This is a genomic window from Paenibacillus sp. 2TAB19 (assembly GCF_052115185.1).
Taxonomy (GTDB): Bacteria; Bacillota; Bacilli; order Paenibacillales; family Paenibacillaceae; genus Pristimantibacillus.
This window is the reverse complement of sequence record NZ_JBFRGE010000035.1, coordinates 1-57,671: the sequence shown is the minus strand read 5'-3', so window position 1 is coordinate 57,671 and position 57,671 is coordinate 1. Positions and strand designations below refer to the sequence as shown.

Genomic DNA, 57,671 nt, shown 5'->3' with positions numbered 1-57,671 from the left:
CTAGCTCTCTGATGGCTTCCATGTACTGGGCGAACTCTTGGAACTCTTTGGTGTCGGCCATTTTTACTTCGCCTTTGTTCAACTGCTCAACAAATTTAACGGGATCTTGTTGCAGCGCGAACGGCGTGTTGATGATATGTCCGATCAAGAAGTAAGCTTCTTGCGAGAGGCTGAAGCCGTTAATGTCTTTTGCTTTCATGTCCTGTAAGAAGGTTTTGAAGGATGCAAGATCGGTAATTTTGGCGGGATCCACCAAATCCTTGTTGTATACGAGACCGAAGCCTTCAACGCCAGTTGGAACGCCGACGATTTTGCCGTCAATCTTTACTTGCATCTTAGGAGCGATGTTTTTCACGTATGACTCATTGCTCATATCGTAGTAGTACGATTGGAACTTCGTTGTCTCAGCGCCTGTTTGAACGCCGAAGATCGTTGGTCCTTCACCGGCATTCAGCTTCGCTTGAAGCTGAGTCAGATAGTTGTCCCCTGCGGAACCCCATACTTCGATTTCATTTCCTGTTTCTTCTTTATACTTCTCGGCCATTGCTTCCAATTGATCCGCAATTTCAACCTTGGATTGGAATAATGAAATTTTCGGAAGCTTATCTGTTCCGCCCTCTTCAGTAGCTGTGTTGTTGCCACCGCATGCGGAAAGGATGGTCATCAGCACAACTGCACTGGTCATAATGGAAATAAAGCGCTTTACATTTGTCACTTGCAATGTCCCCCTTTAGTTGGATGTACCCTTGATTATAAACAGACAGATGGAGAAGTCAATAAAAAACTTTAATAAAATTGATATTTTACTAATTAAATTGTCGAAGTTTTAAGTAAAACAATACTGAAAATTCAAGGTAAAATAGAATGTGTTTTACTAACGTATAAATATGACTCTAGACATGGATCCTGTCGTACCATGGTTTTGGCAATTTTATTCTTGTTGAAATGTGTAGGTAAAATGATTGTAAAGTGTTATAATGTATTTTACTTAGGTGAATTGATGAGGAGGTTTATGGATGAGCAGTTTGAAAGAGATTGCCCAGTTGACGGGCGTATCTATTTCGACCGTATCCAACGTACTGAACGGACGGAAAAATGTATCGCAAGAAACAAGAGAACGAATCCTGCGGTGCTGCGAAGAGCAAGGTTATGTGCATGACGCTTCGCCCAAAAAATCCAAATCAGATAAAGATAAACGGATCGTATTTATTTTTAGCGATTTTGATCGCGAGTTTTATTTGAAGATTATCGAAGGCGTCAGCACCTGTCTGAACGAAAATGGGTATGATCTTATCATTTGTACCAACAAATCCAGCGATAACTTCCTGAAAAGCAGCTTCGCCCGAGGCACCATCAGCTTGGACGGAAGCTTGTCGGACGAATTTTTCCAAACGGTGGCCAAGCCTGAGTTTCCGGTTGTTCTTATGGATAGGGTTCTCGAAAACGTAAATAAGAATACAAAAAGCGTGGTCGTCGATAATTATCCGGTTATGTGTCAGCTTGTACAGTCTTTAGTGGATAGAGGCTTCCAGCGCTTCGGCTTCTTGGGCGGACATGCAACTTCGTTAGATAATAAGGAGAGATTCTCTGCTTTCGCCGATACGCTTCAAACCAACGGAATTGCTTTTGACCAGACGTACTATTATCACGGCAATTACCGGGAGAAGAGCGGTTATCAAGCGGCCAAGCTAATGATCCTTAGCAACGATTATCCGGAAGTGCTAGTATGCGCCAACGATAATATGGCGGTCGGAGCTATGAAAGCTTTCGAAGAGCATCAAATTTCCGTCCCGCATAACATTTCCATTACAGGCTTTGATGATTCGGACGCGGCTGCGCTGGCGGGACTTACCACGATCAAAATTCCGCGATACGAAAGCGGGTTTCTGGCCGCCAAGGAGCTGCTGGAACTGATCAAAGGAAATGTCAATCGTGACACCGTCAAAATAGGGGCATCCATTATATGGCGCCAGTCCGTGCGCTCGTAATAGCTATATAAGACAAGGCAAAGGCCGACAGCCCTCCGTTTACGAGAGGTTGTCCGGCCTTGTTTTATTCTACATGGTCAAGATGAAAGATTAGGCTGGAATTCAACTGTAAAAGCCAAGATCATCCCCTATACCTGTCGCAATAATTGTATGAATATGGTAATAACAGGCTGGAGCGACAGGTGAAGAAATGCGTCCGGCGAGAGCGGACGGCTCAGGTCTGCGAAGGAAGGAGGGTTCGGACGACCGTTTGGAACGGTGGACAGGCTAGGTATGCATGCACTCATTATGAATCGAGGAGGAGCAAGAATGAATCATGCAGTCGACAAGCAAGTCTACAAGAAGTGGTTATCCGCAGTGCTCATAGCGGCAATGCTGTTGGCGATGCTGACGTTAACGCCGTCGCACGTACAAGCAGCGTCTGCGTTCACGCAGACAGCGGCGTCGAGCTACAATGCACAGTCGGGTATACAGTTGGAGACGTCGAGCGAGGGCGGGCAAAATGTCGCCTTTATCGATAACGGGGACTACATCAGGTTCGATGGTGTTGATTTCGGAACTGGTGCAAGCGCTTTCTCGGCGAGAGTGGCCAGCAATGCAAGCGGCGGAGCGATCGAGGTGCGACTGGGCAGCTTGACCGGCACATTGGCCGGAACCTGTACGGTTGCAGGTACGGGCGGCTGGCAGAACTGGTCGACGATATCCTGTGCCATTAGCGGCAATCCGACGGGAACGCAGACATTGTTCTTGAAATTTACAGGCGGTACGGGTAATTTGTTCAACCTGCTCTGGTTCCAATTCTCCGCAGGAAAGTCGGCATTCGTGCAGACGGAAGCGGAGTTGTATGACGTACAATCGGGCATACAACTGGAAACGGCGAGCGAAGGCGGACAGAATGTCGCCTACATCGATAATGGCGATTACATCCGCTTCAACAACTTGAACTTCGGCAGCGGCGCTAATACGTTCTTGGCTCGCGTCGCAAGCCAATCGATCGGCGGATCTATCGAGGTTCGTCTAGGCAGCTTAACCGGCACATTGGCAGGCACATGCACGGTTCCCGTAACCGGCGGCTGGCAGAACTGGACGACGGTATCCTGTGGCGTCTCGAACATAACGGGCGTACAAAACGTGTTTCTTAAATTTACGGGTGGAGTAGGCAGCCTGTTCAACTTGAACTGGTTCCGCTTCGATCCGTCCGCGCCTCAACCGTCAGGCGGCGACGTTGTCGGCAAAGTCATTGCGGGTTATCAGGGCTGGTTCAACGCTGCCGGAGACGGTTCTCCGAACGGCGGCTGGATTCATTGGTCCAAGAATAGCTCCGCTCCTGGAACAGGCAGCAATGTGAATTTCGACCTGTATCCGGATCTCAGAGAATATTCGAAGACCTACGCAACCAGTTTGCAAAATCTGAATAACGGACAACAGGCCAAGCTGTTCTCGTCTTATGATCAAGAGACGGTTAACAAGCATTTTGAATGGATGCAGACCTACAACATAGACGGCGCGGCTTTGCAACGGTTTGGCGCAAGCACGAGCAGCACGCCGGACAACTGGCGGACGAATCGGGACAGCGTTGCGGTTAAGGTTAAGAATGCGGCAGAAAGCTATGGCCGCAAATTTTATATCATGTACGATATTACAGGCATGGATGCGAATACGTGGGACGATGCGGTCAAATACGACTGGACGAACAACATTCTCGGCGGCATGAATTTGACCTCCTCTTCCGCTTACGCGAAGCAGGACGGGAAGATCGTCGTCAATATATGGGGGATTGGTTTTAACGATCGTCCGGGAACGGCGTCGGAATCGGCGGCGCTTATCCAATGGTTCAAGGATCAGAACGTCTACGTCATCGGCGGCGTGCCAACTTACTGGCGTACTGGCGTCGAAGACTCCAAGGCGGGTTTCATGAGCGTCTACCAATCGTTCGACATGCTCTCGCCATGGTACGTTGGTCGCTTCGGCGGATTGGACGGCGCGGATCACTTCAAGAACAATCTGATGCAGCCGGATCTAGCGGTGACGAACCAATACGGCATCGATTATCAGCCGGTGCTGTGGCCGGGCTTCTCCTGGCATAACCTGCATGCAGGGCCGCAAAATCAAATTCCGCGATTGCATGGCGATTTCATGTGGCGGCAGGCGTACAATGCCAAGAGTCTTGGCATTAATAGCGGCTACGTAGCCATGTTCGATGAATACGATGAAGGAACAGCCATCGCGAAGGCCGCGGAAAATTCCTCCATGATTCCGGCCAATCATTATTTCCTGACGCTTGATGCGGACGGCGTTGCTGTCTCCTCGGACTTCTATTTGAGGCTGACGGGCGACATCAATCGAATGTTGAAGGGTCAAATACCGGCAACCGCGCAGCATCCGACAAGCCATCAATAATACAGAACGGCCCGCAGGCATTCCAGATGCCTGCGGGCTGTTTTTTTGCATGTGTATGGTAGCRTATCAAGAGTCGGTTAATTAGCCAAATACCAATTCGTATCGAGGCCGGTTACGGGACAATACGGGAATTTGTCCCCTTCTTTCAATGCAGCGCGCCGGCCTGCCTCGCAAATGTACTCGCCTTCTTGATCGACTTGCTCGCCCGTGTAATAAGAAGTTTTTGTCTGACTCATAACGACACCTCTTTAATTAGGATTTGCGAACGACTGGCTTGTGGCCGCTTGCTATAAGCTAACCCGTGCAACGTTCGCTTGCTTATTAGTAAACCGTTCAGGCAAAGCTGAAACACCCTATCGACAATCAATAGCCATTCCATATAGCGTTATCGCCTATCCTATAGCATAATAATGGAAGGATGGAAGGGGATGATAGAATGCCGAACATTAAGGTGCTTATAGCCGACGACAATTCCTTCATTCGCGAAGGAATGAAAATCATATTAACGACGTTCGAAGGGTTCGAGGTTGTAGCGACGGTCGAGAATGGGCTGGAGGCCGTGGCCTATTGCGAGCAGCATGAGGTTGACGTGGCGCTGCTGGACGTGCGGATGCCGGAGATGAACGGGGTGGAAGCTACTCGGTTAATCGCCGAGCGGACAAAGACGAGACCGCTTATCTTAACGACCTTCGACGATGATGAATATATACGTGATGCCATTCGTTACGGAGCCAAAGGCTATTTGCTTAAAAATAACGATCCCGAGCGGATCAGCGACGCGATTAAAACGGTCTATCACGGCCATAATGTTCTGCAGGATTCGGTACTGGATAAGCTGAAATTGGCGAAAGAGCCAGAGTCGCCCGTGCTTAACGAAGCTGCGAAAGTCGACAAAAGCCTCTTTACGGAGCGGGAACTCGATATTATGGCGCTGATCGCCAAGGGGAGGACGAATAAGGAGATCTCCAAAGAAATCTTTATCTCCGAAGGCACGATCGCTAACCACATTACTTCGATATTGAGCAAAACAGGTCTCACCCATCGTACGCAAATCGCGATTTATTACTTGACCGGAGAATTGACCTAATGACCGAACCAAGAGCAAGAGATGTATCGGAGCTTGCCGGAATCGGCTTTAAAGCGGCTTTGCTCGTCTTTACGGCGGGCCAATCGCTAATCTCGGAAACAAGCGCAACGCCCTGGTTCATATTATCTGTGTTAGTCTATCTTTCTACGAACTTATTGTTCTATATTTTGCGAAAAGAGGGACTTCGTCCCGCAATCGCGGTTTTGTCCATAGGGGTAACCATCTTCGCCAGCCAGGATTATCCGCTCATGATTCTGCTGCTGCCGGTACATCTATGGGAGGTGTCGTCCATCGCTCACGGCATCCAGGGGGTTGTTTCATTCCTGCTCACGCTTATTCCGGTAGCGATGCTGCCCCGGCAACTGATGTTCCTCTATCTATTCATTGCAGCTGCGACGTGGATATATTTTTATGTCCTGCAGCGCTACGGAAGATCTCTGCGAGAACAACGTTCCGAGCTGGAACGAATGCGGGGCGAGCTGGAACGGCTGCACGTCAAGCTTCAGGAAAACGATGAGTTTCTGCGGCAAACCGAATACACGCTTAAGCTGGAGGAAAGAAACCGGATGTCCCAGCATATCCATGATCACATCGGACATGCCATGACGAGCGCGCTCATTCAGATGGAGGCGGCGAAGCGCTTGATCACGAACGATCCGGGCAAGACGTCGCTGCTGCTGGATAATGCCATTCATATTTCGAAGGAAGGGATCGAAAGCATTCGAATCGAGCTGAAGCGGATGAAGCCGCCGACGGAACAGATGGGCGTCAACCGAATGAAATTGTTCATCGACGAATTTGCGGCCAAGCACCCGATCCGGACGGCCTTTTCCTACGAAGGAAATATCGATTTCATTACGCCGATTCATTGGAGAATCATTCATGAAAATACGAAAGAGTCGCTTACCAATACGATGAAGTATGCCAAGGCTACCACGATCTCGATCCACGTGCAGGTGCTGCCTACATTAATCAAGGCTACAATCACGGACAACGGACAGGGGCAGACGAAGATTGTGAAGGGAATCGGCATCGTGGGCATGGAAGAGAGAACGGCGGCCGTGGGCGGTAAAATCATCGTAGACGGCTCGAGGGGATTTTCGGTGACGACTTTAATACCGTATACCCCGTGAAGAAATGAGGGGTACGTCATGAACTATTTCATGGGAGAAGGATGAACTTGTGCACTTCTGCAAGGACGTCCTTTTTTTGTACGATAAGAACAGAAGAACGGAACTAACGGGAGGGTGAAATAACGGTGAACGTACTGGAGATTAATCAGCTGACGAAAAAATTCGGTGATTATACCGCCGTGGATAACTTATCGCTGTCGGTGCAAGAAGGAGAAATATTCGGTTTCTTGGGACCGAACGGCGCAGGCAAAAGCACGACGATTCATATCGTGGCTTCCTTGCTCTCCGCGACCAAAGGCGAGATTGCTATAATGGGCCGCAAGGTAGCCAAGAACGGCAAGTTTGCGAAGCAGTCGATTGGCTTCGTACCGCAGGATTTAGCGATCTACGAGAATATGACGGCTTATGAAAATGTTCACTTTTTCGCAGGGTTATACGGCTTAAGAGGAGCGGAGCTGAAGCGAAGCGTGGTCGAAGCGCTGGAATTCGTTGGACTATCCGATCGGCAAGGAAGCTTTCCGAAGAACTTCTCCGGCGGAATGAAGCGAAGGCTCAATATCGCCTGCGCAATTGCGCACAAGCCGAAGCTGATCATCATGGATGAGCCGACGGTAGGAATCGATCCGCAATCGCGCAGCTATATTCTGAACTCGGTGCGGAAGCTGAATCGAATGGGCAGTACGATCATTTACACGAGTCATTACATGGAAGAGGTTGAGGAAATCTGCTCGCGAATCGCGATTATCGACCATGGGAAGATCATTGCGGAAGGAACGAAGGCTGAGCTGAAGGCGATTATTACGAATCAGAAGAGCATCAGCATCGCCGTGCGATCGGCCGACGATGTTCCGCTGGCAGGGCTGAAGGGCATTGTTGGCGTCAGTACGGTCGAAGTCGCGGATCAGACGATCCATATTAGCTCGGCTGTAGAAATCAACAATCTAAATGCGATCATCCAGCTGCTCGTGGCAAGCGGCGTGGAAATTCGGGGCGTGGAAGCGCAGGAGCCGAGTCTGGAGACCGTGTTCTTGACGTTGACCGGCCGAACGCTGCGCGATGAATAACCAAGCGGCCAGTGATGACACGACAGAGGGAGGGAGTACAGCCAATGAACGTATTGCGAATCGCAGGGAAAGAATTGAAGATTCTCCGGGATATTAAAATGCTGCTGTTCATGCTGGCGACGCCCGTCTTGCTCATGCTTATTTTGGGGACGGCGCTGTCCGGCAGTTTTCAAGCAACCGTGAAGGTGGAACCGATACGTGTTGTTTATAGCTTCGATGGAGCAAGTGGAGCGGTACAACAGGAGTGGGAGGCTTTGCTGCAGGATGGAGCAGCTTCCGGCATCGTCTTCGAGAAGGCAGCGGATGGTAGGGAAGCAGACGTTAGAGACGATGTGCAAAACGGACTCTATACCGGTTATGCGACGATCTCTGAGGACGGCATCAGCTATTACGGCAACAGTAGCAGGGCCATGGAGAACGGCATCGTCCAAGGATTATTGACTCCGCTAACAGACCGTTACAAACTGTCGGTCGCCGAGAGCGGTATTTCTAGCTCAGACGGCAATTATGTAGCGGAGACGCCGATCGATACGGGGCTGCAGCCGAGTGGCTTGGACTATTTTGCGGTAGCCGTTACCACGATGATCATTCTGTACAGCGCCTTAACTGCGGGGCAGCTTATCGAGACGGAGCGAAGCGGGCATACCGATATCCGCCTGCTGGCATCTCCTGTGTCGAAGGGTGAAATTTTCGCTGGTAAAATCGCCGGATCGTTTGTGCTGAATGCGATTTTCGTCGTCATTGTCGTATTGCTTAGCAAATATATGTTTGGCGCCAACTGGGGCGGCCATCTGTGGGTTGTTTTCTTGGTCTTATTCAGCGAGATTGTGTTAGCGCTTAGCCTTGGGCTCGCCTTTGGTTACTTACTGAAGGGCAATGTGGCCGGCAGCGTCTTGATGATGATTATTCAAGTAGCGGCTTTCGTAGGCGGAGCGTATACCCCGGTCGAAAATACATCTGGACTCATGTATGCTCTCGCCGCGTATTCGCCGCTGCACTGGTCCAATGAGGCTATCCTGCAAATCATTTATGCGGGTGAGCTTGAGGCTTCGCTTCCAGCTATGCTGCTGAATACAGGCTGCTCGGTCTTGTTGCTTGCACTGGCTATCGTGTTGATGAGAAGGAGGGAGGGTCTGTAATGAAAGAGACGACATGGCTCGTTCGCCGCATGGCGCTAAGCACGGTCAAAAACTATAAAGTCATGCTCTTGTATTTATGTCTGCCGATCTTCGGCATCCTGTTATCCTCATCGATCTATGGCAGTTCCGATCAGGAACCATTAACGCTCGGGGTAGTCAATCTCGATAACGGTCAGGCGGCGTCCACGGATCTGGTTGCCTATATGAGCGAGCTCGATCAGGTAGAAGTGGTGGACATTCAGGCAGATGAGGCAGAAGACCTTTTGCGGGGTGGAGATATCGATACGGCACTGACGCTTCCGGAAGGCTTCGCGGTCAGTTTGCCGACAGGCGAACCGGCGAACGTCTCGCTGGCTTCCGTCAAGGGTTCGCAGGTTGCCCCTTATATCCAGTCGTATGTGAATGCCTATATTGGAAATCTGGCATCGATTGGGCTGGCATCTGGAGGCGATCAAACGAAATTTGATGAGTTGTATAAAAGCTTTGTTCAAGCGAATTTTGAACTCTCCGTCGAGAAAGTAGAGGATCGCTCCTTGGAGCATCGCAAGTCTTCGCAAACGGTAGGTTATTTAATCATGCTAATGCTGTTCTCGGCAGTCAATCTGTCGGCGATGATTCTGAAGGAGAAGGAGAACCGGACGTTGTTCCGACTGTTCGCTGCACCGATCACGGGCCGAGCTTATGTAGGGGCCAATGTCATTGTGAACGTCATCGTCATGCTGATCCAGATCCTTGTGACGCTGACGGTGATGACCCGGCTATTCCATATGGAGTCCGGCATCCCGATTGTGCAGCTCTACCTGCTGCTGGGACTGTTCGCCATAGTAGCGGTAGGGCTGTCTTTAACCATTGTGGCCTTCTCTGCAAGCTCGATGGCGGCGAGCGGCATCCAAACGATGGTGATCATTCCGACAAGTCTGCTTGCCGGCTGCTTATTCCCGCTCGCGACCATGCCTTCATTCATGCAGCAGATCGCCCAGTTCTTGCCCCAATACTGGCTGCTAGATACGGTCAGCAAGCTTCAGCAGGGGGAAACAGTATCCGGTCTGGTGCTGAATCTAGCCATTCTAGCCGCATTCGCGCTCGTCCTGTGTTTAACCGCCGCATACAAGTTCGGAAGGAACAAGGAGCTGCATTCGTTTATATAACAGATAAGTTGATATAATTGGGAGCAAAAGAAAGATCGGCGCAGGGATTATCCCTGCGCCGATCTTTTTTATCAGCTATTTAAATTGGAGGAGTAGGAATAGGAGGAAAAGAAGGAATAGGAGGAAAAGAAGGAATAGGAGGAAAAGAAGGGATAGGGATAGGAGTAGGAGTTGGTATGTAAGCTGCCACAACCGTTTGGCAATATTGCTGTGTGATGCTTACGTCATCTCCGTCGAACAATGCCCCTGATTTAAAGTTAACCCGCACTGTGTCGCCTACTAAAAAAACAGATTGAGGAATTTTAATATCAGCTCTTGGGAAGCCGTCTCCTTCATCAAGCCAGTTAAACGACATTAATTCCAAGTTAAACGGCTGTTCGCCATTTGGTGTAATAACGATGGAATCAATTAAATGACCAATATCTGTAATGGATGTAGTGGCGCTTCCAAGCTCCGTCTGGAACGTAATGGTGAGATCCTCTATATCATTGCCTGCATACAAAGTCGATAGGAAGGCTACATCTACTGCCGATTCCGGCGTTGAAGTAGGCGTCGGTTCAGGTGCTTGTGTCGGCGAAGGCGTCGGGGTAGCCGGCCTGCGCGTAGGCTGTGTCGTTGGTTCCGGCGTAGCCGTTGGCGTTGGAGTCGGCGACTCCGAAGGAGATGGTGTTGGTGTAGGGTTAAGCTTAACGAATTGGTCCTTCGCTTCATAAGCGCCCAGAACAAGCAGATCTCTTGTCGCATTGGTTTTGCCGCCGAAGTTTCCGTCTGCACCGTTTTCCAGAAGTTTCAATTGCAAGGCCAACGCTACATATCCTTTTGCCCAGTCGGACACGGTAGTGTCGTTTACACCTGTAGACTCTTGGGAATCCTTCTTAACTCCAAGGCCTTTGATAAGGAAAGTGGCTAATTGTTCTTTAGTGACTTTACCCGCAGGGTCGAATACACCATTGCCGTATCCTTCCGTAATACCTGCATTCTTGATGGCTTCGATATAAGGCAGAGCATAGCCGCCTGGGCCATCCTCGCTCACGTCCTTGAAGCTGGACTCTGTCAGGTTCGAATCTACCTTAAGATTGAAGATCAGGGCGGCTACCTTGGCGAACTGGGCGCGGTTCATCTCGTCCTTTAATCCAAATGTCCCTTCAGAGACGCCATCAAATACGCCCGCGCTGATCAGCGCGTCGAATTTGGCTTTCGTTGCTGCGTCCAGATCCTTTAGATCGCTGAAATCGGCCGAGGTTTTGGCATCGGCGTTCACATTGCCTATCGGGCTGGCGATCGCCGAGGAGAGCAGAATGGCGATAAGGCCGGCGGACGTCCATAACTTTTTCATAATAGAAAAATTCCTCCCTTTATAATGGATGACTAGATTATCGCTATCATAGCAAATTGAACCTTAACAAATATTGGTCATTAAGCGCGCGAAAAAACCGTAAAACCCTTGATAAATCAGGGTTTTACGGTTCGGGCCGTGTTAAATGCCATTATTTTCAAGTCTGTCGAATTTACGAGGATTTCCGTCGAACGAGCCGAATATTGTCAATCCTTCAGAGGTAGAGAAGCGCCTTTACTTCTTCGCTGGGTTCCAGTCTGAAGTCGCGTTTCAGCGTACGCTTGAGCGCATCATACTGTTTCATGGCGGTTATGCGATCGTTGGTCGCCAAATGGGCGCTGATCAGCTTCGCATGAATGGCCTCGTTCCAAGGCGCATGCTTCAATGCCTTCTTTAAAATTTTAATGGCAGGGGGGTAGAGGCGTTCCCTCCAATAGTAATCGTTTATTTTGAGCAAAAAGGTTATGTATTCGTTCTCTAAATTTACCCGTTCGTGTGCGGCCCAGCTGTAATCGTTGTCTGCCAAGTAGCCGCCTGCGTACAGCTTTGCCATGTTTTCGTACACGCCTATATTTCCGCTATCAATAGGATCGGGAGCAGACAGAAATTGAACGAAGCTTAAGTAATCGCTCTCGATTCTATGAACCTCGATTCGGTAAAGCCCGCGGCTATGATGGAGCAGATCTTCGATTCCGGCACTCAGCAGATTTCTGCGCAGATAGTGGACAGTCGTATTGAAATAGGCTGCCGTTTTCCCGGAATTGCTGCCCCACAAGGCGTTCATAATCCGGTCTCTGTCTACGCTCGCGCCGCGGTGGTGAATGAGATAAGCCATCAGCTCTTCGGCTTTGGAGATGCGCCATTTGACTCCCGTACCTTCTCCGGCAACGACCTTGAAGCGTCCGAAGTTTTGGATTTTCACCCTGGGCTGCATCGCCGTATCCCCCTTCATCAATCTCCAACCAGCATGATTGCTTTTGCTTTACTCTGCTTTTCGTTTAGTTTAGCATCACTGCAAATCCTAGCCAAGAGTCAGTTAATATAATCAGCGGTGGTGATTAGCCCAAAGGCATGGTACGCTAACAAATGACAGGATATAATTGGATTGTTTTACAAATTCATTCGAAGTAAAGGGGCTGCTATTAGTCATGCTAGGCAAATGTATAGGCGTGGGCTCGAGCTGCGAGGTGTATGAATGGGGCGGCGAAGAGAAGGTCGTTAAACTGTTCCATACCGGCACGTCAAGGAATGAGGTAGAACTCGAATACCGGAACAGCGCTTCGGCATGGGGCAACGGGCTTCCTGCTGCCCGCCCGTTCGAGCAAGTCGAGTGGGATAACCGACACGGTATCGTATTCGAGAAAGTGGACGGACCGACGTTCGTCAATCGGTTTTTTGAACAGCTGTATGATTTCCAGGTCATCGATTACGATAATGAGGAAAGCGATTTGCGGAAGTTCGCGAGGGTGCTCCACGACATTCATAAGGAAGGCATCGACGGCGTTGTCACTGAGCAGAAGGAGCATTTGAAGGTCATTATTGGCCGGCCTACATTATTGTCGGATGACGATATAACTTCGCTTCATGCTTATATAGATGGATTGCCGGCGAAACGGCAGTTATGCCATGGCGACACGAACCCCAACAATCTCATTATGAGCGAAGGTGCGCCGGTCATGATCGATTGGATGCATGCCGCGATCGGGAACCCGGCTGCGGATGTTGCCGAAGTGTGCGTGACGATTTTGTATGCGGTGCTGCCGCCGGAAACGCCGCCGGACGTGCTTGCTTTTTTCGAGGATATGAGAGAGACTGCCTGCCGAATATTCGTTGATGAGTACGTCAAGCTTTCTGGTTTGACTGCAGCGGAAATTACGCCTTGGTACGTTCCGTCCGCCGCCCGCCAGCTTGCTTCAGGCGCGTTGTTGGACGATCAAGCGCTTAATCTCGCTAAGATGATTCGTGCTGAGCTTCATATCTTCAGCGGGCAATAACGACAACGAAGAGGGGTCACTAAACGGTGCCCCCTCTTCGTGCTGCGTATTAATGCTGCCGATACCAGCATCGTACCGAGAAGGCCGTGCACGAGTTTATGGATATCGGCGAGGCTGCCCGGCAGCTGGATCGCCGGGCGAAGGCTTTGGGTACGTTGCTGTAGAAGCGCGGCGTTCGTTATTCGTTTTTTTATAAATGGCCATTATGAAGGAGGTTACGGCAATCGATATCGCGGAAAGAACAACTCCCTTTAAGCTGTAGCCGGCCAAGCTGATAAGCAATACGATGCAATCGAAGAGGAAGTTGGTTAAGCCCGGATTGATCCCGTATTTGCGGTGAAGATAGAGTCCGAGGATATTGGAGCCGCCCAGCGAGGCGCCGTGACGGAACAAGAGGCATACGCCTGATCCAATGAGTACACTTCCGGCTATCGTACCGAACAGGGGAGGTACCGACGGGTAGGGAATGAAAGGGTACGCGGAGGAAAAAACGAAGAGAAGCGCGATAGCGGCTATCGTATGCACCGTGAACTTGCGTCCCATCGCCACATATGAGAACAGCAGGAACGGAGCATTGATCAGCAACAGCAAATAGTGAAACTTCATATGCCACATATGGGCAAGACTCAGGGATAGCCCGGCAGTTCCCCCCGTAAAAAGCCCCGCATGCTTAAGCATAATCAAACCCGCGGCCGTCCATAAACAACCGGTTGCAATTGGAAGCCATTTGCGGCCCCGCGCCTTCATTCTGGACACCATAATCCGTCTCATCTAAGATGCACCGCCTGTTGCTTGTTGTTCCTTTAAGCATACTGAACGGCCTTAGCTCGTTATATAAGTAAATGAATCGAATTCGTGTGAGAATTGGTAACAATTAACGGATTACCCTCATAAAATATGCAAAATGAAGGGTGGTGCGCGGCAATGGACAGATTGGACCGGGAGATGCTTCGAATGCTGCAGGAGGATGGGCGGATGACGGTAAGCGAACTGTCCAAACGGCTGGCGCTTAGTCGCCCGAGCATCTCGGAGCGGTTGTTGCGGCTGCAAGAGAAGGGAGTCATTACCGGCTTCCGAGCACAAGTATCGCCGGCCGCAGTCGGAAGGTCGATGCTGCTCATGATTCAGATGAGCGAGCTGAAGGTATCGCCGACCGACTTCGAGAAGCGGATCGCAAGCGACGAGGCGATATTGGAGTGCCACCGCGTAACGGGCACGGTCAGTTATATGATGAAAGCGGCCGTTACGGGCATGGAGTCGTTAACCTTGCTGGTGGAGCGGYTCATGCCGTACGGCAACGTCAACACGTCGGTTATCCTGTCCTCGCCGGTGACGAGCCGTCTGGTTTTGCCGCATGAGGGGTGAATGAAAGCGAAGCTATGAAGCTGTCGCTCTAGTCTTATTTCTTGCGACAATATTACGTTCGATCTTGAACCTTTTCAATGCAAGCCTTGATTGCATCAATAACGAGCTTCGGCTCCGAAAACTGAGGAAAGTGGCCGCTTTTGTCTGCCGAAATATGCGTGCTGGATGGAGAAAATGCCAGAAGCTCAAGCTGATTGTGGAGCCGCTGCTTGCGGACGGCTTCCGGCATCATCGGATTTTGTTTGCCGCCGGTTATGACATATACCGGAACGGCAGGAAAGCGGTCAAGCGCATGAATCTGATCGACCGTTTGTTTCACATAATGAACCTCGTCGTATTTCTTATGCGGTGACAAGAAATCGAACATCGCTAGCAGCTTATTCATCGCCTTGACCGTCTTGCCTTGGTGTTGATCGAGGCTGATATCTCCAGGCGTGCTTGACTCCAGGAAGACAACGCCGGCAACCTCGTCCGGGTATTTCCGTGCATATAAGTTCGCATAGAGTCCGCCTAATGAATGACCTACGAGCACGAACGGAGGCTTCAATCCCGCAAGCTGCAATGCCTCGCGCAAATGCTCGACAATCGTAACTCCGTCTTGGGGATGCTGAAGCTTGTCGCTGCCTGCAACGCCCAAACGGTTATACGAAAATACGGTGGACGCCGCAGAGATGTCTGGCAATATTTTCATCCAGCCTTCAATCGGGCCCGAGCCTCCGTTGATCAGAACGAGAGTCGGTTTGCCATTGCCGCTGATCTGGTATAGCAGCTTACCTTTTGATGTATGTAATTCGGATTTCTTCATGACCAATCTCTCGCACCTCGCCTCGTAAGTAACGTCTTTCTTTCTTTAGTGTTACGTTCTGATCGCGAGTTGGAAACATTTTTATCCAAATTACGTTTATAGGTTTGAAGTCACTAGGACGAATAAGGAGAGCCTATGAATAAACGATTGGTGTATACGGCGGTAATTTCGGGTCTGATCGTTGCGCTGTTGGCGCTGCCTGGAATAAATAGAAGCGGACAAGGCCCCGGTGCCGAAGGTGAGCCGGCTACGATGCCGACAAGTATGACGGAGGTTGAGACACCAAAGCCCGATGTTGAGGAAGTGCCGGAAAAGGAGCCCGTGCTTCAACCGGCAGTCGAAATAGATTGGTCAGAAGACGGATTCCGACTTGTCTTAGATGAGCATACATACGTTGACGGGATCGAAGGGCTCATGGTTGCCGATAAAATAGTGCATTTGCTTGCCCGCACGATCTATGCTGAAGGGGATACGGTCAGCAATAAGTATCGATACGATGCAGCAGTTGTTCAGCCTGATGGCCGCGAGCTGCAAACTTTCCCGCTTTATGAAGCCRAATTAACTACGCCGCCTTCACTTATGGCTTTTCGCAAGCTCGACGAACAGCATGTCATGTTCATTCGCCGATCGGAGGCCGGTGGAAGGCTTATTCATGATCTTGCCAGGCTGAACATTACGACGGGAGTAGTCGATGACATTGCTTCTCGGTTCTGGGAGGTCGAAGTGCCGCTTCATGAGCCGGCTGACGACTTCTTGCTAAGCGTCGTTCAACCGGCGAACGGAGCCGGCGGAAAAGTATTGCTGACAAGCTTTAAAGGAAAGACATGGCTTATCGATACGGAATCCGGAAACGTTCAATGGGAGGGAACGCAGCTGTACCCTGCTTACGGGGACATGGGGAGTAAGCCGCTGCGCGGACTTGTTTATCCTTCGCCTGATTTGAAGCGATTCGTGAATCAGGGAGTGGATGAAAACCAAATCCTGGTGACGAATCAATTCCGGATCATTGATGCTGATAATGGAAGCCTATTGCGTTCGTTTGATATTGATAATGCTATGGCTGTCATGGACGACGGGATAGGGTGGAACGGGGAGAGCAGCTATTTCTACTTGGAATATGCGGATCGGGACAAGCCGATGGGCGCAGGCTATGACAATGCCAGCTATGTTTTTGCGCAGCATATTTCGTTTTATAGCCGGGATGGGGAGCTTGTCCGCACGTTGTCTCAGCCGAACGGCTCAGTTGAACGGATGAGTGTATTTAATTGGGTTAACGAGAATCAGCTATTGATTGAAATGTATAAGCCTTACGAGGACCAAGAAGGATCCTGGTTGAAAGGGAGGATCTCCTATAAGCTGTATGATCTTCAGTCCGGGCGTCTGACGCCATACCGAACAACGGATTCGGCTAATCAGTTGGAAAATCCGGAGGCTGTCAGCCTGCATAACGCAATCGTGTACGATTCCAAGGCCTTTGTTATGGCAGATTATAAGCATAAGCGAATATGGGAACCTCAGTTGGAGGGACGGACGTTTCGTTCTAATGGTCAACTATATGCAAAAACCTGGGGAGGCGATCCTCCTGCTTTGTTCCGATGGGATGAGAAAAGACGCGGGCTGGAATGGGTCGCAGACGAGGGGGAATCAACCATCATCGCGCTCCAGGGGGATTGGTCTATTAGTCGGGAGAACAAGGGACATAGCGTCCTATATCAAAAGCTGATTTCCGAAGCCAAGCGCAATGACGATGGCCTGCCGATTGTTCAAACGCCATTCCCGGAGGAAACCGCCGGAGGCGAATGGTGGAAGACGCAAAGCGGCGTCGTTCCCGCCCAGGACGGCGAAACTGCACGCGTTGAGGGCAAGAGCCGATACGGCGACATTACGCTGCAACCGGAAGCAGGGGAAGTGACCTTGAAGATCGGGGAAAGCTACCGGTATTACGGAAACTATGTGGCTTGGTATACCGATTCGAACGGACGGAAGCGGTCGCTGCCAAGCTTGGACGGGCTCTCTCTGCATCAGGAGAAGGCCGTTGGCGAAATGCGCAGTTATTCGCTGGACGGTTATGATGTCGTTATATTCCAGCCGACCCAATACCGGTTCACGAAAGGCTTCGATGGCGGCATTAAGAAAGTGTTTGCTTACGTCATTACGGAGAAAGGGGAAGCTTTCCCGCTGCAATTCCAGTATGCCTCGACTAGCGGTATGACGCGTTCGGACATGATTACGATTCATGATCATGCGGCAATCGAGCTTCGGGATGGCGAGATCATTGTCCAGTCGGCCTTGGCCGAAGGTCGATACGAGCTGGCTTGGACGCCTAGTCTGCGCGATCATACGCTCACTTTAACCGGCATGGTCGACAAAACGGCGCAATATACGTATTTGAACACCCTATTGGAACGTTATACGAATTACCTGGAGCAGGCGTTCGGACTAGAAGAAGGGTATACAGCCGAAGAAAAGTTGAACGAAGAACGGTTGCGGGCATTGTTCACGGAAGAGGCATGGAGCAGTCGGGGCTTTGAACAACTGAAGTCGAGGTTCGACTCTGAAGCTGCGGCCGCAGGCAGTTGGTCCCGAGCGTTTGCTTGGAGCCCGATCGATGCGCGGTTCGATGAATCCGGACGTATTCACGCCACCTTCACGATCAACCTATGGTATGCCATCGGTTTGGCTGCTCATCTTGATGCCGTGCTGAGCCTGGATGATGGGGAATGGCGTTTTCAAGACTTTGGAAAGCTGGAAGTGGAGAAGCTGGAGTTTTGGTGAATGCGCCGATTTGAAGTTTTATAGTTGCGGAGCGCGGCCGGGAAGGCCGCGCTCTTTGTTTGTTTTTGCATGTTTAGAACTTTGCGAGGTACGCGTCCAGTTGGTCGAACGTGCTGCCGAAGCCCTGCTGCATCGATTCGAACATGCCTTTATAGAAGGCATGCTCTGCTGGAGCAGCGTTCTGAGGTCCTCCTTGAAGAGTAAGGGTTGTTCTCCCGTCCTGTTCTTCGAAATGTACGATATTCAATATTTCAAGCGGAAACTCCGAGCTGAATGGAGGACGTATGGTATTGCCCTCTGCATCTGCGAAGGTGCTAATGTAAACGAGTTTGTGCGGCGCATCGATTTCTTGATAGATGAACTTGGCCCACATTTGACCGCCGTCAGGAGAGGTCATGCTAAAGTGGAAGATTCCGCCGGGACGAAGATCGAGCGTCTTTGCTTCCAGTGCCATGCCTGTCGGTCCCCACCAGTGCTTCAAATGCTCGGACTCCGTCCATACTTTGAATACTAACTCGCGAGGGGCCTTTACCGTACGGGTAATGACGAGTTTTCCTTCTTCGGTGTTCACTTGATTGGCGTTAGCCGAGCGGCTGTCGGTCATGTTCATTCATTCCTCCAAATGTAATCGTAAATGGATGTGTTCCCGGTTGTCGCGGACATTGTCATAGCTTACCCTTAGGGTCTGTGCAACTGAACATCAAGAGTGGATTGCGTTGCTGTATTGCTTGGATTAAATATACTTAAACGAGAATATTCCTGTCAAGGAATATAAAAGCTGAAAATAAAGGATGCGCAGAAGACCTAAGATCTTCTGAGCATCCCATTCAGTGACAATTAGTAAACAACGACTTGTTTAAAAAATAATTTATTCGTTTTTTGGTCTAAATTGTAAATAAAATATACACCGAATCTGTCCTCGAATTCTCCGCCTACAGCATCCACGTAATACATCAAATCTCTGGAGTATGTATATTCTTCATATTCTGAATCTGCGGATAGTTGCTGTTTGTCTGCTTTTGCAACAACATCTTTAGCGATTGGTGTAATGGCGTCGACACCATAGCGGTCATGAAGCCCTTTTACAGTTTCTTGGATATCTCGAATACTGAATTCTGAAGAAGAGTAACCGGATRAATCTTGTTGAATATTATTTTTTATCCAAGTTTCAACGGCAGTTGTATCGCCAGTTTGCAGTGCTTTGCCGTAAAGGCTAATGAAATAAGCCGCTGCTGCTTTGTTATCTTCAAACATTTTAGATGCAGCTGTGCCTGCTTCGTAGAATTTCACTGCGTCTTTTGCGTTGGAAGTGCTTGGCGTCGTCGGAGTCGTCGGAGTCGGAACCGTCGTTCCTTTGCTATAGATTTCAATCGTTTGAGCGGCAGAATTCCATACGACGGATGCACCTAATTGTTTGGCTATAAGGGCGGCAGGCACGTAGTTGCTGCCTTCATAATTGAGTGGGACTTGTCCGTTCAAATTCACGTTTTTGCCGTCTACCGTAATTTAAAGATTAGCATTCTGATAGGCGGTAACTTTCTTCAATGCTGATGCGGCGAATGCAGTCGTACCTATGGTCATGACGAGGGATGCCGCTGTAATGATAGCTAACGTTTTTTTGCTAAAAGCCAATTTCATTTGTAAAACATCTCCTTTTTCTGTGTTGGAAATCAATCTTTATAGTTAAAACCAAAATTTAATGATGTTAATGCTTTCTACCATAATAATAAACTTCCTAGTAATTGGGAAGATCTAATAGAAACGGATATTTCATAAAGAATAATTTACCTATGGTATTGTGAGCGATATTAAAACAGCATTGCCGGCCTTTGATTGCGGGAGCAAGCGCTGTTCCTGAGCGACCGATCGGCGGCAAGGGCTTGTAGGGACAGCTCCTTCGAAAAGTGAAACTTCCTAATAATTGGGTGCGTATTAAAGACTTGGCACCTAAAACTTGGGAGGGATCAAGTAATAATGAACAAAGTCAAGTACATGCCTAGAACCGCACTATGGATCAAATCATTTGCTGCAGCCTTATTGATCTTATGTCTGATGACCTCAACCGTCTATGGCGCGGCATCAGAGACGGAAGGCAATAGCCAAACAAAGGAACTGAACGCAGAGAGCGCAGTAGCCTTCCTCGATTCGTTCTTCGCCTCGGAAACAACCAAGCCTCATTACACAGGCGCTTCGGTCGTTGTGGTGAAGGACGGCAAGGTTATTGCCCAGAAGGGATATGGTGTATCGGACAAGGGAACGGGAAAGGCTGTTGATCCGGCTTCCACTGTTTTCCGCATCGCCTCGGTATCGAAGACGTTCACGGCTGTGGCGGCCATGCAGCTTATTGAACAAGGGAAGCTTAGCTTAACGGATGATATTCTGAAGGTTTTGCCGAACTTAAAGCTTGTTAATCCGTTCAACACCCCTGTCACGATCGAGCAGTTGTTGACGCATACGACGGGATTCGAGATTCGCGATCCTAAACCGGAAGATCTTCATTTCGATTTCAACAAGATCGTCTCTATTGAAGAATATGTACAAGCCAACTTGCCGCCGGTTGTTCGCAAGCCTGGCAGCTCTTATATGTATGATAATTTCGCTTCTCTTCTGCTAGGACTAGTCGTGGAGAAAGCAAGCGGCGTACCTTTCGAAACGTATATGGAGCAAAATATTTTCAAACCGCTGGGCATGAACAATAGCGGCTTCAAGCTTGAAGGCAAACTGAAGGAACAGCTGGCTGCCGGATACAGCGCGGCAGGCCAGAAGGTTGAGCCGTACGCCGTTACGCCAACGATTATGCCGCATGGCGGCATGCTTTCGACTGCCGAAGACGTAGGCAAATTCATGATTGCCTTCCTGAATGGCGGAGCAACGGAATCCAGCCGTATTCTCGCGGAGAACACGGTAGATCAGATGGAAGTGTACCGCTCATCCATTCATCCGCTTCTGCCGGATACGACTTACGGCTTCGAAGCGCCGTTCCAAATTCCGGGGGCGGGAAGCAGCTCCAAGATTATTACGAAAGCCGGCGATCTGACTGATTTCAGCTCTTATTTATTCCTTATTCCGGAGCAGAATACCGGCGTGTTCTTGACGTACAACCAACAAGGCGTTCTGCGCAACCTGTTCTACCCGCAATTCATTCAGACATTTTTCCCGCAATATGCTGCGCCTGCACAGCTGCCGCAGTACTTGCCTGCTTCGGCAGACGAGTTGAACAAGTTCACCGGCTACTATGCGGATCTGCGGATCAGAAGCATAATTTCAGGTCTTAAGTCTGGAGAAGCTGGGCTGACCATTGCCGACGCATTCATCGGACCTCGCCAGCTGAAGCAAGTGGATGCCAACTTGTTTGTCGACGGACTGACAAATCAATTCACCGCCTTCAAGCTGGATGAGAACGGAAACGTTCTCTATATGAAAGAGCCTTATTTGAACCCGCTTGGTTATGCGAGCAAAGGTGTAAAGGCTGCTGGCTTTACGGATGTGACTGCCGAGCATGCGTATGCGGAGCAAATATTTGCTCTTCAGTCGCTTGGTTATTATGCGAACGATGCAAGCATTGCCTTCCAGCCTGAGCGGCAGGTGACTAGAGGGGAATACGTGCAATTTATTTTGGAATCAAGCAATCTGAAAGGAAGCGAAACGACCGAGCTAGCGTTCAACGACTTGACCGGCCATCCTTCGGCAGCTTTCATTCAGACGGCATATGAGCTTGGAATGGTGAAGGGAACCGGCAATGGCAAGTTCGATCCGAACCGTGTCATTACGCGCCAAGAAGCAGCAGCTGTGTTATGGGGCTTGTACAGTCTCCAATACCCGCCGCAGCTGTTCGAGAGCGTGAAGCTTGCCGGGAAGACCGACGCTTGGGCAATACCAGCCGTTAAGATGATGGTCGCGCTCGGTATTCATGGACCGGAGGTTAAGCTTAATGCGGACGGAACAGCCGATTTCGGATCCAAGAACGTGCTGAAGAACCAAGAGTTGGCGGCTATTCTATACGCCTTGCTGACACAGCCGACGGATCAGATCGTAACCGCTCTCGCTAATCCAGGCGCGACTGCGAATCTCTTGCCGCAAGCTTCTTAAAGTCTAGCGTCGATATATCTAAATATCATTAAATATTAATGCAGAGCCTGCGATTACGTGAACCGGCAACGGAAGCGATAATGGCAGGCTTTTGTGTTTTTAAAATAAATGTTGTGCAGAATGGTGAGGTATACGAGTAGGTTAGTTAGGTTCATGCTATAATAGAATCCGCTAGTATGATATTCATCATTTGCCAATGGCGATGATTAAGGAGATTAAACGTTGAACAACAATCATATTGATGCTGTAAGCGAACTGCCGGAAAACTTCGAGGAGCTTAAGAAAGCGGTCAATCGGACAGCGAGCTGGAGAGACCGTCTGAATGCCGTGAATGAACTCGGCCAATGGGACACGGCGCCTACCATTAAAMTATTGCAGCATGTTATGGATGGCGATTCCGTATTCCAAGTGCGTGAGGCGGCATACCGCAAGCTCAAGCAATTGGGTGAAAATGTGCAAATGCCGGCAAAGAGCAAGGGCGAGCTGTTTAAGGGACTTAACAAAATTTTGCTGCGCATCAAGAAGAGCCTGCCAGAGGGACATRCGTTCGAGGAATTCAAGGAAAAGCTGCAAAAGACGCGTTCGGATATTTACGATACGTACGAGGGCGACAAAGGCCCGGAGTTTGATTCCTGGCTTCAAGCGATTTGGGAAACGCCGGCTAGAAAGTAGCGGCTGCTCATTTCAATAACAGGGGAAATATGCAAAAAGGGAGCGTGGACGTCTGTCCGCGCTCCCTTTTTGCATATTTTTGGTTCGGTTGTTCATAAGTTGCCGCGGATTCTTTCACAATTCTTTTATTGGGGGTTGCTACCATGATAGAGAGGGGTACATGGTTACCTGTTTCTACGTTAAAAGTTGGTAGAGGAGAGATTAATAATGAGAAAATTTGCTTTATGTTTAATCATCGCATTAGCAGTCGGTTGGACAACGATATTTCAGGCACAATATGCTTATGCGGACGAGGACGGAGATTATACGTACATCATTGACGGGGGTACTGCCACGATTACGGATTACCCTAGAGGTGCTCCGGTGGACGTTATCATTCCAGACACGCTGGGAGGGGTGCCCGTCAGTGGAATAGGTGAAACAGCGTTTTATATTACCGATCTCACAAGCGTCACTTTCCCGGATAGCTTGACGAGCATCGGAGATGCTGCGTTCGGCTATAACTATCTCACAAGCGTGGAGATCCCGAACGGAGTAACCTATATCGGAATGAGAGCATTCGCGAATAACCAGTTGACCAGCGTTGTCATTCCAGACAGCGTAACGACAATGGAGCAGGAGGCTTTTAGGGATAATCAGCTTGCCAGCGTTGTTCTATCGAAAAGTTTGACAAGCATTAGCGACTTTGCTTTCAGAGGCAATCTGCTTACTAAAATCGTTATACCGGCGAGCGTAACGTCGATTGGCGGCTATTCCTTCCGTTATAACAGCCTGTCGAGCGTAGTCGTGCTGAATCGCTCCACCGCAATTGATCCACTATCGTTTAATAACAATCAAGCCGTACCGGCAAACTTGAAAATATTCGGTTTCGCGGGTTCGCCCGTACAAACCTATGCGATTGGCAAAGGTTTTACCTTTGTAGACGGATCATCTTTGTTCGGCGCTCTGGCAACGGCCAAGCAGTTATTGGAGGACTATGCTCCGGGCACGGCGATAGGAGAAGTGCCTGCGGGCATCTATGATGATCTAGCGGTCGCTCTCAGCTATGCCGAGCAGTTTATCGATGCGATTACCAATGCATCAGCAGCCTCTGATTTGGCTGCTGCCGCTGCCGAAMTGAACGCGGTCATTCAGTCATTTAATGGAGCAATCGTTGAGGCGGGGGATGCCGAAGACTTGGTATCGTTGCTGGCGGATGCGGCGCAAATGCTAACCGATCATCCCGTAGGCGCGAACGTAAGCGAGACGACAGTGGCGGCAAGGGACGCTTTCCAAGCAGCTATTGAAGCGGCGCAACTAATCGCTGACGATGCCGAGAACTATACCCAGATTCAATTGGATACGGCGGTTGCCGATTTGAATGAGGCTATCGCGATTTTTGAAGACGCTTGGGTGGAATTGGTGCTGGAGGCTCCGACTGCCGGAGTATATGGCATTCATGACAGCCTTCGCTTTACGGTGAGCTACGGATACGGAGTAACCGTGACAGGGACGCCGACCATTCCGATAACCATCGGCAATCACGGTACGACAGTCGTCGTTCAGGCTGCGTATACGGGAACGCGCGATACTGCATTGACGGAGCTAACCTTTGAATACGAATTGCCTGAGGGTTTCTTGGATGAAGAYGGTATTGCTATTGCCGCGCAAATAAATGTTCCAAGCGGAGCGGGTATTACGCGGGCGGGCGGCGTTGCGGCCTCTCTTGCGTATGCAAGCGTGGACGTGAGCGGAATCCGCGTTGTATCGATCGCGCCGACGATTACGCTCGTCAGTGGCGGGGTTGTCGGCAATAAGGTTGACGTTACGGTAACAGCCGATGTACAAGGGACTGCGACAGGAAACGCGTTGTCCAAGCTGGCTTGGATGAAAGGAAGTCATGGCACAACCGGTTTTGCCGGCGGCGCGGGGACGGATATTTTGACGGCCGGACAATTCCAAGTTTCGGCGAATGGCATCTATACGGTCTACGCTAAGGATGCCGCAGGCAATGAAGCGGTGAAAGAGATTTCCGTTACAGGGATCCAGACACCGTCCCCGGGGTCCGGTGGGAGCGGCTCCGGCAATCCTGATATTGAAATTCCGGCAACGGCAATCATTCTCGTGGACGGCATCCAGACGGAAGTAAGCGTGACGACCGAAATAACATCCGACAAGCAGTCTGTTATCAAGCTTTCGCTGACACCGGAGCAGTTAGCCCAATCTTTCGAATCTGGCCGAACGAATATGGTCATTACGGTCAATGGCATCGGCTCGTCCGTACAGGTGAACCTGCCTGTGCCGACGCTGCTGCGACTGCTGAAAGAACGGCCCGATGCCCGCGTTCAAGTGACCGTGAACGGAAATAGTTTGGATATTCCGCTTGTCGCGATCGAACAGCTATCGGCGATAACTACCTTTTCCCTGAGCGTAACGGAGGCTTCCAATACAGCAAACGATGCTTTACAATCAGCGGTTGACACGCGGGGAGCCACTGCCCTCTTAGATCGCCCGCTTGTATTCGCCTTGGAGGCGGACGGCCGAATCGTGGACGATTGGCAAAGCATTAACGCTCATAAGACGATAAAGCTGACGGCGGCAGTCGACCCTGACAAAGCGACAGTCGTTTGGATGGGTGACGATAAGAAGCTTCATTTTGCGCCAGCGATATTCGCAAGCGACGGGACCGTAACCATTCATTCTCCGTATGAGGGCATGTATACGATTATTCGGTTGGACCGAAAGTTTACTGATCTGCTAGGACACTGGGCTCAAGTCGATATCGAGCGGCTCGCAAACAAGCTGATTGTGGACGGGAGACCGAACGGTTTGTTTGATCCGAACGCTACGATTACCCGGGCGGAGTTCGCTGCACTGCTTGTTCGAGCGCTTGGCTTGCCCGAGACGAGACCAGGGGAGCCCTTCACGGATGTGGATTCCGCGGATTGGTTCGCCGGGGCGGTAGGAGCCGCGAAGCAAGCCGGCTTAATAGGCGGTTATGAGGATGGCTCATTCCGGCCGGAAGCGAACATTACCCGGGAGCAAATGGCGGTCATGATCGCCAACGCGCTGTTCTTCACCGGTCGATCGCCGCAGATGGAGAGCGCGATACCGACCTTCAGCGATGCCGCCGATATTTCAAGCTGGGCGGCTGAGGCGACGAGACAGTTGGCAGGCTTAGGCATTATCCGCGGCGTTACCGATACGACATTCGTTCCGCAAGCGAATGCCACCCGGGCTCAAAGCGCCGTTATGATTACTCGGATGCTCGCTTACTTGCAATTCATTAATAAATAAAGGAATAGAAGCCCGCGCTGTCCTTTGGATGGCGCGGGCTTCTGTTTATATTCTATTTACCGTATGATCAACTAATTCGTTGTAACGCTTGGATGGGTCTTGCGGATACCGGCCACATATTCATCCAGCTGCTCCGCCGGCTTGAACACCGAGCTGCCATGGCAAACTTCCAATCTGGCAGGGCGCAGCTTGCTTACGATCGTACTGCTATTCAGCACTTCGCTCATATCCGGAGTAAAGAGGGGCTTGCGCAGCTTTCCGTTCTTGGACGAGAACAGGTCGCCTGCAAGCAGCACTTGATCCGCCTCATGAAAGTAGACCGTATGACCGGGGGAGTGTCCGGGCGTGAAGTAAGGCGTTAAGCCGCCGATCGGCTGCAGTTGACCATGCCCGTTTTCCTGCAGCGCCTGCGTCGCTCCTTTCGGCAAGGTCGTCATTAGCTTCTTGCCCGAGTAGGGGAGCTCGCCCTCGATGAATGGAATTTCTTTGCGATGCGCGAAGACCGGTACATTATGCTTGCTTAGAATTGCCTTGAGCGACCCTACATGGTCCGAATGCCCATGTGTCAGAAGAATCCGTTTGAGAGGACCGGCTTGGAGCTGCTCGATGAATTTCATAATGCCTTTCGCCATTGTCGGGATGCCGGTGTCGATTAAAGTGACTCCATCCTCCTCGACGACAACCCACACCGTTATCGGGATGATTACCCACGTTCTTAGACTCCACACTTGCTTCGAAATTTGCGTTGCTTTCATTGTTATCATCCTCCAATAGCTAATTTGGATTTAAATCCGATTAACAGAGAGTCGAAGGCTTCCTCGAAAGTGGAGTGAAGGCGCGCCATGATGTCGTCGAGAGGTTCATCGGTCTGCGAGTAAGTGGTGACGATGCCTTGCAGCATATAGAAAAAGATGCGGTTATAGGCTAGCAAACGTTCATCGTTGATTTGCAACTGCAAGCATTGTTGCAGCGTATGCCCGAATTGATTGAATAATTCGAGGCGAATTTTGTTGATGGCGAGCTCCGGCTCTTGATCCACTCGAGTTCCTTTCGTGATGAAAATAACCGAGTACATCGATTTATGCAGCAAGCAGACGCGGATGAAGGCGATGCTAATTTCTTGAAGTCTCGTTTCAGGCGGTAGCTCGCTTTGCGCGRCAATCGATATGAAACGTTCCTTAAGTTCGGTTAAAGGGTTCATGGAGAGCTCGTGCAGAAGCACCTCCTTGTCTTTAAAATAAATATAGATCGTTGTATGAGAGCAGCCAGCCTCCTTGGCGATCTCTCTCATCGTTACAACGTCGTAGCCTCGCTCGGAGAACATCTTGCCTGCAGCGGATAAGATCGCTTGCTTCGTCTCCTCGGAGCGAAGCCGTTGTCTTGTCGTCATGATGGAAAACCTCGTTTCAATGCGAATAAGTAACCGTTGGTTATAATATAACCGACGGTTACTTTAGTGTCAACAAATTCCTTAAAAGTGGTATAATCATCATTAGACGGAACATGAAGACAGAAGGAGAGAGGCTGTTATGGAGCAGAAGCCGGATGGATCATATTACGCGGTCATTTTTACGAGCAAGCGTACGGACGGGGATCAGGGCTATGGACATATGGCTGACCGGATGGAAGAGCTTGCGGGGAAGCAGCCGGGCTTCATTGGAGTCGAGAGCGTAAGAGATGCCGCAGGAGTCGGAATTACCGTTTCTTATTGGGATAGTCTTGATTCAATCGGCAATTGGAAGAGAAATGAAGCCCATCAAGTTGCCCAGGAGAAGGGCAAGCAGGTTTGGTACGAGCATTACACGGTTCGAATCTGCAAGGTCGAGAGGGAGTACTCGTTCGGATTAGTTTAAATGAATGCACTGACATAGGAGGTAATGATAAATGAGATCAATCCTTTGTATTCCAGAATTAACGTTGGAGCAGCAGGAGGTGGTGCGGAGCGCTGCGCCTGGTTTATCGATACAGTTCGGGGAAGCGTCGAAGAGCTTTGATGAGCACGACTACAAGGAAGCGGAAGTTATATTCGGCTGGGATGCGAAGGTGAAGACGGCAGCTTTGCAGGAGGGGACGAAGCTGAGATGGGTGCAGAGCTGGTCTTCGGGCATCGACAGTCTGCCACTGACGGAGCTGGAGCAGCGCTGTATCTTACTCACCGATGCCAGCGGCGTACATGCAAGATCGGTATCGGAGACGGCTGTCGCCATGATGCTGGGGCTTGCCCGAGGCATTGCAACGGCCGTCCGCAATCAGCATACGGGCTTATGGGAAAGCCCGGCAACGCTGGCGGAGGTGAACGGAGGCACGGTGGCGATTGTCGGCGCAGGGGAAATCGGCCGAGAGGTTGCCCGTATAGCGCGGGCGTTCGATATGCGCGTGATTGCCGTACGCCGATCGGGAGGCACGATGGCGGAGGCCGACGTCGTCTACGAGACGGCAAGACTCGATGATGCGCTGAGGGAAGCCGATTATGTCGTTAATATTTTACCTCTTACGAACGAGACGGAGCATATATTCAATGCGGAGCGTTTCGCCGTTATGAAGCGCGGCGCATACTTTATTAATGTTGGACGAGGTGGGACGGTACGTACGGAAGATTTGATTGAAGCGCTGAACAAGGGCGTAATTGCGGGTGCCGGCCTCGATGTGTTCGAACAAGAGCCGCTGCCTGCGGACCATCCGCTGTGGTCGATGCCGAACGTCATTATAACACCGCATAATGCCGGCGGAATGACCGTGCGCAACACGGAGCGGCTAGTGAAGCTGTTCGTGGACAATCTGAAGATCTATTTATGCGGTGAGTCCGGAAGCTTGCGCAATCTGGTCGATTATAGCAAGAAGTACTAATAGATGAAGGAGGTGTCTCAAAAGCCATTGGCTTGAGGACACCTCCTTCTTTTCAATCGTTACACCGTCGCCGTCGTCTTATATACTTCACGGATCGCGTCTTCGACGTTGGGCTCCTTCACGCTTATATCTTGAATCGGAAGCTTCTGCGACAGCGCGGCGATCAGTTCGGAAGCGGATACGGTTTCCTTCTCGAATTGATACCAAATTTTGAGTCCCTCTTGTTTGATTACGGTGGCGTTAGGGGTGGACAGATCGTCACACGGTTCTTGAAGCTCTACGACGAGCATGCGGTGAGGCGTCAGCTTATGGATGATCGAGTCGATGGGCCCGTCCTCGACGATCTTCCCATTATTCACGACAATGATTCGGCTGCATAGCTGCTCGACGTCGTCGAGGTCATGCGTCGTCAGAATAACCGTTACATTCCGTGTACGATTAATCTCCTTAATGAAATTGCGGATCGCGTGCTTGGCATCGGCATCAAGCCCGATTGTCGGTTCATCCAAAAACAGCACGGATGGAGAATGCAGCATCGCCGCCGCGATATCGCCGCGCATGCGCTGGCCAAGCGAAAGCTGGCGAACGGGCGTATTGATGAAGTCCTGCAGCTTAAGAACATCGGTCAGCACGGCGAGATTTTCCTCATAGGCGGCTTGATCGATTTGATAGATTCTCCGTAACAGCTCGAAAGATTCGCCAAGCCGCAAGTCCCAGTAAAGCTGCGTGTGCTGTCCGAACACGACGCCAAGCTTGCGAACGACGGATTTGCGGTCCGCTTGCGGAGAAATGCCGCATACTTTAATCGTGCCGGCAGTCGGGTGGAGAATACCGGTAAGCATTTTGATGGTCGTACTTTTGCCGGCGCCGTTCGGGCCGATATAGCCGACAATTTCGCCGGGAGCGATAGAGAAGCTAATACCGTTTACGCCGTTAAATTTCGTTTTTTTAGGAAACAGCAAGCTTTTGAGCGAGCCGCGAAGTCCGCTTTCTTTTTTCACGATAATATATTCTTTTACGAGGTTCTTCACTTCAATAACGGCTTCCATTCTCGTAATGTCCCCCTATGAGCCTGCGCTCTCGTAGTTTTTCATGCCGTATCTAAAAATAACGCTCGCGAGCAAGAAGCATGCCAATCCGACCGCAGGCGTCCAAAGCGCAAAGCTAAGCGGTAGTTCAAGACCGCCGTTATCCGTGCCGAGAAACTCGGCAGCGGGGTAGAAGCTGATGAACCCGATCGGAATGACGAAAGTAAATAGCGCTTGCAGAAAATAAGGGTACATGCTGAGCGGGTACATTGTTGCGCGCTCCAGCATGGTAAGGGCAAAGCCTACCATGGAGCCGTTCCGCTTCGTCCAGAAAGCAATCGCGCCCAAGCTGGTGAACAGGGCGGCCCGAATCAGAATACCGCCGATCAGCACAAGAATGAGCTTGCCGACGTTGACCAGCGACCATTCGAAACCGGCTATTTCACAGCCATAGATGAATATAATAACGCCAGGAATGCAATCAATGAGTCCGATAAAGTTCACATAGCTTGCTATGAGCTGGAAGAACACGTTCATTGGCCGCAGCAGCAGACGATCGAAGCCGCCGTTAATGACCATTTGGTCGATACTCCATGTATTGATGAAGAAGACGACGAAGATGCCGTGGCTAATCAGTCCGAGTCCATACAGGAACGTAAGCTGGGGAAAATCCCATCCGTTCAGCGGTTGAAACCGGTCGACGATAATCTTCAGCATCCAAATGCCGGAGAAATATTGAATAGGGATCATAAGCAGCCAGCTGAACAAGAAAAGCGGGTACTCCAGCTGCCGCTGAACGGCCAGGCGAGCGAAGCAGGAAGCGACGGATACATAGTGCTTAATCGAGGAGACCATATCGGGTCATCATCCTCCTTGGATTAATGTTTTTTTCTTCGTGCGCGCCCATCCGGCAGCAAGGAAGAGATAGAGGATAACGACCCACACGCCTTGGACGGTCATAGCGACTAAAGCATCGCCTGCGTTCGTATTGCCGATATAAATGCCGAGCGGTGTCTGGTACGTGTATTGAAAGGGCAAAAACTTCGAGATGGTCTGGACGCTGTCGGGAAAAAACCATAGCGGTATGATGCTGCCGGATAATACGCGAACGATGCTGTCTTTGACCATCCCCATATTGCCGAGCTCCATGACCCAGAACGCGATCAGTCCGACGAGCGCGCTGAGCAGCCACAGAATGGCATAGCTTAGCAGACAGCTCGGGAGAAAGAGGAGGAAGCTTTGGAAGGAAGCGGGCCAAGGGATCCCGAAGAAGATGGAAGCAAATACGATGAGCGGAAGCGCTTTGTTCATGAATGAACTGAGCATATCGCCGATGTCGTCGGCGAGGTAGCAAGCTAGAAGCGGAATGGGGCGATAAAAGTCGGTGACGATCTGTCCTTCTCTTATTTTGTAATAAATCGTGTTCTGTACGTCGCAAACGAAGATGGTCGAGAGTGTAATCGCTAGAATGGTGTAAGTCGTTACATCCTGCAAGCTGAGCGTTTCGACGGCTCCGGTGCCGCCTTTGTAGGCGGTCTGCCATAGGAAAACGGATGCCAGCGTGAGAATGAGGTTGGTGGCTACAGCGGTGAATACTTCAAAACGATAAGTCAGATTGGTAAGAAGCCTCATCTTCGTTATGTACCAATAAGCTTGAAGCATATGAACCCCCTCGAATGCCGCGTAATAAGAAATTATAATGTTAATATATTAATATATGTAAAAGAATTAGGCTACGGATATTTTTATTATAATTATTTGTTATTGATTATTTACCATATAGGCGCCGCAAGTCCCCGATCGTGGGATTTGCGGTTTTTCTTTTTTCTAAGCGGTTCTCTTATTAGCCCATACTTTGTCCTTTCGTGTCGCATAGCATGTCATATCATAAGGACTCCGTTTCGTCAGGAGATGAGCGAAAGAGCAGAGGGGAATAATAATGACGCATTCATTGTTTATTGTTACGGGATTAAGCGGATCTGGAAAAACAACGACCGTACCGGTACTTAGAAGTATGATGGGAGCCGGATTCAATGTGTATGATATGGATTCCATCGTGGTGAAGGGCGACTATCAAGCCGCTTGCAACAACTGGATTAGAATAGCTTATTTTAATAGTTTAAGTGGACACTGTACTGTCTTATTCGGCGTCATCCCCCAAGCGTATAACCTTGAGCTGTGCGATTATTTCCATAGATTCGATTCCGTGCATTATTTGCTTCTGCATTGCAGCAATGCAGAACGGACGAAACGATTAACAGCTCGCAACGTGTGGACGGAAGAAGGCATTACAGCCGCAAACGATTTCGCCAGCAGGATGTTTGAAGAAGCGATGTTATCTTTGCAGCCTATAGTCGATACCACAGATACACCTACGCCGATCGTCGCGTTTCAAATCAAGGAGTGGGTGCTTAAACATTGGGTTGAGCGGAATTAACGCGGTTCATTGGCATCAAAGCAGGTTCATCGTGTAAAATGGTCATTCTACAGCTATAATTGAAATAGCTGGCGCTGACGCGCCGATTATTATGTGCATAGATAGGATGAATGGCCATGATGAGGCTACTAGGCAAAAGTATTCGTGATTTTCGCGCCTCGTACCCGAAATTGCTTCTTTTCGAGTATTTATATATGCTGCTGACGAGTTCGGTCATCATTCCCGTTATTACGTTTATTTTCAACCGGATATTGACGGTCGTCGGCTCAGGCTCGCTGCTCAATGGCGAGGTGTATCGGCTGGGAGTCAGCTATGAAGGTGTTCTTGGACTGATTCTGATTGGACTCGTCGCGTCCTTCGCCTTATTCATTGAACTATGCGTGCTTATCATTATGGTGCAGCAGAGGTACTTCGGCAGAGAAGTGGCGATTATGGATGCCTTTCTGACGACGCTTCGCCAGACGCCGCGCCTGTTCGGTTTCGGTATCGTGCAGCTGTTCGTCTTCCTGCTTGTTCTGATTCCGTTCATCGACTCGCCGCTGTCGGCGTCGTTCTATGCGCTGTTCAACGTGCCGATTTTTCTACGCAGCAAAGTATTATCGGCCTCATTCATAATGACCTTTGTTTATATTCTAGTGCTCCTGGCTGCCTTGTACACGGTGCTGCGATGGATATTCGTACTGCATTTCATGATGCTGGAGGGCAAGACCATTACGGAGGCGATTCGAAGCAGTCTCGTGCTGACGCGGGGGAGAAGGCTGCAGCTTTTCTTCTCGTTATTTTTGCTGAATGCGGCTATTTTCGGCTTGGGTTTTGTGTCGATCCGCTCGCTATCGCTGTTGCCTTCCTGGCTTGATATTAATGTGCTAAAAGTGTTCACCGCCCATTATTCGCTTACGGTTTCGACCATTCTTACATATATGCTGACGCTGCTGCTCTTGCCGATTAATATGATCTTTCTGACTCGGCTGTTCTATTCCTTCGGGCGTTCTAAGGGCGTAATGCCGTTGGATAAAGTTCGCGTATATCGGAGTCGGCTGGGAAGGTTGGAAGAACAAATATCTTCGTATATGCGGGAGAAGGGGCGAAGCAAGACAAGGCTGATTTACTTGGTCGCCGCTGCTGTTTACTTGTGTGTGGCTTTATTTCTGGGCTTCAAGGCAAATGACAATCTCGTCTATGCCAAGTGGAGCGTACTGATCTCCGCCCATAGAGGGGATACGGAGGATGCGCCGGAAAACTCAATTCCATCGATTACATCGGCGATTGATAAAGGCATCCAATCGGTAGAGATCGACGTGCAGCTGACGAAGGATGGCGTACCGGTTCTGAATCATGATTATAATTTGAAGCGAGTATCTGGCGTGGAGAGACGCGTATCCGATCTTACCTATGTGGAGCTGAGCGAAATTGCGATCGGCAGAGATGAGAACGGGGACGTTATTCACATTCCGACGCTTAGCGAAGCGCTCGCCGAGGGGCAGGGACGGATTAAGCTGCTGCTGGATCTGAAGCCTTACGGTCCGAGCGAGGAGCTGGTGAGAAGCGTTGTAGGTCTCGTGAAATATTTTGGCATGGAAGAGGACGTCTATATTCAATCGTTCGACAGCCATACCTTGCAGCAAATTCGAGCGATTGCACCCGGTATTAAGATCGGGCAAATCTTATATTTTGCGTTAGGCGACTTGTCGGCGCTGGACGTTGATTTCTATACGATCGAGAAAGTCATGCTGACGGAGCAGCTCGTCGAGCGGGTGCATGGCGCGGGGCGCGAGCTATGGATTTGGACGGTGAACAGCAGGAGCAATATGAAGGAAGTGCTCAAATTCCAAATCGACGGAATCATAACCGATTACCCGGTTCGAGCCCAGTCAATCGTCGAGCTTAACCTATAATGGATTCAAGTGTTATATCAAAAGAACCGCAGCTCTCCGTGAAGAGGCTTGCGGTTCTTTTGTTCATTAAAGGTCGGCGTTGAGACGGAGCAGGCTCCAGTCCGACCTATTCAGGCCATAAAAGACGAGATCCTCATATTGCTCCCATTTCTTAATATGCTGCGGGAAAGTGCCTTCATACTTCATGCCGGCCTTTATCATTACATTATAGGATGCGGGATTTCTCGTCATGGCAGCGGCGTGGATACGGTTCAACGCCAGCTCTTCGAAGCCGAATTGCACAACTCTGCGTGCCGCCTCCGTCGCATAACCTAGTCCCCAGTACGGCTTACCCATCCAGTAGGCAAGCTCCGCTCGATTATGATGCTTAGTGATGCCAAGGGTCATATTGCCGAGCAGGACATAATCTTCTTGACGAACAATGGCGAAGACATGACGGTCTCCCTGAACGGACGCTTGCCGAGAAGCTTCAATCCATTGCTCCGCGGCTCCATCCGGGTAGGGGTGAGGGATGGCCAGCGTTGTGCTGGCTACATCTTTGTCGCCTGCCAGCAGCTGTACTTGCTTGGCGTCGGCTCCTTCGAAGGGCCGCAGCAGCAAACGATCCGTCTGTAGTGTAAGTATCAAAGCTATCCCTCCCGTTCAGTTAAACATTTCATAAATTATACTAATATTTGGATAGGCCGTCTACTATGCTTTTGCTAGATAACACTGTTTGCCCCGTGTACGCCGAGCAGCTCTAGTGCTGATTTTACACTGGCATCGTTCGCTTTATCAGTCAGATAACTTGCATAACGCCGGCTTGCGTCAGGCTTACATTGCGGTTGTCTCGAAGAAACAACGGTTTCCCGACAGCGCTCTCCAGCGCTTTGATCCGGGCCGTAACGGCGGATTGAGAAATATGCAAGTGCTCCGAGGCTTTGGTGAAATTAAGCGTTTGGCTAACCGCCAGAAAAGCTTCCAACTGTGACATGTCCATCTTGCACACCTCTATTATTCAAAATATCGATTATTGTAATAAGAAAGATTCGTTATACAAATTATAATCACGGATTTATGATCTTTCTATACGTTTCGAAGAGAGGGGATTGCATATGGAAGTTACATTTGAACAGGTCATGCAAATCGAGGACATTCTGGAGGAGCTGTCTATCCTGCTTAAAGCAGTCGTAGAGGATGGAGCGTCGCTGGGCTTCTTACCGCCGCTTGCCGATAAGGAGGCGGTAGACTATTGGAGAAACGTACTCCGGCCGGACGTAAGGCTCTTCATTGCCAAGCACGACCAACGAATCGTCGGTACGGTACAGCTCCATCTATGTACGAAGCCGAACGGACTCCATCGCGCCGAAATCGCGAAGCTGATGACAGATCCCGATTATAGGCGCAAGGGGATTGGCCGTAAGCTGATGCAGACAGCAGAGCAGCGCGCCATACAGGAAGAGAGATCGCTGCTCGTTCTCGATACGAGGGAGGGTGATCTGACGAACTTGCTCTATCGTTCGCTTAATTACGTACAGGCCGGAATCATCCCGCATTACGCGAGATCGGCGAGCGGTGGTCTGGATGCAACCGTTATGTATTACAAGCTGTTCAGTTAGGCATCATCATAGCTGGGTAATAAAGCAAGGAACGCTTTCGAAGCAGACGATAGCGGCACGCCATGGAGTGAAGCGACGCCAATGCTTCGCTCAGGCAGCGGCGGAAGGAGCGGCAGCTCGAAGAGCTCGCCGCGCTTTAACCGTTCTTGAATGAATTCGCGAATAACGAATGCAAGTCCGAAGCCGCGAAGGGCGAACTGAACAAGCAGATCGATGCTGCCGAGCTCAATCTCGGGGCTGAGCCTTATGCCATTCGCTACGGCAAACTCATCGATATAGGTCCGTGTGCTTGAGCCCGGTTCAAGCATCAGCAATGGATACTGGCCTATGTTATCTAAGCCGGGAGGCGTGCCGGCCAAATGTTCGTAGCCTTTGCCGGCGACAAGACAATCGTGAATCGTTGCGGTTCTGCGAAAATGGATTTGCTTATCCGGAGCGGGCGAGCCGACAATGCCGAAGTCGATTTTCCCTTGTCTAAGCAGCGACAGCGTCTCAGGCGTCGTCCGATTCGTGATATGAATGCGGATATGGGGATGTCTCTCATGGAATTGCTCCAGATACGGCAACAAATAATAGTTGCACAGCGTATCGCTCGCTCCGATATGAATTTCTCCGCTATGAAGCTGATTCATCTCCGCAATGGCGCGTTCACCGCTCTCGATATTCAGGAAAGCTTGTTCGATATACCGAAGCAGAACATCGCCTTCAGTTGTTAGCCTTATGCCTTTGGACGTACGGAAGAATAGAGCCCCTCCCATTCGCTCCTCTAATTGTTTAATGGTATGGCTCACCGCCGGTTGCGTAATATAAAGTTTTTCCGCTGCCGCAGTTAAGCTGCCAGTCTTAGCGACCCGGTAGAATACGCGATACCATTCCAAATTAACGTCCATGTCATTACCTCACCTTATATCATATATTACTAATATTAATTTTATTTATGTAATAAGCGTAATTATAATGGGGGATGTAACCAAATACAAGCGCGTCGTTGACGCGGCGGAGGCGGATTCCATGGCGGTAACGGCAATCGTAGGAGCTAACTGGGGAGACGAAGGGAAAGGAAAAATCACGGATATGCTGGCGGCGCAATCCGGGTATGTCGTTCGCTATCAGGGAGGCAGCAACGCGGGGCATACGATTATTAACCACTACGGAAAGTTTGCTCTGCATATGCTGCCTTCCGGGGTGTTCTACCCTGGAGTCCATAACGTGCTAGGACCGGGAGTTGCGCTGGATATTGGCAAGCTGAGGGAAGAGTACGAGGCGCTTATCGGGCGAGGCGTGCCGAAGCCAAGCCTGCATGTATCGGAGCGGGCGCAGGTCGTGCTTTCCGTTCACCGGCTGTTCGACGAGCTGGAGGAGGAGCGGCTAGGGCGACGAGGATTCGGCTCGACGAAGCGAGGTATAGCGCCTTTCTACGCGGATAAGTTCGCGAAGCTGGGTATCCAAGTTGCTGACCTATTCGAGCCGGTTAGATTACGGGAGAAGCTTGAGCAATCCTTAGCTGCGAAAAATGTACTGCTCCAGCATTTATATGGAGTTGAGCCCATTGAAGAAGAAGCTTTGCTGGACGGCTTGCAGCAGGAGGCGGAATGGATTCGGCCCTTCGTCTGCGATACGACTGACATGCTGCAGGAGGCTTGCAGGAATGGGGAGCATATCCTGCTGGAGGGGCAGCTCGGCGCGCTTCGTGATCCCGATCACGGCATTTATCCGTATTCAACCTCCTCTTCGACGATTGCGGGCTACGGTCCGGTTGGCAGCGGCATACCTGTACGAGCCGTAACGGATGTGATCGCCGTTGTTAAGGCATATTCCAGCTGTGCCGGGGCAGGTCCTTTCATATCCGAGATTGAGGGAGAGGAAGCGGACGAGCTCAGACGCCGCGGCGGCGACGCTGGCGAATATGGCGTAACAACAGGACGTCCGAGGCGCATGGGATGGTTCGATGTCGTTGCTACAAGGTACGGCTGTATGATACAAGGGGCTACAGAGGCGGCACTTACTAATCTCGATGTGCTTGGCTACCTCGACACGATTCCTGTATGTACGGCATACGAGTTGAAGGACGGTACAGTTACAGACAAGTTTCCGTCTACGGGCAAGCTGCAAGGAGCGAAGCCAATCCTGCAGCATTTGGCAGGCTGGCGAAGTGATCTATCGGGCGTACGGAGTTTCGACGAGCTGCCGGAAGCGGCTAAAGCGTACGTTCTATTTATCGAGGAGAACATCAGGGTTAAGGTTACGACGGTGTCCATCGGCCCGGGGCGGGAACAGGTTATTATTCGCTAAATTGAAGCGCTGTACGGGAGTTAGAGTCTGCCTGCGCCTGTATCAGAGCATATATGCTCTTACAGGGGAAAGCTGGTATGTGATTGCGTCTGTAAGTGCATATAGGCTCTTATGAAGCAGGTATGGTGGTTCGAGCCTGTTAACGCTCCTCTGTAAGAGCATATATGCTCTTACAGAGAAAGGCTGGGTATGTGATCACGTTTGTAAGTGCGTATAGGCTCTTATGGAGCGGATAAGATAGCGGGGCTCTAAGAGATCGAGTCATACGTGGCTAGCTCTCTGCCGAATGTGCGGCATGCGTCACGCGGTTTCTTCCGCCGGCTTTGGACTGATAGAGAGCCAAGTCGGCTTGATGAAGCAACGTTTGCTCGGTATCTGTATCCGTTACGGTCGATATGCCGATGCTAATGGTGATCTGGTAATTGTCCAAAGGGGTCTTAGCTACCGTACGGCAAATATTGTCCGCGATAACTATCGCTTCGTCTTGCTCCACGCCCGGCAATAGGGCTACGAATTCCTCGCCGCCGAAACGGGCCAGAACATCCCCTTCGCGCGACAAGCGCTGCAACAGGCGAGCCAAACCCGACAGCACCAAGTCGCCAACCGGGTGGCCGTATGTATCGTTAATATGTTTAAAATGATCAATGTCGATAATGAGCAGCGATAACGGCTGCCGTGTCTCTTGATATTCAGCAATGAGCTTCTGCAGGCTCTCTTGGAAGTATCGGCGGTTCCGCAGCCCGGTCAGCGGATCAGTCGACGCCTTAACCTCGAGCTCATGGTTGATCCGCATTAATTCCTGCTGCTTGGTCTCATACTCTTCATGCAGCCGTTCGAGCTGCTTGTTCGCCTCGTTGGTCGCCTGGTACAGGTGTTCCAGCCTTTCCTTCGTCTGCAGAACGTCCTTCTCATGCTCAATCCGCTTACGCATCATAACGACAACGCAATCGATGACGGTCTGTCCGCCACGTTCTTGGCGAACGCCGTTTAGCAGCACGGGTACTTCCTGGTTGTCGCTTGTTCGGAATGACAAGTACATCTCATTCACATGTCCATTGATCTGAATGTATGGATAGAAGTAAGTGTGAAAAAAAAGCTTGTTCGTGACGGACATCGTTGTTTCAATATGACGGCCGAGCAGCTCGTCACGCTTCAGCAGGAGCATATTGAGCAGCGTTTGATTAACGGATTGAACGATTCCCGTGTCCAAGATCGAGAAATAGCCGCAAGGGGCTGTTTCTAATTGAATATCCATGTTAACGTTCCTCCACGTATTTCCGCTACGCACTGGCCAAATACTGCTTAATGAACTGAATCGTTTCCTCAGGATGACTTAGTTGAGGATAATGGCCCTTGGCAGTCATTAGCCGAAGCGTGCTGTGCTTGAGATGCGCGTGCAAGTATTGACCTACTTCAACCGGTGAGATGCTGTCGTCCGCGCACTGGAGAATAAGTGACGGAATCGAAGCGAGCTCAAGCTGGGTACGGCAATCGGAGAGGAAGGTTACTTCCGCGAACTGCCGGGCAATATGAGGGTCTCTCGAGCAGAAGCTCTGCTCCAGCTCTTCGGAAAGCTCGCGCCGTTCCGGATTCTGCATCACGATGGGTGCCAAGTAGCTGGCCCAACCGATGAAGTTCAGCTGCATCATGCTCAGCAATTCGTCAATATCGCTGCGTTCGAAGCCTCCATAATAATCGGGCAGGTCGTTGACATAGCGAGGAGAAGGTCCAAGCATGACGATTTGCTCGAAATATTCGGGATTCCGGATGGAAGCTAACATGCCGATCATGCCGCTTACGGAATGGCCGACAAAGATCGTATCTCGCAGCTCGAGCCTGTCCATAATGTCCAGTACATCTTGGGCATAGCCTTGCAAATCGTTATATTTGGTCGAATCATAATCGTTAATTTGGGATTTGCCCGAGCCTACATAATCGAATAGGACGACGCGATAATTCTGTTCGAAGGCAGGGACGATATAGCGCCACATGTGTTGGTCGCAGCCAAAGCCGTGGGCAAACACGATGGTTCGGCTTCCTTCTCCTAATACTTTCACGTTGTTACGTACGAGAACATCTAAAGTCATAGTAGTAGTCTCCCTCTTTCCTGAGGTAGTTGCTTCTCTCACATTATAGCGGAAAAACACGAATAATGGAGAAGATTCTCCATTCATCTCCATTAGATTTATCGGCATAACCGTCAAATCTAAAAATAATATAGCATGATATATCATTATGTGATAAAACTAATATATAAGGAAAAACGAGAGCAGGACAGGGAGTTTGGAGGTATAGGAATGGCGAACGACACTTCATCGAAGCCGATGTACGAGAAAATTTTTGAAACGGTGAAAAACCAAATATTAAGCAAGGAATATGGGGCTGGCGAACGAATACCGTCGGAGAAGGAACTGGCCGATGAGTACAGCGTCAGCCGTATTACGAGCAAGAAGGCGCTTGAGATGCTGGCTGGCGAGAAGCTTATCGTCAGAATACCCGGCCGAGGCTCGTTCGTGCTGGATCCATCTGGAGAGACGGGGGCTGCAGATTCCGAACCTTCTGCAAGCCAACTGCCGAGAAATGCGGGCAGTACCGCGAATAGGGACGATTGCACGACGATCGGGCTTGTCATTACCGACTTTGGCAACAGCTATGGAACGGGCTTGATCTACGGCATGGAACAGGCGTCCAGGGATAATGACTGTTTCCTGGTGCTGCGTCGTTCGTTCGGCATTCCCGACAATGAAGAAGAATCGATACAGAAGCTGCTTAAGATGGGCGTAGACGGACTAATCGTGTTCCCGGCACAGGGCGAATATTTCAACGCGGAGATTCTGAAGCTGGTTATTGCCAAGTTTCCGCTTGTGCTCGTCGATCGCCATCTGAAAGGGGTTGCCGCTGCTTCTATCAGCACGGACAACGTGACGGCAGCCCGCGTGGCGACCGAGTATTTATTCGGTCTCGGCCATCGGCATATCGCTTTCCTCTGTCCTCCGCCAACCGACACGTCGGCCGTTGAGGACCGAATCGAGGGCTTCATTCAGGCGCATGCGGAGCAGGGCATTATGGTGGACAAGGAGCTGTGGGTAGCCGATTTGTTCTCTACGCTGCCCGATTCCTTCCGCGATGACGATAATGTAGAGCGTGACGTGCTAAGGTTAATGGAGCATCTGCGGAACAATCCATCCATTACGGCTGTATTCGCTATTGAGTACAATATTGCGCTGCTGGCCAGAGCGGCAATCGAGCGGTTAGGTATGCGCATTCCGCAACATATTTCCGTTATTTGCTTCGACAGTCCGCCTACCGATCTCGGGGGAACCTATGCGTTCACACATATGCGGCAGAACGAAGAGGAGATGGGGAGGCTGGCGATTGAGCATGTCCTTAGGATTAAGGAGGGGCAAGCGGTCACCAATAACAAAGTCACCTTGGACGCCAAGCTTGTTATTGGGCAATCGACAGGCGAGGCGCCTAACCGGATATAGACAGAGCTTGATTGTTATACCCTCATCGCATCGCGGTGGGGGTTTTCTTTTTAATCGCATTAATATATTAGCATACTAATTCACGATAAAAAATCAGTTATTGACATACCATTAACATACTAATATACTAGCTACATGAAAGCGGTTTATTATACAGTGCAGAACGGAGGAGCAAGATGGAGATGACGACCGAGAAGCGGTTGCCCGAATCGGTGAAGGCTTTAATTGCAACCGTAAGGGAGAAGCTGCCGCATCGCGAACGGATTGCGGCCATGTTCGAGCAATGCTTATCCAATACGTGGGATACAACCATCAGACGCGAGGAGGACGGCACCACATTCGTTATAACAGGTGATATTCCAGCTATGTGGCTGCGTGATTCAGCTGCTCAAGTGCGGCCGTTCTTGCTCGCTGCCGCTGGGGAGAAAGAGATTGCCGATATGATCGAAGGTTTGGTAGAAAGGCAATTCCGGTACGTAATTCACGATCCGTATGCGAATGCTTTCAATGAAGAGGCAAGCGGCAAGGGACATCATGGGGATAAGACGAAGATGACCCCTTGGATATGGGAGCGGAAATACGAGATCGATTCCTTATGTTATCCGATTCAATTGAGTTACCTGTTATGGAAAAACACGGACCGAACCTCCCAATTCGGACAGTCTTTCCGGAATGGGGCAGAGGAAATCCTAAAGCTGTGGACGCTTGAACAGAATCATGAGAACGCTTCCAATTATTCGTTTGAACGATTCGGATGTCCCGCCTCCGATACGCTTCCGCGTGAGGGCAGAGGGACGCCGGTTGCTCTAACGGGAATGACCTGGTCGGGATTTCGTCCAAGCGACGATGCTTGTCAATTCGGCTATTTGATTCCATCCAACATGTTCGCTGTTGTTTCTCTTCGCCAGTTGGCAGAGATCGCGCGGCATGTGATGAATGACAATGAGTTGGCGGAACGCGCCGAGAAGCTTGCCGACGAGATCCATCAAGGGATTGAACAATACGCAAAGGTGGAACACCCGTCGTTCGGTACGATTTACGCTTACGAAACGGACGGCCTCGGTCAATACAACTTGATGGATGACGCCAATGTTCCAAGCTTGCTCTCTATTCCATACATCGGTTATGCCTCGGCGGACGATCCGATCTATGAAAATACGCGCAGGTTTGTCCTAAGCGCGAATAACCCTTACTACTATGAGGGAACGGCCGCGTCAGGCATCGGAAGTCCGCATACGCCGGAGAGGTACATATGGCCGATTGCGCTGGCGATGCAGGGATTAACGGCTAAGGAGCAAGCGGAGAAGGAAAGACTGCTCGATCTTATGGCGCATACCGATGCTGGAACGGGCTTTATGCATGAAGGCTTTCACGCCGATGACCCGGCTGCCTATACCCGGCCTTGGTTCTCGTGGGCAAACATGATGTTTTGCGAGCTTGTGCTTGACGTATGCGGGATTCGTGTACGCAAGTAACGACGGTTAGACGGGGAGCAATCCTCTTATAACATAAATAAATGAGAGAACGAAAACCATTAGAGATTCAAGGGAGGCTAGTTCTAATGAAGAAGTGGTTCAAGATGGGGACGATCGCTTTGGCAACGACGGCCGTGCTTGCCGGCTGCAGCGGCAATAACGCAGGTTCGAACAATTCGGGAAGCGGCAATGAGACAGAGAAGCCGGCAGGAGACAGCGGGAGCAAAGGCGCGGTGGAGTTAACGTTCTGGGGCGACTGGGGCGGCGAAGGACAGATCCAGTTCGAGACGATGGTTGACGCGTTCAACAAATCGCAAGACAAGATCAAGGTCAAGTACGTGCTGCAGCAGGATATGATCACGAAATTTCTAACGGCAGCGACTTCCGGCGGCTCGCCRGACATTCTGTTCTGGGATAGATGGCGCACATCGCTGTACGCACCGAAGAACGTCCTGCATCCGATCGACGAATTCATGGAGAAGGACGGTCTGGCTCGCGGCGAGTTTTACGAAGAATCACTCAAAGAGCTCTCATATGGAGATAAATTATACGGTTTGCCTCTAACGGTTGATGCTCGCGCTTTATTTTATAATAAGAAGCTTCTAGCGGAAGCGGGCGTTGAGCCTCCCACAACATGGGCAGAGCTTGAAGCTGCTGCGGCTAAGCTGACCAAGTGGAACGGCAACAAGCTTGAAGTATCGGGCTTCTCCCTAGGGGATAACGGTCTGTTCAACATGTATCTGCAGCAAGCGGGCGGCCAAATGCTCACGGAGGACGGCAAGACGAACTTCAACAATGAGCAAGGGAAGCAGGTACTAGAGCTGTGGGATCGCTTGCTGAACAAGGATAAAGTGTATAAAGTCGGCTTCGAGCAAGGGCTTGGCGAAGGCACGGACGCTTTCGTAACAGGGAAGCTGGCGATGCAGTATACAGGACCATGGATGCTGAGCACCTACAAGAAATACGGCAAAGATCTCGACTTCGGCATCGTGCCGCCTCCTGCGGGACCGAATGGCGACAAGGCAAGCGTCATGGGCGGCTTCGGCCTCGTTATTCCGGAGGGCTCCAAGCATCAAGCGGAAGCTTGGGAGTTCATCAAGTGGTGGACGGCGAACAAAGAGAATGCGCTGCTATGGGCAAAAACAAGCTACAACATCCCGGGCTTCAAGCCGGCGCTTGAAGATCCGTTCTTCCAGGACGATCCGTTCTGGAAGCCAATCTTAGAAACGCTGGAGTTCGCGAAGATTCGTCCGCAGCATCCAGGATACTCCGTCATGGAGGGCGATGCATTGACGCCGAACCTGCAGCTGCTTCAACAAAATAAGCAAAGTATCGAGGATACGCTGTCCAAAGCGCAGTCGCAAGGCGATAAGCTGCTCAAGGATAACGAAGTGAAATAATCGGCGTGGAAGAAGAGGGGGAGGAGGTCCTCCCTTTCTTCGTTCCGCTAAGAAGGAGGTATTCCCCATGGCTTCCATGAAAAAGCTTGAACGGCATCAAGCGCGAACGGCTTATCTATTCATTACGCCAACGATGCTGCTGTTCATCGTATTCACGGTCATTCCCGTCTTCATGGCGCTTTATCTTAGCTTTACGAATTATGACGTTATTAGCAAAAAAGATTGGGTAGGCCTCGACAACTACAAACGGCTGATCGATGACACTCTGTTATGGACGACTTTCAAAAACGTGCTTATTTACTCCGTCATATTYGTCCCGCTGAACATTATAATCTCGTTGTCGCTTGCGATGCTGATGAATCGCGCTTGGCGGGGCGTCAAGCTGTTCCGGACGCTTAATTATTTGCCGACCTTAACATCCGCGGTGGCTGCGGCTACCGTATGGATCTGGCTGCTTCATCCCGAATACGGGCTCGTCAACGGGCTGCTGTCTTCTATCGGCATAACCGGTCCTGCATGGGTAGCGCAGACCGAAACGGCGATGATGTCGATCATTATGCTGACGTTATGGCAATCCGTCGGCTCGAACATGATTATTTATTTGGCAGGGCTGCAAGGCGTGCCGGAATACTTATACGAATCGGCCAAACTGGACGGAGCTACGAAATGGGATAGCTTCCGTTACATTACATGGCCGCAGCTGAGACCGACGACTTTCCTCGTCAGCACGATGTCCATCATCGGAGCGCTGCAGTTGTTCGATCAAGCATTCGTGTTGACGCAGGGCGGTCCCGCGAACGTCACGAAGACGCCTGTCTATCTGATTTATCAGCAAGGATTCAATCAGCTTCAGATGGGTTACGCTTCGGCGCAGGCATTCGTGCTTGCCATGGCTATCCTTATTTTCTCGCTTATTAATATGAAAATCAGCAAGGCAGAAGAGTCTGTCGTATAAGGAGGAGAAGCGATGGATACCATCGGAAGTACGGCAACCCTGCGAGTGGCCCGCAAGCTCGCTTATTACATCCTTTGTATCGGTATTGCGGTCGTCATGTTCCTGCCATTCTATTGGAGCGTCCTGACGTCGATCAAGCCGGATTCGGATATATTCTCGATGCCGATCAAGTGGTTCCCGACGGACATTACGTTCGAGCATTATGTCAAAGCGTTCACGACTGTACCCTTCGGGTTGTTCTTCTCGAACTCGCTCATTCTTGCCGCATCGGGCGTGCTTATGAATTTGTTCTTCGGGTCGCTGGCGGGCTTCGCGTTCGCGAAGCTGAAGTTCAAGCTGAGTCAGCCTTTGTTCCGCGTGCTGCTGGCCGCCATGATGATTCCGGGCATCGTTACGATGATACCGAGCGTCTACGTGCTGAAGCATCTGCCGTTGTTCGGCGGCAACGACTTGTTCGGAGCCGGAGGCAACGGGCTGCTGAATTCGTTCTGGGGCATTATTTTGCCGGGTGCGTCCGGTTCGTTTGCAGTGTTCTTCATGAGGCAGTTTTTCCTTACGCTGCCAAGCGACATGATGGAAATGGCGCGCATTGAAGGGGCTGGCGAGTTCAGGATATTTTGGCGCATCTATTTGCCGCTGACGAAACCCGCCTTGGCTACGCTAGGCATCTTCACCTTCCAAGCGGGCTGGAACAGTTTCTTATGGCCGATGATCGTTCTTAACGATCCCGCCAAAGCGACGATTCAGATGGGGCTGCAGGCTTTCTCGTACAACTATCAGACCGATTACGGTCCGATGATGGCGGGGGCGCTCGTCGCTATTTTTCCGATACTCATTATGTTCCTGCTACTGCAGCGTTACTTCATTCAAGGGATCGCGTTCAGCGGAATCAAGGGATAGGGGGATAACACGGCTATGGCTTCACGGAAAGTTGTTCTCCTAACCGCATCCTGTCTTGTTCTGGTCGCTCTGCTAGCTGGAGGAAGCCTATGGGCGGCGGGAGTATGGAAGCCGTTCGGCGGCGGCACCGCGGATGGCGTATGGCAGGAGAGGGTCGATCTCGCGCAAGCGGAGCTGGCGGATTCGTTCTGGAATGAGAGCCGAGGTTTGTATGACAATGTCTCTCCGTGCATCGCGCAGTTATGTACCGACCCTTTCAACTATTGGTGGCAGGCGCATGCCGTTGATGTGCTGGTTGACGGATATGAACGCACAGGCGATGAGCGGTACGCGAAGCTGCTAAGCGGAATGTATGACGGCATTGCGGAGCGGAATGCCGGCGTCTATCCGAACGATTATTACGACGATATGGAATGGATGGCGCTTGCGTGGCTTCGCGCCTACGATGCGACGAAGGATGAAAGATACATGGAGGTTGCGAAGCTGCTGTGGGAGGATATCAAAACCGGCTGGAACGAGGAGCAGGGCGGCGGCATCGCTTGGCGCAAGGAGCAGTTGAATTATAAGAATACGCCTGCGAATGCGCCTGCGGCTATTTTGGCAACGAGATTATATGAGCATACGAACGATAAGGAAGAGCTGGACTTCGCGACTCGCATCTATGAATGGCAGAAAGAGACGCTGGTCGATCCCGATACCGGATTCGTGTGGGACGGTATTAATCGACAGGGTGACGGGTTAGTCGATAAAGATTGGAAGTTTACTTACAGTCAAGGCGTCTATATAGGCGCGGCGGTCGAGCTGTACAAGGCGACGGGCGATGAACGTTACTTGCAGGATGCGAAGAAGACGGCTGCTGCTGCGATTAACGAGCTCACCAGTCAGGCTACGGGCATGCTGCCTTCGGAAGGCGACGGCGACGGAGGATTGTTCAAAGGCATATTCGTTCGTTATTTAGGAGAGCTCATTCAAGTGGACGACGAGCCGGAGGCGTGGATAGAGCTGCTGGAGACCAATGCGGCAAGCTTATGGGAATATGGCAAGGATAGCGAGAAGGCACGCTTCAGTAATTCGTGGGCGCAAACACCCGAGAAAGCTGTACAACTTAGCACGCAACTAAGCGCCGTTATGCTGCTGGAGCAACGGGCGCGACTGGAGGAGAGAGAGAAATGAATCAGGCAGAGCATGGGATTTGGGAGAATCGGGCGGATGATGCGCAGGCAGCGCTGGAGCGATTATTTTGGAACGAATCGATACGGATGTACAATATCGAGACGCCGTGTCCGGACGGCGCATGCAACACGATCTTTCATTACTGGTGGATGGCGCATGCCGCGGACGTCCTGACGGATGGTTATCTTCGCACGGGCCAGGAGGCATATGCCGAGAGGTTGAGCGTATTTTTTGATGGGTTGCTGGCACGCAATGGCGGCGAATGGCCGAATGAGCTGTACGATGACATGGAATGGATGGCGCTTGCATGGCTGCGCGCGTATCAAGCGACGGGAGCCGCGAAGTACAAGGAAGCCGCGCTCCTGCTTTGGGAGGATATCAAGACGGGCTGGAATGAGCATATGGGAGGCGGCATCGCATGGCAGAAGTCGCAGCTTGATTATAAAAATACGCCTGCGAACGCTCCGGCGGCAATCCTCGCCGCGCGGCTGCATCAAGCGTTCGGATTAGAGTCGGATTTGGCATGGGCCGTCAAGATTTACGAATGGCAGAAAGCCAATCTCGTAGATCCGGCCACCGGCTGCGTATGGGATGGGATGAATCGACTCGGCGACGGACAGATCGATAAGCATTGGAAGTTCACGTATTGCCAAGGCGTGTTCATCGGAGCTGCCGTTGAATTATACCGGATCACGAGCGATGATCGGTATTTGGCCGATGCATCGCGTTCCGCTTCGGCATCCCTTGCCGAACTTGCGCACCCATCGACGAAGCTGTTGCCGGATGAGGAAACAGGCGACGGCGGGCTGTTCAAAGGTATCTACGTCCGCTATTTGACGGAGCTTGCGCTTGAGAGCCGCGGAGGGGATCAGGCGGTTGCCGATACATTAGCTGCTAACGCCAAGCTGTTGTGGGAGCAGGGCAGAACGGGCGAGCCGGTGTTGTTCTCGCCGGACTGGTCGGCGAAGCCAGAGGGCATTGTAACGCTGAGCGTCCAGCTTAGCGCGGTGAAGCTTCTCGAGGCGGCGACGAGACTGAACGCTGCCGGTCTTATTGGGGAGGAGGCGCTCGCCTAATGGAATTGTCCGATCCATTGGTTTCGGCTTGGAATGACTTGGCGAATGAGGCGCAGGCTGCCTTGAGAGACCGGTACTGGAACGATGAGCTAGCGATGATGAATCAGTGGTACCCGCCTGTCAAAGCTTTCGGGGAAGAGAACTTCTATTATTGGTGGCAGGCGCATGTCATGGATGTTCTAATTGACGGCTTGGAGCGAACGGGAGAAGCGGCGTACAGGGAACTGCTGAGTAAGCTGGCGGAAGGGGTTCATGCCTATAACGGCGACACCTTCAAACACAATTACTACGACGATATGGAGTGGACGGCGCTCGCCCTATTGCGCGCCTATGAAGCAACTGGTGAAGAGCCGTATTTGGCAAACGTGCTGGAGCTGTGGGAGGATATCAAGACGGCTTGGAACGGCCATATGGGCGGAGGCATGGCGTGGAAGAAGGACCAACTCGATTACAAAAACACTCCAGCCAACGCGCCTGCCGCCATCCTTGCCGCTAGACTGTATCGTGCCTATGGCAAAGAAGAAGACCTGGCGTGGGCGGAGCGAATCTATAAGTGGAATCGCGATAACTTGGTAGACCCCGCCAGCGGTTTCGTATGGGACGGGATGAACCGGCTTGGCGACGGACAGATCGATAAGGATTGGAAGTTCACCTATTGCCAAGGCGTCTTCATCGGAGCGGGCGTGGAGCTATATCTGGCAACGCGCGATGAGACGTATTTGCAGGAAGCTTGCCGTACGACGAGAGCCTGCTTTGCGGAACTTTGCGATGCCGGGACGCTGCTGCTGCCGGATGAAGGCATTGACGACACGGGATTGTTCAAAGGCATCTTGATCCGTTACCTCATGCAGATGGCCGAGGTAGCTCCGCCAACAGAACGCGATGCCATCATCGCGGTCATTGAAGCGAATGCCGCATCACTGCGGGATCGGGGGCTTAATCGCGAGTTGAAACTGTGCGGCCCATCATGGTCGACTCCTCCGTTGCTGCCAATCCAATTGAGCGTCCAGCTAAGCGGCATCATGCTCCTCGAAGCGATGGCGGAGTTAGCAAAACAATAGGCGTAAATCTAGTACTCTTCGAATAGGTATAGTGTATACCGAAATGAAAGAGGAGGATTGCGATTATATGGATTCCGCAACGCGCACGCATGGCGATAGAGTAGAGACGGTGCTGACCTACGACAAAGAGACTGGCGAAATACGGATTATTGCCGCCACCATTGGTGACGACAATAACCTTACCGCTGAGAATGAAATTGTGCTCGATCGCGACAAAGCACTCAAATTGTACTTGTTCCTTAGCAATATTTTCGCTGAGAGCGATTGTCCTAATTGAGTTTATTGGTATATGTATAGATCAATGCGGGACTTTCCGTTCGAGGCGGGAAGTCTTTTTTTGCGGTACGAGAACGAGAATACGCCCGTTGCACATTATGCAACAGAATGCGTCCTTAGAGCGTCCGTTGGGAGGCCTCGTTGCAGGGAATGCAATGGATGAACGGTTAACACTCCTCATTAAGTGCGTTTCTCTCGAATCAGTTGCATTTACTGCAACGAACACTAGCTGAAATATGGATTGAAGGGATTCTGTTGCACTAACTGCAACGAGCGATCCGATACTTTCGCCAGAAGGTGGAATCGTGGAAGTAAGAAGCAAAAAAATAGTTCTTGACGCCAATTTATGTCAGTGCTAATATTTCGTTATATACAAGTTAACTCATCGGATTAATTATATATTTGACGCTACCGGACCACCGGAGGTCTCTCTAATCGCACTGAAGGTGCGGGTGGGGAGACCTTTGTCTATTTATAACGATTCGATTAGAAACGAAGACGAGAGGGGTTTGGGATGATGAAGAAAAAGTGGGGGACTTCAAAGTTTGTGGCGGCGGCACTGCTTGCATTAACGATGGTGGTGACGGCATGCGGCAATAACGGGGAGAAAGCAAATGAAGGGGCATCGGGCAAGGAGACTAGAGATATTACGATCAAGATCGGTTATCAGAAGTACGGAACGATTAACATTTTGAAGGCAGACGGAGCGCTTGATAAGCGCTTGAGCGAGGAGCGCAACATTAAGATCGAATGGATTGAGTTTCCCGGTGGGCCTCAATTGCTCGAAGCGCTTAATGTAGGCAGTCTCGATCTGGGACATACGGGAGAGGCGCCGCCGATCTTCGCGCAGGCTGCAGGTGCACCGCTCGTCTACTTGGCGCATGAACCGGCTAGTCCGCAGAGCGAGGGTATTATCGTTCCGAAGGATTCGCCAATTAAGTCAGTTGCCGATCTGAAAGGCAAGACCGTTGTGCTGAACAAAGGCTCGAACGTGCACTACTTGCTTGTGAAGCAGCTCGAGAAAGCTGGAGTCGATTATAAGGATGTTGATGTGAAGTTTCTGCCGCCGGCAGATGCACGGGCTGCATTCGAGAAGGGCAGCGTAGACGCATGGGTCATTTGGGATCCGTTCCTCGCTGCGGCACAGACGGCTACAGGCGGCACGATATTAGCTGACGGCAAGGATGTCGTATCGAATCACGAATTCTATCTTGCCACTCGTACGTTTGCTGAGAAATATCCAGATATCGTTGACATCCTCTTAGAGGAAGCGGACAAAATCGATGCTTGGTCGAAGGATCATCCGCAGGAGCTGGCTGAGAAGCTGTCGCCACAGCTTGGTATTGATGTAGAGTCGCTGCTGCTTGCAGCAGGCCGTCGCAATTACGGCGTGCAGCCGATCGATGAAGAGCTGATTAAGGCGCAGCAGGCCATTGCCGATACGTTCTTCAATCTGGAGCTCATTCCAGAGAAACTGGATATTAACGATGCCATTCTTAAATAACCAAATACAAGTAGAAACGGCTATGTAGAAAACTTATAAATTCTTATAATTTACAAAAAGGTGAAGGTGATTATGATGAATGTATTTTGGTTTATACCTACGCATGGAGATGGTCGCTATCTCGGCACGAGCCAAGGCGCTCGTGCTGTGGATGCCGATTACATGCAGCAGATCGCTGTTGCCGCAGATCGACTTGGCTATGAAGGCGTATTGCTTCCGACCGGTACTTCTTGCGAGGATCCTTGGATTATAGCGTCCTCGCTTGTACCGGCGACGAAACGTCTGAAGTTTCTCGTTGCCGTACGTCCAGGCTTGATGTCGCCAACACTGGCGGCTCGAATGGCCGCATCGCTGGATCGCATATCCGGCGGCAGGCTGCTCATTAACGTGGTAGCAGGAGGGGACCCGGTTGAATTGGCCGGCGATGGACTATTCCTGAACCATACGGATCGATACCACCTCACAAACGAGTTTCTCCAAATATGGCGGAGGGAGCTTTCGGGTGAGAATGTGGATTTCGAAGGTGACTATCTGCATGTGAAGGGCGGTCATGTGCTTTATCCGCCGATTCAGCAGCCGTATCCGCCGCTCTGGTTCGGAGGTTCCTCGGAGGTAGCGCAGGGAATCGCGGCGGAGCAGGTCGATGTGTACTTGACTTGGGGCGAGCCGCCAGCCGACGTTGCTGCCAAGATCGCGGAGATGCGGAAGCTTGCAGAGGCGCAAGGCCGCACACTCCGGTTCGGCATCCGGCTGCACGTCATCGTAAGGGAGACGGAGGAGGAAGCATGGCAAGCGGCAGAAAAGCTGATTAAGCACGTCGACGATCAGACGATAGCCGAAGCGCAGCGCATCTTCAGCCGCTTCGACTCGGTCGGTCAGAAGCGGATGGCGAAGCTGCATGAAGGAAGCCGCGAGCAGTTGGAGATTAGCCCTAACCTTTGGGCGGGAATCGGGCTTGTACGCGGCGGAGCGGGTACTGCGCTCGTCGGCAGTCCGGAGATTGTCGCGGAACGGATGCGGGAATATGAGGCGCTCGGGATCGAAACGTTTATTTTCTCCGGCTATCCGCATCTAGAGGAAGCTTATCGGGTGGCGGAGCTGCTGTTCCCATTATTGTCGCTGGATCGGAAGCCGATAGCCGGCCCGACGTCTATTAGTCCTTTTGGCGAAATAATCGCAAATGCTGTCAAGCCCACACCTAGAGCTTCGGCTCATTAATGGAGAGGGTTAAAATGAGACATTCTGCTAGCAAGTTCACAACAATCGCGTTGCCGTGGTATATACCCGTACTCATTGTAATCGTATGGCAAGTGTTAAGCAGTGCTGGCGTGATCTCCACGAGAACATTACCGTCGCCGGATCAGGTCGTCAGAGCCGCGTACGAGCTGCTGGCTAATGGAAAGCTTATTGAGGCGCTCGCCGTTAGCACCTGGAGAGCCGCAATTGGTTTCGCAATTGGGGCGGGGATTGGGTTCGTTCTTGGCTTATTAAACGGTGTGATTGGGTTATCCGACAAACTGACGGATTCGACGCTGCAGATGATTCGGAATGTTCCCCATCTCGCTATGATTCCCCTCGTCATTGCCTGGTTCGGGATTGGTGAAACGGCGAAAATATTTCTAGTCGCGCTCGGCGTTATGTTCCCGATCTACCTAAACACGCTTCACGGGATCAGATCCGTCGATACCGGCCTTATCGAGATGGGCAACGTTTACGGACTAAACAGATGGCAGCTCTATCGCCGAGTGATTTTGCCTGGAGCTATGCCTTCGATTCTCGTCGGTCTTCGCTTCGCGCTCGGCATCATGTGGCTGACGCTCATTGTCGCCGAGACGATCGCGGCTGACTCCGGCATCGGTTATATGGCGATGAATGCACGGGAGTTTTTCCAATTGGACGTCGTCGTTCTAGCAATTATTTTGTATGCGCTGTTGGGTAAGCTGTCTGATTTAATGGCCAAGTGGCTGGAGAGGAGATGGCTGCAATGGCATCCCCATTTCGCAAAAGCAGCGCCGCAGTCGAAGAGCTCGAACTAGAGAGGAAGACGGCGCAAAAATCGCAGGTTGCTAGTATTAAGCAACCCTTAGCGGTTGCTCCGGTTGTTTCCGGCGAAGCAGTGACACACGGCGTATCAATCGAGTTGAAAGGCGTTTCCAAACGGTTCGGCGAGAAGAAGGTGTTAAGCGACCTTAATCTATCAATCGAACCGGGCAAGTTCATCGCGATTGTCGGCCGAAGCGGCTGCGGGAAGAGTACGCTGCTAAGGCTGCTCGCCGGCCTGGATGAAATCTCCTCTGGCTCGCTGACAAGACAGGATGAACCGGTATCTGGCATTAACCAAGATACGCGGTTTATGTTTCAAGATGCCAGGCTGCTGCCTTGGCAGACCGTTCTAGATAATGTGAAGATTGGACTGGCAGGAGACAAGTCGGCGGACGCGGAGCGGAAGGCATATGCCGCGCTTCAATTAGTCGGTCTTTCGGATCGGGCTAAGGAGTGGCCATCGGTCCTATCCGGCGGTCAGCGCCAGCGCGTTGCGCTTGCGAGAGCGTTAGTCGGCCATCCTCATTTGCTGCTGTTCGATGAGCCTTTAGGCGCGCTGGACGCGTTGACCCGCATTGATATGCAGCGGCTTATCGAACGGTTATGGCAGACGCGCGGCTTCACGGCCGTACTCGTTACCCATGATGTCAGCGAAGCGGTTGCTCTGGCGGATCGGGTCATTCTAATCGACGAAGGGCAGGTAGCGCTCGATATACCGATTACGCTCGCCCGCCCACGGGTGAAGGACAGCGGATTCGCGCACTTCGAGAAGCTGATTCTCGACCGGGTGCTTACGCCGGCTGAGCAGTCTGTCATAGATCAGAGCGAATCTGTGTTTGACATCTAATCTATTAAAATAAGTCGAAAGATCGCATAGGGATCGCCAATAGGCGCGCTACTGCGATCTTTTTATTTGAGTCATTATCCAGTATTATGAAGAAGTATATTGGTGGAAATTTATAGCTATCGTTGTCGATTCCGAGTCAATCTGTTCGTCGTCTATATGGAGGCTGAAAAATAATGAAGTCTCACATGATATCGAGGGTAGGTTATGAATAATGCGATTTATGATGATTGTCAAAGCAAGCAAGGATTCAGAGGCAGGGACAATGCCCAGCCAAGAGCTGATCGAGGCTATGCAGCGCTATAACGAGGAGCTGGTCAAAGCCGGCGTGTTGCTTGCGGCAGATGGCTTGCATGCGAGCTCCGGCGGTATTCGCATCTCGTATCCGGAGCCGGGCGGCAAACCGAAGATAACGGACGGGCCGTTCACGGAAGCGAAGGAGATCATTGCCGGCTATACGCTGATCGAGGTGAAGTCGAGGGAAGAAGCGATCGAGTGGGCGCTTCGCATGCCGGATCCGCACGGTTTCGGCGAAGGGCAGATCGAGCTTAGGCAGGTTATCGATCTGCATGATCTGATGGAAGATCCGGAGACGCTGGCCAAGGAGCTTGTACTTCGCGAACAGATTGAGAGGTCTAAATCATAATGACCGATTCTTTGGCGGGGCGTACGATAGACGCAATCTGGCGCATTGAATCGGCGAGGCTTATCGCCGGATTGGCGCGGATGGTTCGCGATGTAAGCCTCGCCGAAGACTTGGCTCAGGATGCGCTTGTGATTGCGCTGGAGAAGTGGCCCGAGTCGGGAATTCCCGATAATCCAGGTGCGTGGCTCATGACGACAGCGAAAAGGCGCGCAATTGATTACCTGCGCAGAAGTAAGCTGCGCGATCAGAAATATGAAGAGATCGGACGAGGAAGCGAGCTGTATTCCGAGGATGACGTGAACAAAGCTGTGGATGGAGAGGTTGGCGACGACCTTCTCCGTCTTATTTTTACTTCCTGCCATCCAGTGTTGTCGCGAGAGGCGAGGGTCGCTCTTACATTGCGGCTGCTTGGCGGTCTAACGACCGATGAGATTGCGCGAGCCTTTCTCGTTCCCGAGCCTACCGTGGCACAGCGAATCGTTCGAGCGAAGAAAACGTTAAGCGCGGAGCGGGTCGGGTTCGAGGCGCCGTCGGGCGAGGCGTTGAAGGAACGCCTGGCGGCGGTTCTAGAAGTTATCTACTTAATGTTCAACGAAGGTTATTCGGCAACATCGGGAAGCGAGTGGCTTCGTCCGACCTTATGTCTCGAAGCGCTGAGGCTTGGCCGGATTCTCGCCGAGATAGCGCCGGGCGAGTCGGAGGTTCATGGGCTTGTTGCGCTTATGGAACTGCAATCCTCCCGATTCAGAACCCGCGTAGGCGCGAGCGGCGAGCCAATTCTTCTAATGGATCAGAACCGTGCAAAGTGGGATCATCTGTTGATCCGTCGCGGCTTAGCTGCACTGGAGCGAGCCCGTGCGTTTGGAGGACTGCTTGGTCCTTATGCGCTTCAAGCTTCCATCTCTGCCTGTCATGCTCAGGCGACGGTCGCGGCAAGTACCGATTGGGTACGCATTGCCGCTCTCTACGAAGCGCTGTCGCGCGTTCAACCGTCTGCGATTGTGGAGCTGAACCGAGCGGTCGCGATTGCTATGGCTTTTGGCCCTGCGTTCGGACTGCAGCTGGTCGAAGAGCTAGCCTCAGAGCCTGCGCTTGCGACCTATTATTTGCTGCCGAGCGTAAGAGGAGATCTGCTCGTCAAGCTGGGACGAGCTGCCGAGGCGCGCGAGCAGTTCGAGATGGCTGCCTCGCTGACGCGCAATGAACGCGAACGCGAGCTGCTCTTGAGACGGGCCGAGGAATGCGGTTAACCGAGTCGAAATATTTTTTTGTGAAGCGTGTAGATTTCATTCCTTTCCATTCGTCGTCTTAGTAGAAAGCCAAGTTCCAACTACTAAGAAATGAGAAAGGTTGATGAGAAAATGAACGTGTTACTAACCCCTTACCTAATGTCGGAGGATGCTAGAACGCAAGCGGAGTTCTATAAGCAAGCGCTTGGAGGAGAGATCATATCTGTCATGATGCATGCTCATACGCCTGGTATTCCAGAGGCATTCAAGGACAAGGTGATGCATTTGGCAATGTCGGTTGCAGGCGGCAACACGCTGTTCATGTCGGATTCCTTCGAGCCAGTGGCCGGCTCTCGATGCTTGAGTCTATCGCTAAGCTTTGAGAGCGAAGCCGAAGCGAAGGGAGTTTTCGCCAAGCTGAGCGAGGGCGGGGTCGTGAAGTATCCTCTCGAGAAGCAGCCATGGGGTGCTTCATACGGAGAGTTGCAGGACAAATTCGGCGTAACTTGGATGATCGTGAACGAGACGAAATAGGATGTGTGACTAACGATAGCAGAGGAGAATAGAGAAATGAATCAAGAAGTAACTGACTTTATTGATGCATTGCCGGAGTCGTGGCACGCCGAGCTTAGCGCTGCTCTGCGCGATGTTGTTCATCGCGCTATTCCGGATGTTCAGGAGCGTATCCAATATAAGAAGCCTCATTTTCTCAAAAACGGCAAGTACGCAGCTGCTATATCGACGTCGAAGGATGCGGTAAGCTTCATTATTTTCAATACAACGGGTCTAACGCTGCCAGATGGGCTATTCGAAGGTCCGCCTGAACGCAAGACGATCAAGCTTAAGCGAGGCCAATCTGTTGATGCTGACTTACTAATCCCGCTTGTAAGCGAGGCTTTCAGGGCGTTATAGAGTGAAGCGAAGGGGCTGTCCTGAACGAAAATGGTCTTAAGGCATGTTCGTTTGGGACAGCCCTTTTTTATTGATCTCAATTTATACGATTTTTCACACAAGGCCAGTTAAACAAGATGTAAACTGTCAAATCTTATTCGATTTATCATACAAAAGTGGTCAATCCATCTACGCACTCAAGTTGAGTCCGTATACTTGTGTAAAAAGCTAGGATCTCAAAAAAAGGGAGCCATAGCCAGAATCCTCGTTTAGAATGGAGTTGTCGAGACAACATTCATTGGAGGGATTTTGGTATGACTCAATATCACTCAATATCAGATT

General features: G+C 51.0%; 55 protein-coding genes (1 of these 55 running past the window's edge). 36 read left to right on the top strand and 19 right to left on the bottom strand.

Translation table 11 applies throughout. The features are described 5' to 3' along the window. A protein-coding gene (locus AB4Z33_RS17170) for an ABC transporter substrate-binding protein (protein WP_442051071.1) crosses the window boundary here: on the bottom strand, positions 1-715 show its 5' portion. 530 nt of this gene lie to the left of the window's left edge; 715 of the gene's 1,245 nt are visible here — the first part of the coding sequence; its start codon is at positions 713-715; its stop codon lies off the left edge, out of view. 301 nt (positions 716-1,016) lie between these two features. On the opposite strand from AB4Z33_RS17170, the gene AB4Z33_RS17165 reads away from it, so the two are divergent. Both AB4Z33_RS17165 and AB4Z33_RS17160 read left to right on the top strand, forming a co-directional pair. Next, a complete protein-coding gene (locus AB4Z33_RS17165; protein ID WP_442051070.1) occupies positions 1,017-1,988 on the top strand; it encodes a LacI family DNA-binding transcriptional regulator in 972 nt (323 codons plus the stop codon). Between the two features lie 309 nt (positions 1,989-2,297). Continuing rightward, complete coding sequence (locus AB4Z33_RS17160) at positions 2,298-4,388, top strand: carbohydrate-binding protein (RefSeq protein ID WP_442051069.1); 2,091 nt, start codon at positions 2,298-2,300, stop codon at positions 4,386-4,388. A 77-nt stretch (positions 4,389-4,465) separates the two neighbouring features. On the opposite strand, the gene AB4Z33_RS17155 is transcribed toward AB4Z33_RS17160, so the two are convergent. Continuing rightward, positions 4,466-4,624 carry a hypothetical protein gene (locus AB4Z33_RS17155; protein ID WP_337100422.1) on the bottom strand — a complete coding sequence of 53 codons (159 nt, stop codon included), beginning with the start codon at positions 4,622-4,624 and terminating at the stop codon, positions 4,466-4,468. Between the two features lie 200 nt (positions 4,625-4,824). Here AB4Z33_RS17155 and AB4Z33_RS17150 point away from each other — a divergent pair, with 200 nt between their 5' ends. From AB4Z33_RS17150 to AB4Z33_RS17130, 5 genes are all read left to right on the top strand, one after another. Further along, positions 4,825-5,475, top strand: coding sequence for a response regulator (locus AB4Z33_RS17150; RefSeq protein ID WP_442051068.1), 651 nt, complete (start codon positions 4,825-4,827; stop codon positions 5,473-5,475). Next, the gene (locus AB4Z33_RS17145) at positions 5,475-6,608 is read left to right on the top strand and encodes a sensor histidine kinase (protein WP_442051067.1); all 1,134 of its coding nucleotides are present in this window, start codon (positions 5,475-5,477) and stop codon (positions 6,606-6,608) included. Before AB4Z33_RS17150 ends, AB4Z33_RS17145 begins: the two co-directional genes overlap by 1 nt. Before the next feature lie 125 nt (positions 6,609-6,733). Further along, on the top strand, positions 6,734-7,672 hold the full coding sequence (locus tag AB4Z33_RS17140) for an ATP-binding cassette domain-containing protein (protein WP_442051066.1): 939 nt from the start codon (positions 6,734-6,736) through the stop codon (positions 7,670-7,672). A gap of 44 nt (positions 7,673-7,716) precedes the next feature. Continuing rightward, positions 7,717-8,811, top strand: a complete 1,095-nt coding sequence (locus tag AB4Z33_RS17135; RefSeq protein WP_442051065.1) for an ABC transporter permease — start codon at positions 7,717-7,719, stop codon at positions 8,809-8,811. Further along, positions 8,811-9,959, top strand: coding sequence for an ABC transporter permease (locus AB4Z33_RS17130; protein WP_442051064.1), 1,149 nt, complete (start codon positions 8,811-8,813; stop codon positions 9,957-9,959). Before AB4Z33_RS17135 ends, AB4Z33_RS17130 begins: the two co-directional genes overlap by 1 nt. 79 nt (positions 9,960-10,038) lie before the next feature. Here AB4Z33_RS17130 and AB4Z33_RS17125 read toward each other — a convergent pair whose 3' ends face one another. Next, positions 10,039-11,295, bottom strand: coding sequence for an S-layer homology domain-containing protein (locus tag AB4Z33_RS17125; RefSeq protein ID WP_442051063.1), 1,257 nt, complete (start codon positions 11,293-11,295; stop codon positions 10,039-10,041). 214 nt (positions 11,296-11,509) lie between these two features. Beyond that, positions 11,510-12,229, bottom strand: a complete 720-nt coding sequence (locus tag AB4Z33_RS17120) for an AfsR/SARP family transcriptional regulator (RefSeq protein ID WP_442051062.1) — start codon at positions 12,227-12,229, stop codon at positions 11,510-11,512. A 214-nt stretch (positions 12,230-12,443) separates the two neighbouring features. Here AB4Z33_RS17120 and AB4Z33_RS17115 point away from each other — a divergent pair, with 214 nt between their 5' ends. Next, positions 12,444-13,289 carry a phosphotransferase gene (locus tag AB4Z33_RS17115; RefSeq protein ID WP_442051061.1) on the top strand — a complete coding sequence of 282 codons (846 nt, stop codon included), beginning with the start codon at positions 12,444-12,446 and terminating at the stop codon, positions 13,287-13,289. Positions 13,290-13,385: 96 nt separating this feature from the next. Here the strand turns inward: AB4Z33_RS17115 and AB4Z33_RS17110 are convergent, their stop codons facing one another. Further along, entirely contained in the window at positions 13,386-14,060 is a 675-nt protein-coding gene (locus AB4Z33_RS17110; RefSeq protein WP_442051060.1) for a YitT family protein, read from the bottom strand. 153 nt (positions 14,061-14,213) lie between these two features. Between AB4Z33_RS17110 and AB4Z33_RS17105 the strand changes: the two genes are divergently transcribed. Next, entirely contained in the window at positions 14,214-14,654 is a 441-nt protein-coding gene (locus AB4Z33_RS17105; protein WP_442051059.1) for an Lrp/AsnC family transcriptional regulator, read from the top strand. A 52-nt stretch (positions 14,655-14,706) separates the two neighbouring features. Here the strand turns inward: AB4Z33_RS17105 and AB4Z33_RS17100 are convergent, their stop codons facing one another. Further along, positions 14,707-15,459, bottom strand: a complete 753-nt coding sequence (locus AB4Z33_RS17100) for an alpha/beta fold hydrolase (RefSeq protein ID WP_442051058.1) — start codon at positions 15,457-15,459, stop codon at positions 14,707-14,709. A 135-nt stretch (positions 15,460-15,594) separates the two neighbouring features. Here AB4Z33_RS17100 and AB4Z33_RS17095 point away from each other — a divergent pair, with 135 nt between their 5' ends. Beyond that, a complete protein-coding gene (locus AB4Z33_RS17095; protein ID WP_442051057.1) occupies positions 15,595-18,234 on the top strand; it encodes a hypothetical protein in 2,640 nt (879 codons plus the stop codon). Between the two features lie 73 nt (positions 18,235-18,307). Here the strand turns inward: AB4Z33_RS17095 and AB4Z33_RS17090 are convergent, their stop codons facing one another. From AB4Z33_RS17090 to AB4Z33_RS17080, 3 genes are all read right to left on the bottom strand, one after another. Beyond that, positions 18,308-18,838 carry an SRPBCC family protein gene (locus AB4Z33_RS17090; RefSeq protein ID WP_442051056.1) on the bottom strand — a complete coding sequence of 177 codons (531 nt, stop codon included), beginning with the start codon at positions 18,836-18,838 and terminating at the stop codon, positions 18,308-18,310. A gap of 233 nt (positions 18,839-19,071) precedes the next feature. Beyond that, the gene (locus AB4Z33_RS17085) at positions 19,072-19,740 is read right to left on the bottom strand and encodes a stalk domain-containing protein (RefSeq protein ID WP_442051080.1); all 669 of its coding nucleotides are present in this window, start codon (positions 19,738-19,740) and stop codon (positions 19,072-19,074) included. After that, positions 19,741-19,872: a hypothetical protein gene (locus tag AB4Z33_RS17080; protein WP_442051055.1), complete on the bottom strand. Its 132-nt coding sequence runs from the start codon at positions 19,870-19,872 to the stop codon at positions 19,741-19,743. A 336-nt stretch (positions 19,873-20,208) separates the two neighbouring features. Between AB4Z33_RS17080 and AB4Z33_RS17075 the strand changes: the two genes are divergently transcribed. The 3 genes from AB4Z33_RS17075 to AB4Z33_RS17065 all read left to right on the top strand — a co-directional run bounded on the left by AB4Z33_RS17075 (position 20,209) and on the right by AB4Z33_RS17065 (position 26,271). Further along, entirely contained in the window at positions 20,209-22,323 is a 2,115-nt protein-coding gene (locus tag AB4Z33_RS17075) for a serine hydrolase (protein ID WP_442051054.1), read from the top strand. Positions 22,324-22,545: 222 nt separating this feature from the next. After that, positions 22,546-22,995, top strand: coding sequence for a HEAT repeat domain-containing protein (locus AB4Z33_RS17070; protein WP_442051053.1), 450 nt, complete (start codon positions 22,546-22,548; stop codon positions 22,993-22,995). Positions 22,996-23,202: 207 nt separating this feature from the next. Further along, positions 23,203-26,271, top strand: coding sequence for an S-layer homology domain-containing protein (locus AB4Z33_RS17065; RefSeq protein ID WP_442051052.1), 3,069 nt, complete (start codon positions 23,203-23,205; stop codon positions 26,269-26,271). Positions 26,272-26,342: 71 nt separating this feature from the next. Here AB4Z33_RS17065 and AB4Z33_RS17060 read toward each other — a convergent pair whose 3' ends face one another. Together AB4Z33_RS17060 and AB4Z33_RS17055 are read right to left on the bottom strand one after the other, a co-directional pair. Next, a complete protein-coding gene (locus AB4Z33_RS17060; RefSeq protein ID WP_442051051.1) occupies positions 26,343-27,026 on the bottom strand; it encodes an MBL fold metallo-hydrolase in 684 nt (227 codons plus the stop codon). A 5-nt stretch (positions 27,027-27,031) separates the two neighbouring features. Continuing rightward, positions 27,032-27,661, bottom strand: coding sequence for a TetR/AcrR family transcriptional regulator (locus AB4Z33_RS17055; protein ID WP_442051050.1), 630 nt, complete (start codon positions 27,659-27,661; stop codon positions 27,032-27,034). Positions 27,662-27,800: 139 nt separating this feature from the next. Between AB4Z33_RS17055 and AB4Z33_RS17050 the strand changes: the two genes are divergently transcribed. Both AB4Z33_RS17050 and AB4Z33_RS17045 read left to right on the top strand, forming a co-directional pair. Next, entirely contained in the window at positions 27,801-28,124 is a 324-nt protein-coding gene (locus AB4Z33_RS17050) for an antibiotic biosynthesis monooxygenase family protein (RefSeq protein ID WP_442051049.1), read from the top strand. Between the two features lie 31 nt (positions 28,125-28,155). Then, positions 28,156-29,118, top strand: a complete 963-nt coding sequence (locus AB4Z33_RS17045; protein WP_442051048.1) for a D-2-hydroxyacid dehydrogenase — start codon at positions 28,156-28,158, stop codon at positions 29,116-29,118. Positions 29,119-29,177: 59 nt separating this feature from the next. Here AB4Z33_RS17045 and AB4Z33_RS17040 read toward each other — a convergent pair whose 3' ends face one another. The 3 genes from AB4Z33_RS17040 to AB4Z33_RS17030 are packed head-to-tail and all read right to left on the bottom strand — an operon-like array spanning position 29,178 to position 31,808. After that, positions 29,178-30,167 carry an ABC transporter ATP-binding protein gene (locus AB4Z33_RS17040; protein ID WP_442051047.1) on the bottom strand — a complete coding sequence of 330 codons (990 nt, stop codon included), beginning with the start codon at positions 30,165-30,167 and terminating at the stop codon, positions 29,178-29,180. A 15-nt stretch (positions 30,168-30,182) separates the two neighbouring features. Next, positions 30,183-31,001, bottom strand: a complete 819-nt coding sequence (locus AB4Z33_RS17035; RefSeq protein ID WP_442051046.1) for an ABC transporter permease — start codon at positions 30,999-31,001, stop codon at positions 30,183-30,185. A gap of 9 nt (positions 31,002-31,010) precedes the next feature. After that, positions 31,011-31,808 carry an ABC transporter permease gene (locus AB4Z33_RS17030; protein WP_442051045.1) on the bottom strand — a complete coding sequence of 266 codons (798 nt, stop codon included), beginning with the start codon at positions 31,806-31,808 and terminating at the stop codon, positions 31,011-31,013. A gap of 277 nt (positions 31,809-32,085) precedes the next feature. On the opposite strand from AB4Z33_RS17030, the gene AB4Z33_RS17025 reads away from it, so the two are divergent. Both AB4Z33_RS17025 and AB4Z33_RS17020 read left to right on the top strand, forming a co-directional pair. Further along, positions 32,086-32,583: an AAA family ATPase gene (locus AB4Z33_RS17025; RefSeq protein WP_442051044.1), complete on the top strand. Its 498-nt coding sequence runs from the start codon at positions 32,086-32,088 to the stop codon at positions 32,581-32,583. A 116-nt stretch (positions 32,584-32,699) separates the two neighbouring features. Beyond that, positions 32,700-34,478 (top strand): glycerophosphoryl diester phosphodiesterase membrane domain-containing protein, encoded by a 1,779-nt coding sequence (locus tag AB4Z33_RS17020; protein WP_442051043.1) that lies wholly within the window; start codon positions 32,700-32,702, stop codon positions 34,476-34,478. Positions 34,479-34,544: 66 nt separating this feature from the next. Here the strand turns inward: AB4Z33_RS17020 and AB4Z33_RS17015 are convergent, their stop codons facing one another. Both AB4Z33_RS17015 and AB4Z33_RS17010 read right to left on the bottom strand, forming a co-directional pair. Further along, positions 34,545-35,111 (bottom strand): GNAT family N-acetyltransferase, encoded by a 567-nt coding sequence (locus AB4Z33_RS17015; protein WP_442051079.1) that lies wholly within the window; start codon positions 35,109-35,111, stop codon positions 34,545-34,547. Positions 35,112-35,256: 145 nt separating this feature from the next. Then, entirely contained in the window at positions 35,257-35,457 is a 201-nt protein-coding gene (locus AB4Z33_RS17010; RefSeq protein WP_442051042.1) for a LysR family transcriptional regulator, read from the bottom strand. A 115-nt stretch (positions 35,458-35,572) separates the two neighbouring features. Here AB4Z33_RS17010 and AB4Z33_RS17005 point away from each other — a divergent pair, with 115 nt between their 5' ends. Continuing rightward, positions 35,573-36,076 carry a GNAT family N-acetyltransferase gene (locus tag AB4Z33_RS17005; RefSeq protein WP_442051041.1) on the top strand — a complete coding sequence of 168 codons (504 nt, stop codon included), beginning with the start codon at positions 35,573-35,575 and terminating at the stop codon, positions 36,074-36,076. Here the strand turns inward: AB4Z33_RS17005 and AB4Z33_RS17000 are convergent. Beyond that, positions 36,073-36,966: a LysR family transcriptional regulator gene (locus AB4Z33_RS17000; RefSeq protein WP_442051040.1), complete on the bottom strand. Its 894-nt coding sequence runs from the start codon at positions 36,964-36,966 to the stop codon at positions 36,073-36,075. The two genes, AB4Z33_RS17005 and AB4Z33_RS17000, sit on opposite strands and share 4 nt — an antisense overlap. A gap of 121 nt (positions 36,967-37,087) precedes the next feature. On the opposite strand from AB4Z33_RS17000, the gene AB4Z33_RS16995 reads away from it, so the two are divergent. After that, positions 37,088-38,368 carry an adenylosuccinate synthase gene (locus tag AB4Z33_RS16995; RefSeq protein WP_442051078.1) on the top strand — a complete coding sequence of 427 codons (1,281 nt, stop codon included), beginning with the start codon at positions 37,088-37,090 and terminating at the stop codon, positions 38,366-38,368. Between the two features lie 271 nt (positions 38,369-38,639). On the opposite strand, the gene AB4Z33_RS16990 is transcribed toward AB4Z33_RS16995, so the two are convergent. Together AB4Z33_RS16990 and AB4Z33_RS16985 are read right to left on the bottom strand one after the other, a co-directional pair. Then, the gene (locus AB4Z33_RS16990; RefSeq protein ID WP_442051039.1) at positions 38,640-39,623 is read right to left on the bottom strand and encodes a sensor domain-containing diguanylate cyclase; all 984 of its coding nucleotides are present in this window, start codon (positions 39,621-39,623) and stop codon (positions 38,640-38,642) included. A gap of 25 nt (positions 39,624-39,648) precedes the next feature. Further along, positions 39,649-40,455, bottom strand: a complete 807-nt coding sequence (locus AB4Z33_RS16985; protein WP_442051038.1) for an alpha/beta fold hydrolase — start codon at positions 40,453-40,455, stop codon at positions 39,649-39,651. A 210-nt stretch (positions 40,456-40,665) separates the two neighbouring features. Between AB4Z33_RS16985 and AB4Z33_RS16980 the strand changes: the two genes are divergently transcribed. The 17 genes from AB4Z33_RS16980 (at position 40,666) to AB4Z33_RS16900 (ending at position 57,350) form a co-directional block, all read left to right on the top strand. Then, on the top strand, positions 40,666-41,856 hold the full coding sequence (locus AB4Z33_RS16980; protein ID WP_442051037.1) for a GntR family transcriptional regulator: 1,191 nt from the start codon (positions 40,666-40,668) through the stop codon (positions 41,854-41,856). A 182-nt stretch (positions 41,857-42,038) separates the two neighbouring features. Continuing rightward, positions 42,039-43,331 carry a glycoside hydrolase family 125 protein gene (locus AB4Z33_RS16975; protein WP_442051077.1) on the top strand — a complete coding sequence of 431 codons (1,293 nt, stop codon included), beginning with the start codon at positions 42,039-42,041 and terminating at the stop codon, positions 43,329-43,331. Positions 43,332-43,417: 86 nt separating this feature from the next. Further along, entirely contained in the window at positions 43,418-44,731 is a 1,314-nt protein-coding gene (locus tag AB4Z33_RS16970) for an ABC transporter substrate-binding protein (protein ID WP_442051036.1), read from the top strand. 67 nt (positions 44,732-44,798) lie between these two features. Beyond that, a complete protein-coding gene (locus AB4Z33_RS16965; protein WP_442051035.1) occupies positions 44,799-45,686 on the top strand; it encodes a carbohydrate ABC transporter permease in 888 nt (295 codons plus the stop codon). 12 nt (positions 45,687-45,698) lie between these two features. Then, positions 45,699-46,586 (top strand): carbohydrate ABC transporter permease, encoded by an 888-nt coding sequence (locus AB4Z33_RS16960; RefSeq protein WP_442051034.1) that lies wholly within the window; start codon positions 45,699-45,701, stop codon positions 46,584-46,586. Between the two features lie 15 nt (positions 46,587-46,601). Then, a complete protein-coding gene (locus AB4Z33_RS16955; protein ID WP_442051033.1) occupies positions 46,602-47,759 on the top strand; it encodes a glycoside hydrolase family 76 protein in 1,158 nt (385 codons plus the stop codon). After that, entirely contained in the window at positions 47,756-48,835 is a 1,080-nt protein-coding gene (locus AB4Z33_RS16950; protein ID WP_442051032.1) for a glycoside hydrolase family 76 protein, read from the top strand. The genes AB4Z33_RS16955 and AB4Z33_RS16950 overlap by 4 nt, the downstream gene beginning before the upstream one ends. After that, on the top strand, positions 48,835-49,896 hold the full coding sequence (locus AB4Z33_RS16945) for a glycoside hydrolase family 76 protein (protein ID WP_442051031.1): 1,062 nt from the start codon (positions 48,835-48,837) through the stop codon (positions 49,894-49,896). Before AB4Z33_RS16950 ends, AB4Z33_RS16945 begins: the two co-directional genes overlap by 1 nt. 67 nt (positions 49,897-49,963) lie before the next feature. Continuing rightward, positions 49,964-50,173, top strand: coding sequence for a hypothetical protein (locus AB4Z33_RS16940; RefSeq protein WP_442051030.1), 210 nt, complete (start codon positions 49,964-49,966; stop codon positions 50,171-50,173). 516 nt (positions 50,174-50,689) lie between these two features. Next, positions 50,690-51,676 (top strand): sulfonate ABC transporter substrate-binding protein, encoded by a 987-nt coding sequence (locus AB4Z33_RS16935; protein WP_442051076.1) that lies wholly within the window; start codon positions 50,690-50,692, stop codon positions 51,674-51,676. 75 nt (positions 51,677-51,751) lie between these two features. Next, the gene (ssuD, locus tag AB4Z33_RS16930; protein ID WP_442051075.1) at positions 51,752-52,894 is read left to right on the top strand and encodes an FMNH2-dependent alkanesulfonate monooxygenase; all 1,143 of its coding nucleotides are present in this window, start codon (positions 51,752-51,754) and stop codon (positions 52,892-52,894) included. A 14-nt stretch (positions 52,895-52,908) separates the two neighbouring features. Further along, entirely contained in the window at positions 52,909-53,712 is an 804-nt protein-coding gene (ssuC, locus tag AB4Z33_RS16925) for an aliphatic sulfonate ABC transporter permease SsuC (protein ID WP_442051029.1), read from the top strand. Next, the gene (locus AB4Z33_RS16920) at positions 53,661-54,566 is read left to right on the top strand and encodes an ATP-binding cassette domain-containing protein (RefSeq protein ID WP_442051028.1); all 906 of its coding nucleotides are present in this window, start codon (positions 53,661-53,663) and stop codon (positions 54,564-54,566) included. Before ssuC ends, AB4Z33_RS16920 begins: the two co-directional genes overlap by 52 nt. Before the next feature lie 211 nt (positions 54,567-54,777). Then, positions 54,778-55,209 carry a YciI family protein gene (locus tag AB4Z33_RS16915; protein WP_442051027.1) on the top strand — a complete coding sequence of 144 codons (432 nt, stop codon included), beginning with the start codon at positions 54,778-54,780 and terminating at the stop codon, positions 55,207-55,209. Beyond that, positions 55,209-56,459 carry an RNA polymerase sigma factor gene (locus AB4Z33_RS16910; RefSeq protein ID WP_442051026.1) on the top strand — a complete coding sequence of 417 codons (1,251 nt, stop codon included), beginning with the start codon at positions 55,209-55,211 and terminating at the stop codon, positions 56,457-56,459. The genes AB4Z33_RS16915 and AB4Z33_RS16910 overlap by 1 nt, the downstream gene beginning before the upstream one ends. A 111-nt stretch (positions 56,460-56,570) precedes the next feature. Further along, a complete protein-coding gene (locus tag AB4Z33_RS16905; protein WP_442051025.1) occupies positions 56,571-56,972 on the top strand; it encodes a VOC family protein in 402 nt (133 codons plus the stop codon). Positions 56,973-57,008: 36 nt separating this feature from the next. After that, a complete protein-coding gene (locus AB4Z33_RS16900; RefSeq protein WP_442051024.1) occupies positions 57,009-57,350 on the top strand; it encodes a DUF1801 domain-containing protein in 342 nt (113 codons plus the stop codon). Positions 57,351-57,671: the final 321 nt, after the last annotated feature.

Coding starts and splice junctions, on each gene's coding strand:
- AB4Z33_RS17045 (WP_442051048.1), top strand. CDS start 28,156: ATGAGATCAATCCTTTGTATTCCAGAATTAACGTTGGAGCAGCAGGAG.
- AB4Z33_RS16945 (WP_442051031.1), top strand. CDS start 48,835: ATGGAATTGTCCGATCCATTGGTTTCGGCTTGGAATGACTTGGCGAAT.
- AB4Z33_RS17000 (WP_442051040.1), bottom strand. CDS start 36,966: ATGGACGTTAATTTGGAATGGTATCGCGTATTCTACCGGGTCGCTAAG.
- AB4Z33_RS16950 (WP_442051032.1), top strand. CDS start 47,756: ATGAATCAGGCAGAGCATGGGATTTGGGAGAATCGGGCGGATGATGCG.
- AB4Z33_RS17025 (WP_442051044.1), top strand. CDS start 32,086: ATGACGCATTCATTGTTTATTGTTACGGGATTAAGCGGATCTGGAAAA.
- AB4Z33_RS17075 (WP_442051054.1), top strand. CDS start 20,209: ATGAACAAAGTCAAGTACATGCCTAGAACCGCACTATGGATCAAATCA.
- AB4Z33_RS16905 (WP_442051025.1), top strand. CDS start 56,571: ATGAACGTGTTACTAACCCCTTACCTAATGTCGGAGGATGCTAGAACG.
- ssuC (WP_442051029.1), top strand. CDS start 52,909: ATGAGACATTCTGCTAGCAAGTTCACAACAATCGCGTTGCCGTGGTAT.
- AB4Z33_RS17165 (WP_442051070.1), top strand. CDS start 1,017: ATGAGCAGTTTGAAAGAGATTGCCCAGTTGACGGGCGTATCTATTTCG.
- AB4Z33_RS17160 (WP_442051069.1), top strand. CDS start 2,298: ATGAATCATGCAGTCGACAAGCAAGTCTACAAGAAGTGGTTATCCGCA.
- AB4Z33_RS16915 (WP_442051027.1), top strand. CDS start 54,778: ATGCGATTTATGATGATTGTCAAAGCAAGCAAGGATTCAGAGGCAGGG.
- AB4Z33_RS17145 (WP_442051067.1), top strand. CDS start 5,475: ATGACCGAACCAAGAGCAAGAGATGTATCGGAGCTTGCCGGAATCGGC.
- ssuD (WP_442051075.1), top strand. CDS start 51,752: ATGAATGTATTTTGGTTTATACCTACGCATGGAGATGGTCGCTATCTC.
- AB4Z33_RS16990 (WP_442051039.1), bottom strand. CDS start 39,623: ATGGATATTCAATTAGAAACAGCCCCTTGCGGCTATTTCTCGATCTTG.
- AB4Z33_RS16920 (WP_442051028.1), top strand. CDS start 53,661: ATGGCATCCCCATTTCGCAAAAGCAGCGCCGCAGTCGAAGAGCTCGAA.
- AB4Z33_RS17125 (WP_442051063.1), bottom strand. CDS start 11,295: ATGAAAAAGTTATGGACGTCCGCCGGCCTTATCGCCATTCTGCTCTCC.
- AB4Z33_RS16995 (WP_442051078.1), top strand. CDS start 37,088: ATGGCGGTAACGGCAATCGTAGGAGCTAACTGGGGAGACGAAGGGAAA.
- AB4Z33_RS17115 (WP_442051061.1), top strand. CDS start 12,444: ATGCTAGGCAAATGTATAGGCGTGGGCTCGAGCTGCGAGGTGTATGAA.
- AB4Z33_RS17100 (WP_442051058.1), bottom strand. CDS start 15,459: ATGAAGAAATCCGAATTACATACATCAAAAGGTAAGCTGCTATACCAG.
- AB4Z33_RS17005 (WP_442051041.1), top strand. CDS start 35,573: ATGGAAGTTACATTTGAACAGGTCATGCAAATCGAGGACATTCTGGAG.
- AB4Z33_RS17130 (WP_442051064.1), top strand. CDS start 8,811: ATGAAAGAGACGACATGGCTCGTTCGCCGCATGGCGCTAAGCACGGTC.
- AB4Z33_RS17110 (WP_442051060.1), bottom strand. CDS start 14,060: ATGAGACGGATTATGGTGTCCAGAATGAAGGCGCGGGGCCGCAAATGG.
- AB4Z33_RS17035 (WP_442051046.1), bottom strand. CDS start 31,001: ATGGTCTCCTCGATTAAGCACTATGTATCCGTCGCTTCCTGCTTCGCT.
- AB4Z33_RS16955 (WP_442051033.1), top strand. CDS start 46,602: ATGGCTTCACGGAAAGTTGTTCTCCTAACCGCATCCTGTCTTGTTCTG.
- AB4Z33_RS16940 (WP_442051030.1), top strand. CDS start 49,964: ATGGATTCCGCAACGCGCACGCATGGCGATAGAGTAGAGACGGTGCTG.
- AB4Z33_RS16960 (WP_442051034.1), top strand. CDS start 45,699: ATGGATACCATCGGAAGTACGGCAACCCTGCGAGTGGCCCGCAAGCTC.
- AB4Z33_RS16975 (WP_442051077.1), top strand. CDS start 42,039: ATGACGACCGAGAAGCGGTTGCCCGAATCGGTGAAGGCTTTAATTGCA.
- AB4Z33_RS17040 (WP_442051047.1), bottom strand. CDS start 30,167: ATGGAAGCCGTTATTGAAGTGAAGAACCTCGTAAAAGAATATATTATC.
- AB4Z33_RS17010 (WP_442051042.1), bottom strand. CDS start 35,457: ATGGACATGTCACAGTTGGAAGCTTTTCTGGCGGTTAGCCAAACGCTT.
- AB4Z33_RS17050 (WP_442051049.1), top strand. CDS start 27,801: ATGGAGCAGAAGCCGGATGGATCATATTACGCGGTCATTTTTACGAGC.
- AB4Z33_RS16900 (WP_442051024.1), top strand. CDS start 57,009: ATGAATCAAGAAGTAACTGACTTTATTGATGCATTGCCGGAGTCGTGG.
- AB4Z33_RS17080 (WP_442051055.1), bottom strand. CDS start 19,872: ATGAAATTGGCTTTTAGCAAAAAAACGTTAGCTATCATTACAGCGGCA.
- AB4Z33_RS17155 (WP_337100422.1), bottom strand. CDS start 4,624: ATGAGTCAGACAAAAACTTCTTATTACACGGGCGAGCAAGTCGATCAA.
- AB4Z33_RS16910 (WP_442051026.1), top strand. CDS start 55,209: ATGACCGATTCTTTGGCGGGGCGTACGATAGACGCAATCTGGCGCATT.
- AB4Z33_RS17030 (WP_442051045.1), bottom strand. CDS start 31,808: ATGCTTCAAGCTTATTGGTACATAACGAAGATGAGGCTTCTTACCAAT.
- AB4Z33_RS17150 (WP_442051068.1), top strand. CDS start 4,825: ATGCCGAACATTAAGGTGCTTATAGCCGACGACAATTCCTTCATTCGC.
- AB4Z33_RS17120 (WP_442051062.1), bottom strand. CDS start 12,229: ATGCAGCCCAGGGTGAAAATCCAAAACTTCGGACGCTTCAAGGTCGTT.
- AB4Z33_RS17135 (WP_442051065.1), top strand. CDS start 7,717: ATGAACGTATTGCGAATCGCAGGGAAAGAATTGAAGATTCTCCGGGAT.
- AB4Z33_RS17060 (WP_442051051.1), bottom strand. CDS start 27,026: ATGAAAGCAACGCAAATTTCGAAGCAAGTGTGGAGTCTAAGAACGTGG.
- AB4Z33_RS16980 (WP_442051037.1), top strand. CDS start 40,666: ATGGCGAACGACACTTCATCGAAGCCGATGTACGAGAAAATTTTTGAA.
- AB4Z33_RS17090 (WP_442051056.1), bottom strand. CDS start 18,838: ATGACCGACAGCCGCTCGGCTAACGCCAATCAAGTGAACACCGAAGAA.
- AB4Z33_RS16935 (WP_442051076.1), top strand. CDS start 50,690: ATGAAGAAAAAGTGGGGGACTTCAAAGTTTGTGGCGGCGGCACTGCTT.
- AB4Z33_RS17020 (WP_442051043.1), top strand. CDS start 32,700: ATGATGAGGCTACTAGGCAAAAGTATTCGTGATTTTCGCGCCTCGTAC.
- AB4Z33_RS16985 (WP_442051038.1), bottom strand. CDS start 40,455: ATGACTTTAGATGTTCTCGTACGTAACAACGTGAAAGTATTAGGAGAA.